Source organism: Variovorax sp. BGA-UO-ETr-C22, from assembly GCF_059567965.1.
In genome coordinates, this window is the sequence record NZ_JCAQPA010000007.1 from 619554 (window position 1) to 671886 (window position 52333).

Sequence of the window (52333 nt, forward strand, 5' to 3'; positions counted from 1 at the left end):
CCGGCGCCAGCGACCGCGGCGGCGACATCCTGCCGCTGGTCAAGCAGCTCATGAAGCACCCCGACTTCTCGCTGAAGAACCCCAACCGCGCGCGCAGCGTGATCTTCAGCTACTGCAGCGGCAACCCCGGCGCCTTCCACCGCGCCGATGCGGCCGGCTACGTGTTCTGGAGCGACCGCGTGATCGAGCTCGACGCCATCAACCCCCAGGTGGCCGCACGCCTGGCGCGCGCGCTCGACCGCTGGAGCAAGCTGGCCGAGCCGTACCGTAGCGCCGCGCGTGAAGCGATTGCCCGCGTGGCCGCCAAGCCCGACCTCAGCAAGGACACCCACGAAGTCGTTACCCGCGCCCTTGCCGGAAACTGAACCCACCGAACCCCACAAGATCCATGGCTCAACAAAAAATCTCCTTCACCCGCTACCTCGTCGAGCAGCAACGCGCCGACGGCCTCATTCCCGGCCAACTGCGCCTGTTGCTCGAAGTGGTCGCACGCGCCTGCAAGAGCATCAGCCAGGCCGTCAACAAGGGCGCGCTGGGTGGCGTGCTCGGCACCGCCGAAAGCGAGAACGTGCAGGGCGAAATCCAGAAGAAGCTGGACATCATCGCCAACGAAGTGCTCATTGAAGCCAACGAATGGGGCGGCCACCTCGCGGCCATGGCCAGCGAAGAGATGGAAACCATCCACGTGGTGCCCAACCGCTATCCGCAGGGTGAATACCTCCTGATGTTTGACCCGCTCGACGGCAGCAGCAACATCGACGTCAACGTGAGCATCGGCACCATCTTCAGCGTGCTGAAGAAGCCCGACGACACCCCCGGCGTGCAGGAAGCCGACTTTCTGCAGCCCGGCACCCAGCAGGTGGCCGCCGGCTACTGCATCTACGGCCCGCAGACCACCCTGGTGCTCACCGTGGGCAACGGCGTGGCCATGTTCACGCTCGACCGCGAGCAAGGCAGCTTCGTGCTCACGCAGGAAGACATCCAGATTCCGGCCGACACCAAGGAATTTGCCATCAACATGAGCAACATGCGCCACTGGGACGAGCCCGTGAAGCGCTACATCGACGAATGCCTGGCCGGCAAGGAAGGCCCGCGCGGCAAGGACTTCAACATGCGCTGGATTGCCAGCATGGTGGCCGACGTGCACCGCATCCTGATGCGCGGCGGCGTCTTCATGTACCCGTGGGACAAGCGCGAGCCCGAAAAGGCCGGCAAGCTGCGCCTGATGTACGAGGCCAACCCCATGAGCTGGCTCGTCGAGCAGGCCGGCGGCGCCGCCACCAACGGCAAGCAGCGCATCCTCGACCTGAAGCCCACCAAACTGCACGAGCGCGTGAGCGTGATGTTGGGTTCGCGTCACGAAGTCGAGCGTTTGACGCAGTACCACGCCGAGAAGCCTTGATTTCTTGGCTATAATCTGAGGCTTCGCCGGTGTAGCTCAGTCGGTAGAGCAGCTCATTCGTAATGAGAAGGTCGGGTGTTCGATTCATCTCTCCGGCACCATTTTTGGTAATAAAAACAACGTACTAACCCTTGCAGGTTAGTGCGTTGTTTTGCTTTTATCGGCACGTTTTTGCACACTGCGTGTGCCAGATTTGTGCCAGAGCCAGCATGCCCCCGCAGTGCCACCAACGCACGACACTGCAGTCTCCTGCTGCTAAACTGTGATCGTCCGAGCAACTCGGACACCTGACGTTGTGAATGCAACACAAAAGGCCGGGCTTCGACGTCGCCCTGGTCACTTACCGATTGGCTGACTAGCACCCAGCCACATCGATGCTTACCCCCGCAGCCACCCTGGCTTGCGGCGTGCTCCGATATCGTGACTTCCAAAAAACAAGGCCGGGCTTCGGTATCGCCCTGGTCAATGACCGAGTAGCCACGTGGCAAAGCTGCTCGATGACCCTAGCCACGTCATCAGGGTTATCGACATGAAGCACCGACCAGTAGCCGTAGCTACGACCATACGCAGCGCAAACAGGGCTTGCAGCCGGGACACGCGTCCAGAAGGAGGCGTGCGCTCATGAGCATTCTTCTCACCGTTGAGCAGCTTTCTGCCTACCTCCACAAGTCTGTTGCCAGCATTCGCAGCGATGCGACACGCAACCCCAAGTCTCTCCCTCCAATGTGCCGGCTACCTGGCACAAAACGCCTTCTCTGGCGTACGGAGGACGTTGAGCGGTGGCTTGCTCAACATGTCACGCTTTCGCCGTGGAACCCAACGCCTGCAGTCCTGGATTGCCCGCCGCAACGACGCGGGCGGCCGACGAAGGCCGAGCAGGTGGCGAAACAGCGGCGCGTCCAGTCCTCTGTAACAGGGCAAGCCTCTGCTCCTGCGAGGAGCTGAGCGATGGCTTTTCCTATTGGTACCGACGCTGTTCGGTCGGTGCGGGAACGTACGCCAACAAGTGCTAATCACTTCGACGCGACGGCATACCGCGACAAGCTGATCGCAGGCGGCATCGACCCGATATCAGCGGCCCAGGTGGCAGCAAAGACCGCAGCAGCGCGCGCAACCACGGTCACGCGTTCAGTAAAGTTAGGGCCGCAAGGCAGCAATCTATTCGACCAGGCGACACAGGTCGAAGCACCGACACAACAGGCCGCAGACAAGAAGATCGGCACCGTGCCGCCGATCTACTCGCAGGTACGCGACCTAGTACCGTGCAACGCGGCACGCCCGAAGCGCGACGGCAAGGTAATCGACGTCGCCGCGAAAATTGCCGACGAACGACCAAGCGGCGAAGACATGGCATTCATGCACGCCATCATGTGCCAAGTTGGATTGCCTCGCTCGAAAGTCGGTCACAAGACAGCAGATGGCAAGTGGGTCGATGCCCTTGAGTTCGAGCGTCAATGCGGCGGTGCTGGACTGAACGTCGCCGCTGGCAAGCTGTGGGACGGCAAGCAATTTGTGCAGCAGCCCGTCCCCTATGGGGCTTTACCCCGCCTCATGCTCGCTTGGATGAACACGTTCGCCGTGCGTCACAAGACGCCCGAAATTCCAGTCGGACACAGCACTGCTGAGTTCTTGAGAATTTTGGGCAAGGACACGAGCGGCGGCAGAAAAGGTGGCTATACGGTGTTTCGCACACAGATGCAGGCGCTTTCCGCCTGCCGCATGACGCTTGGTTTCAATGTCGGCGGCAAGGCATATACCTATGAAGGTAAGCCCATCAAGCAGTTCGAGGCATGGCTGAACACTCACGATAGCCAAACCACGTTGTGGCCAGGCGTTGTGACATTCTCGGAAGACTACTTTCGGACCTTGATCAGCCATGCCGTCCCGCTTGACGTGAGGGCCTTGTCAGCACTCCGGGGATCGGCTTTGGCAATGGATGCCTACACGATGCTCGCTGATCGACTGCATCGCATCACCGGGCGTCCGGTACTGCTCTACTGGACCAATCTGCGCGACCAGTTTGGTCAGGAGTACCAGGGCAAAGATCCTGGCAAGGACTTCAAGAAGACGTTTCTGCTGGCGTTGCGTGACGCGTTGGCCGTCTACCCGCAGGCCAGGGTAAAACAGGTCGCTGGGGGCCTTTTGCTGATGCCCTCGCCCCCTCCTATTCCGTATAAGCCAATCTGAGCACCTGGACTCAGGTTGGCCTACTTCGGGCAATCATCGCGATTGTTGTCGCGCCAAGAAGGGACCTGATGCGCTCGAATGACTGCACGCGGAATCACCCCCCTCAACGCGTTTCGGTCCGCTGTTATCCACTGCTGATAGCCCACCGATGTAACGAACGTAACATCGGTGGGCAAGTCAGTGGATCGGAAAGGTTATCCACGCGGAATTAGCCCCCCTCGTGCGCGGAATCACACCCCCACTTGCCGTTGATGTCGCGCGGAATCGCACCCCAAAAGCTCGCGGAATCGCACCCCCCCTAAACCTGTAAGGTTTTTGCCTTTAGCTTTCCCTATATCTATTGCTTGTAATAAGGCGGCTTCGCGCTGTGGATATTTTTACGGGCGACCCCGGCGCAACAGCTTCATGGCCAGAAGCCTGCAGGTTTTACTCCAAGGGGATGTGTCCCTGAATTTCCCAATCCATATGACGCGCAAATCACACCTCGCCGCAATATCGGTAAGAATAATAATATTCTTACTATTACCATACTTACCGCCATGAATTCAACAACCTCACGCCGATGAGCAAGCGCCTAGGAATCCGTGGGCGCCCCTCATGTGTCAACCAAACAGATATTTTTCAGCCGCTAAAATCAGACATGGTTCACCATCGCGTATCTGCAGTCGAACAATGTGAGCGTCGCGCCACGATCCGCAGCAATCTTGCGAGCCAACGCATGGAAGGACATGAGCCGGACGCTCAGGCGTTACAAGACTGCGAAAAATGGGTGCGCGGAGAAACTACGATTAAAGAGATCGTGGAGAGCTACAAGTCCCGGCTTCGAACTATGCTCGCCGCGGACGGCCCCAATCCTCACAATGGGTAGCCAAGCCGCGGGACAGTCAGATCTACTGTTTCATTGACACTTGGGGGGCGGTCAAACTTTAGCCGCTAAAATTTTTGAAGGTCGGCACGCGCGTCACCCCTTCTTGGCGTTCAACCGACCCAATCCAGCCTTGCTGCAACGACGTCCCACCGAGCGGCCACCGACGAACAGGTCAATTCGCAACTAGCCTCAGTTCTGAAGAATTTTGCCAACTCTTCATTGACAGTTTGTCTCACCCCCAGGCGTTCCATTTCCGTTTGCACGACTTCATTGCGCAAGCACTGCGCGACACCATCGCTTACGACGGAATCACCCAAACCAAGAATGTCTCTCTGCAGTCGGTAAAGCGCAATTGCTTTCGCAAGATGTACAAGGGTCAGGGGTACACCATATTCGTGGGCTAGGAGTAATTCTCCCTCGAACTCAGCGACGGCTTGATCAAAACTTCGCCATTCGTCCAACTCGTCAGCAATGACGAGACGGAGCTGCTCGCAAGGTCCCCACATCGCTTTCCAGAGGTTCGCGGGGCCATTCTCGAAAAAACAGGTTGCATCTGACCATGCCTCTACTGCAGAGAGCGCAAGCAGCCTGGCGGCGGACACCGGCCGCGTCCCGTTAAACAACGCCTGCCATCCATTTTTCCCCTGATCCCGAGTGGGGTGCATGGGCGATGCCAAGGCATCGTATTTCTCTGCAAAGCCGTAAACCGATGCGATGCCTTCACGCCTGCTCAGCATACGGAGTAGCGCCACGCTACGTGCGATCTGCCGGCGTCTTTCTACAGTCGATTTCATCATTATTAGGGCAATTTGTCCGGGTAATAAATTTGTCCTTCGTCTACCTGTAAATATAACGCCAAGCGGCGCAAACTTCATCGAAATTAACTTCGATTAACTATCACAAGCGAGAATTTGGTGAGCACGACTCTTGATTTTCTTCTCCAAAAGTACGGGCCAACGATGACCCTGGAGGAACTTGCGGTCGTGTTGAAACGCAAGCCCGGGGGAGTGCGGGTGGTACTGGCCATGCGCACAGAAGAATGGGCCGCCAACCTAAATAGACGGAAGATTCATATTGGGCGGAGAGTTCATTTTCCGACAGAGGCAGTCGCCGAATTACTCACCGGCGATTCAACTAAAGAAGGAGCCGAGTAATGGGAAATTATCCAATTGATCTGGCCGAATGGCTAAGTCAACGCAAAGGCAGTAAATCCACACATGCCTCGACCATGGCGTCATTTCTTGCAGTTTCCGAAAATGTCCGCGATGCAGTAGATGCAGGCTTCGAGCTGAAAACTATCTGGGAACATTTGCGAGAAAAGAAAAGGATTTCATTTCGCTACGAAACATTCCTCAAATACGTTAATCGTCATATCAAGAAAGACACAGGCACAAAGAAGGTAAAAAAACAAAGTCAAGACAAAACAGGAAGCAAGCCCACCTCGTTCTCGTTCAGTCCAAACCCGAAGAAAGATGACCTGCTGTGATGAATCGCTGTTATCGCTCTGTCAACGCACTTCCGATGCGCGACGGAAATGCCATCCCCTCAGAATTTTCGGTCAGTCAGCACCATTTTCGCGCTGCAACCTCTCGGCATGCAAACAACAGCGCAATTAGAGCGATGAACTTGACTCCGCAACGGCGTACTTCATGGCGCGAAAGTACGGGCAGGATGGGTGAAGTACATGTACCGGCAAGCCGGCCCATGTTCTTCACCATCCCCTTATTCGCACTTCGTGCTCAACGGGGAATCCTGCTCTGCGAGGCGATCGGCTACCGCCGAAATGCAATTTGCCATGCCTGACCGGAAATCTGCCGCCACTAGGAAGGGGCACACGCCCATCAATGTTTGGGTGACACCGGATGAGAAATTCGAAATTACTGCAATGGCCAAGCAAACGGGATTTAGCACTTCCAATTTTCTAAGAAATTTGGGAATGGGCTATCAGGTTAAATCCATTGTCGATAACAAGCGCGTTGAAGAACTAGCCCGCATTAATGGAGATTTGGGACGCCTCGGTGGATTACTCAAGCTCTGGCTGACAGACGACGTCAGAACCATCCGATTCGGCGAATCAACCATTCGGGCGCTGCTTTCAAAAATCGATCAAACGCAAACTCAAATGGGCGAAATCATGCGTGAAGTCGTCATGCCTCGGTCGAAGCGGTAAGTCAGATATTTTTAGGAGAGTTCACTATGAAGACAAAAAATTTAGCGGCTAAAGTTGTGGTGGTGGTCGCCCTCGTGGTCCCGAGCATCACGCCCCCGGCGCTTGCCGGCATTCCCGTGATCGACGGTGCGAACTTGACGCAGACTGTCATGTCGGCGGTGGAGAACGTGGCACAGACGCTCAAGCAGATCGAGCAGTACCGCACCCAGCTCCAGCAGTACGAAAACATGATCCAGAACACGGTCGCACCGGCCGCGTACATCTGGGATCAAGCGCAGTCCACGATCAGTGGATTGATGAACGCCGTCAACACGCTGGACTACTACAAGAACCAGCTCGGCAGCCTCGACAGCTACATCGGCAAGTTTCAGGACGTGAGCTACTACAAATCCTCGCCCTGCTTCTCTGCCAGCGGATGCAGCGACGCGGAGCGCGCAGCGATGGAACAGAACCGGCGTCTGGCGAGCGAGAGCCAAAAGAAGGCCAATGACGCGCTGTTCAAGGGCTTGGAACAGCAACAGAGAAACCTCGCCTCGGACTCGCGCATGCTGGAACGGCTCCAATCGGCGGCGCAGGGCGCGACAGGCCAGATGCAGGCCATCGGGTTTGCAAACCAACTCGCCAGCAATCAGGCCAACCAGCTCCTGCAGATTCGCGGCCTGTTGATCGCGCAGCAAAACGCTGTCACGACCAGGATGCAAGCCGAAGCCGATCTTGAAGCCAGACAGCAGGCAACGCACGCCACTTCGACGGAGTCCCGCATCGGAAAAACAGCCAGTCCAAAAAACTGGCTCGAACTGACCCGCTGACCAAGGAGGCCCAACACCATGAAAAAAATGATGCTGCTTGTCGGCCTCATGGCGGCGGTGCTGGCCGGCTGCGAAAAAAGACCTGCCACCATGCCCATGCCAGAGGTTAGCGACGCCAATTGTCAGATCGAGACTATCAGGAAGATCGAGGACAAGGCGACACGCGAAACCTTCGCCGGGTTGTGCTCGCGCCGGTCCCCAACAGGCGGCGGCATTGCGCCGACCGACAAGCCCATGAATTGGCTTGAGTTGGCCGATCCGAAAAACCAGAAGGGAGCGAAGCCATGAGAACGCTTCACAAGCCAGCGCTGTTGATCGGTGCTTTCCTCACGCTCTACTGCGCGGCCGCATCGGCCCAGCTCACCAATCAGGGGATGCTTGACCAGGTGGTAACGGAGTTCGCCACGCGCGCCACGGCCTGGCAAACCGTGGTGATGAACGCCGCGATGTTCCTGTTCTGGACTCTGGGCACGATCTCGATGGTCGTCACGTTCGGCTTCATGGCGCTACGAAAGGCCGACATTGGCGAGTTCTTCGCCGAGTTCATCAAGTTCATTCTGTTCTTCGGCTTCTTCCTCTGGCTCCTGCGTAATGGTCCGAACTTCGCAAACTCGATCATCCAGTCACTGGCTAGGATCGGCGAGCAGGCTTCTGGCTTCTCTTCGATCACGCCGTCCAGTATCGTCGATGTCGGCTTCATGATCTGGAAGCAGGCGATTCGCAACCTGTCGGCCTGGTCGCCCATCGACAGCTTCATTGGCGCGGTCCTGAGCGCAGGCATCCTGCTGCTGCTGGCCGTGATCGCCGTGAACATGCTGCTGCTCCTGGTATCGGGCTGGCTGCTGTCGTACGCAGGGATCTTCTTCCTGGGGTTTGGTGGATCGCGGTGGACCTCGGACATGGCGATCAACTACTACAAGACCGTATTGGGCGTGGCCGTGCAGATCATGACGATGGTGCTGCTGGTTGGCATCGGAAACGACCTGCTGTCCAGTTTCTACGCCAGGATGAACACGGGCACCCTGAATTTTGAAGAGCTGGGTGTGATGCTGGTTTTTTGTCTGGCGTTGCTGATGCTGGTCAATCGCGTGCCGCCACTGGTCGCCGGCGTCATCACAGGTTCAAGTGTTGGCGGTGCGGGCGGCATTGGTAACTTCGGTGCCGGTGCCGCCATGGGTGCCGTGATGGGCGCGGCGACCATGGCCGCAGGCGCAGCAAGCGTGGCTGGTTCGGCTGTGCTGGGTGGCGCGGCCTCGGCCGCTGGCGGCGCATCGGCGATCAAGGCCGCCTACAGCAAAGCCTCTGCGGCCTCCAGCGAGAGCGGCGGCGGCGGTGGCATGGGGGACACGATGGGCGGCGTTGCCATGGCCGCCGCAGGCCCTGGCGGCGGCAGCTCTGGCGGTGGCAGCGTCTTCGCTGGCATGGACACCGGCAGCAGCTCGGGCGGCAAGAGCAGCGAGCCGGCCGGCGAGGGCAAGGACTCGGGCGGCGGCGCGGCACTTGGTGTCGAAGGGAAGGCCGACGCAGGCGGCAAGGCCGCAGGTTCTGACACCAAGGGAGGGGGGCCGGGCCCCGGCCTGGCACCCGGCGAGCAACGCTCCACCGGCAGCATGTTGGGCCGTGCGGCGGCCATTGCTACAGGCACTGCGGGCAACCTGGCGCAAGGCTCATGGGACGTGGCGAAAACAAAGGCCTCAAGCATGCGCGAGTCGGCCTTTGATCGCATCAGCGAAACGACGGGCGGAAAGATTGCTTCCGCGATCCGGGCAAGTCGAGATCAAGAAGGCGCGTTACACGATGCCCCCACATTCGACAGCAACAGTCTTGGCAAGGCTTCCATCGCTGACGACGAGGTTGCAGCGTTCGTCAGCCGGCGCCCTCTGTAAGAGCAAATCGCACCGGCCGGGTGCAACCGGCCGGCACTTCCACTTAACACCTGATGGAGAGGTGACTCATGGCAACTCGGAATAGTACAGAAGCAACGAAGGCAGTTCAGCAAGCCGCTACGCAGCTCGCACGAATCGACTTCGATTTATTGAACCAAGAGATGGCACTGCATGTGTCGCCGCTGATCGAGGCGGTGGTCAACATGCTGATGATCGTCTACTACCAGGCCGAAACCGGGCATGCCACAAAACACGATTTCCTTGAGGCCAAGGCTGGCCTACGGCAATCGTTGAAGGTCCACTAAGACCCAAGTGCCAAGTACCGAACTGCGGCCGTTGGCCGCCTTTTTTACGCCACCTGTTGCCATGCGTCATTGCAAATAAGCTGACCACACCCTCGCCGCCGATAATCGATCAACACCAAAAGGCCAAGACATGAACAAGCATGCGGACGCTGAGCCGTTTTTCATCACGGAGGAGGTCGAAGCCGACATGCGGGCTGCTGGGTATGTTTTCGAGCCGCCGAAGCACACATCAACAACTCGGCTGAGCAACGTCTTAGGCAGTCTCTCCGACATCGACCTGGCGGTATGGCCGGGTGAAATTGCGGAACTAGAGCGAGCACGACGCAAAGGCAATCAAGCTTGAATTTTTAGCGGCTAAAGGCTAACCCTTCATGGTGAACTCCTTCAGTGCGACCCGGGAACGAGCAGCCGCACGGTGAAGATGCCCAGGACGGTCATTGTGAAGCTGCCAAGAACATGGATGCCGGTGGCCGCTGCGGCAGTTAGCAGGCGGCCGGATAGGAGGTTCTCGACCACCTCGGCGGAAAAAGACGAGAAGGTCGTGAGCCCTCCCTGGAAGCCCGTGACCACTCACACGCGCGCGCTGCTCTCGCTTTCCAACAACACCGACCGGGGCTGTCAGGAAGCCCGCGACATCGCCAAGTCGCACCTGGCGGCAGTGCGGGCCAAGATGGCCGAGCTTCGGCAGTTGGAGCGCAGCCTTGCGCGCTTCGTGCAGGACTGGGACCAAGAATGCGCGGGTGGCCCGGCCGCACAGTGCTGCATCTTTGAGGACCTGCGCAAGGGGCAGGCGAAGCCCACGGCGAGCTGCTGCTAACTAGCCAGCGGTTTCGCGCGCGGGAAACCGCGTGCGCCGGGAATTGTTCAGCGTCGCAGATCCATCGCCAAGCGCGTCAGTGCAAGGCATGCGGCCAAGCCCAGGCCTGTCGAGATCCACAGCGCACCCACGCCCAGGCGCTCCACGGCCAGGCCGAACAGGAACGGCGCGCCGGCCTGCACGATGCGGGCCGGCAACATCAGGAAGCCTTGGCGCTGGCCGTAGCCCTCAGCGCCGAAGAACAGCAGCGGTAGCGTCCCGATGGCAATGGTCAGGATGCCATTGCCCAGGCCGTGCAGCACGGCGAAGGCCATCGCGGCCGAGCTGCCGAACAGGCCGATGCACAGCGCGCCCAGGGGATGGCCCAGCGTGGCCAAGCGCGCCGATAGCAGCGGGTGCGCACGGCTCAGAAACGCGAACTCGATCAGCCGGCCCGCGACCTGGGCCGGCCCCACCAGCGCCGCGATGCCCACGGCCGCCACCAGGCTGGCCCCCACGCCCAGCAGCAGCTTGGGCAGGTGCGCGGCCATGGCCGTACTGGTGAACCAGGCCACGGCGAAGACGAAGGCCAGCAGGACGGCGGCACCGCGCTGCTTGTCCGGGGCCAGGGTTGCCTGCTGCTCGGGCTTGCTGGTGGCATCGCCCGATGCGGGCTCAGCGCGCTCGGCCACCGGCAGCATGGCGTTGAGCGGCAATGCGATGACCAGGTGCAGGCCAGCCCACACCAGACAGGCCCCACGCCAACCCATGGCGCTCTCCAGCCAGGCCGTGAGCGGCCAGCCAACGGTGCTGGCGAAGCCGGCGAAGAGCGTGATGCCTGTGATGGTGCGCCGTGCCTGCTGGCCGTGCAGGCGCACGGCCGTGGCGAACGCGGCTTCGTAGAGGCCGCTGCCCATCGCCAGGCCCATGACGGCCCAGGCCGCGAAGACGTGCAGCGGCTGCTGTGCCTGGCTGAGTGCAGCCAGACCGGCCGCGAACACCAGATTGCTGCCGATCAGCACGGGCCGCCCTCCCCTCCGGTCGATCAGCTTGCCGGCGAATGGGCCGATGGCTGCAGACATCAACAAGGCCACCGAGAAGGCGCCGAACACGGCCGAGCTGGAGATGCCCACGTCACGGGCGATGGCGCCGGCCAGGATGGCCGGCAGGTAGTACGACGAGGCCCATGCCAGCGTCTGCGCCACGCCCAGCAGCACGGTGGTCGTGGTTCGGCTTTGCACCTGGTGCGGGCCTGTCAGATGCTGCGCAGGTTGACCCGCTTGGACAGCGCCTCGGCGCTCTCACGCCGCTCGCTGTAGCGGTCCACCAAGTAGCCGGCGCAGTCGCGCGTGAGCAGCGTGAACTTGACCAGTTCTTCCATCACGTCCACCACGCGCTCGTAATACGACGAGGGCTTCATGCGTCCGTCTTCCTCGAACTCCGCGAACGCCTTGGCCACCGACGACTGGTTGGGGATCGTGAGCATGCGCATCCAGCGGCCCAGCACGCGCAGTTGGTTGACCGCGTTGAAGGACTGCGAGCCGCCCGATACCTCCATGACGGCCAGCGTCTTGCCCTGAGTAGGCCGCACCGACCCGACCGCCAGCGGAATCCAGTCGATCTGCGACTTCATGATGCCGGTCATGGCCCCGTGCCGCTCGGGCGAGCACCACACCATGCCCTCGGACCACTGCGCCAGGTCGCGCAACTCCTGCACCTTGGGGTGGTCCTCGGGCGCGCCATCGGGCTGCGGCAGGCCGCGCGGATCGAAGATGCGCGGCTCGGCACCCATGGCCTGCAGCAGGCGCGCCGCTTCCTCGGTCACGAGCCGGCTGTAGGAGCGCTCACGCACCGAACCGTAGAGCAGCAGGATGCGCGGCTGATGGGTCGCGCGCTCGGCCGGCAGCAGCCGGGCCAGGTCGGGCCTGCAGAAGTGGTCGGCGTCGATGTTCGGCAGCTCAGGGCTTTGCAACGCGCGCTCCCTTCTCGTCAATGACGGTCTCGCCGCCTTCCTTCGTGAAGGCGCCTTGCTGCGGTCGCGGCAGCAGGTCCAGCACAGCTTCCGACGGGCGGCACAGCCGCGTGCCGAGCGGGGTCAGGACGATGGGCCGGTTGATCAGGATGGGCTCCTGCAACATGAAGTCGATCAACTGCGCATCGGTCCATGTGGTGCTGGCTAGGCCCAGCGCGTCGAAGGGCGTGCCCTTCTGGCGCAGCAGCTCGCGCGGCGTGATGCCCATAGCTGCGATCAGCTTCTGCAGCGTGGCCCGGTCGGGTGGGTTTTTCAGGTACTCGATGACCTGGGGTTCCTCGCCGGAATTTCGGATCAACGCCAGCACGTTGCGCGACGTGCCGCAGGCGGGGTTGTGGTAGATCGTGATGTTACTCATGGTCGGTTCCTTGTTGGACGGCCGGCGCTCAGGCGAGGCTCAGGCGCAGTGCCAGGGCCGAGAGCGTGACCAGCAGCACGGGCAGCGTGAGCACGATGCCCACGCGGAAGTAGTAGCCCCAGGCGATGGTGGTCCCCTTCTTCTGGAGTACGTGCAGCCAAAGCAGCGTGGCCAAGCTGCCGATGGGCGTGATCTTGGGGCCGAGGTCGCAGCCGATCACGTTGGCGTAGACCATGGCCTCCTTCACCACGCCGCTGGCCTGCGATGCGTCAATGGACAGCGCGCCGATCAGCACGGTGGGCATGTTGTTCATGACCGACGACAGCAGCGCCGTGAGCACGCCCGTGCCGAGCGCTGCGCCCCAGATGCCGCCTTGCGCGAACCAGTCGAGCAGCGTGGCGATGCGGTCGGTCAGGCCGGCATTGCGCAGGCCGTAGACCACCAGGTACATGCCCAGCGAGAACACTACGATCTGCCAGGGCGCACCGTGCAGCACCTTGCGCGTGCTGATGACGTGGCCCCTGGCCGCGACGGCCAGCAGCACCACGGCGGCCACGGCCGCGACCGCGCTGACGGGCACACCCAGCGGCTCCAGGCCGAAGAAACCCACTAGCAGCAGGACCAGCACCACCCACCCAGCGCGGAAGGTGCCCGGGTCGCGGATGGCCTGCGCCGGCACCTTGAGCTGGGCCAGGTCGTAGCGCGCCGGCACATCCCGGCCAAAATAGAGCAGCAACACCAGCAGGCTCGCCAGTACGGCGGCGATGTTGACCGGCACCATCACGGCCGCATACTGGTTGAAGCCGATGCCGAAGAAATCGGCCGACACGATGTTGACCAGGTTGGACACGATCAGCGGCAGGCTGGCCGTATCCGCGATGAAGCCGGCCGCCATCACGAAGGCCAGTGTCGCGGCCGGCGAGAAGCCCAGCGCGACCAGCATCGCCATGACGATGGGCGTCAGTATCAGCGCCGCGCCATCGTTGGCGAACAACGCGGCCACGGCCGCGCCCAGCAGCACGATGAACGCGAACAGCCGGCGGCCGTTGCCGCTGCCCCAGCGGGCCACGTGCAGCGCGGCCCACTCGAAGAAGCCCGCTTCGTCCAGAAGCAGGCTGATGATGATGACGGCAACGAAGGTGGCGGTGGCGTTCCACACGATGCCCCACACCACGGCGATGTCGGCCAGGTGGACCACACCGAAGACCAAAGCCAGCACGGCGCCGAGCGATGCGCTCCAGCCGATGCCCAGGCCGCGCGGTTGCCAGATGACTAAGACAAGTGTGAGCAGAAAAATCAGGATGGCCGCGAGCATGGCGGGGGCGCCTTCTATAGGGAGAACGGGGGATGCGGACCGGCTGGGCCGCAAGAGAGGTCAGCGCTTGGCCAGGTCGCGTACGGACTGCTGGATCGTCAGCTTGTCAATGGCTGCGGCGGGCAGGTTGGTGAACAGCTCGACGCGATGACGGATGGCCAGCATCGTTTTGCGGAACGCTGCCTGCTTCTCTTCGGCACTGCCCTCCACCTCGGAAGGGTCCGGGTAGCCCCAATGCGCCGTGGCGGGGTGGCCTGGCCAGATCGGGCACACCTCGCCGGCCGCGTTGTCGCAGACGGTGATGATGAGATCCATGTGAGGTGCGTCGGGCTTGGCGAACTCGTCCCAATTCTTGCTGCGCAGCCCTTCAGTGGAAATGCCCACGCGTTGCAGTGCTTCCAACGCAAGCGGGTTGGGCTGCTGGTTCTCGCGCGGGCTGCTGCCTGCGGAGAAGCCGCGGAATCGGTCGCCGGCCATGCCGTTCAGCAAGGCTTCGGCCAGGATGCTGCGGGCTGAGTTGTGGGTACAAAGGAACAGGACGTTCAGTGGTTTGGATGTCGAGGTCATGGGGTTGTCGTGGTGAAGTGAATGGGTCAGCAGCAGGCCTTAGAAGGCCCGCAGCAGGATGCGGATGCCGGCGCGGCCACAGGGGCGCAGCACGTCGCTGCAGCGGTCTTGGCCGGACCTGGCTTGCCGAACACCGGCACGTTGCCCAGCGTCTGGAAGTGTTCCCAGGCCACGCCCTGCGGGTCGGTGATCCAGTGCTTGTCGCTGCGGGCGTAGCAGCACGTCGTCTGGCCTTCATCGAGCAGCGCCAGGTCGGCCGCTTCGGCGCGGTCCTTGAGGTCGGCCAGCTCGGCCGCCTCGTCCACCTGAAAGCCCAGGTGGTCCACGCCCGGCGCTGCGCCGCGCGTGGAGATGGCGAAGTTCAGGCGCGGGTCTTCCAGCATCCACTTCGCATAGTCGCCCTCGATGCGCGCGGGCTCTGCGGCGAACAGCTTGGAATAGAAGACGATGCTCTGGTGCAGGTCGGTGACGTGCAGATGGACGTGGAAGCGCTTCATGGGGAGCCTTTCAGCAGCGGCACGCATCGGCCGCGTCGGTGGTCGAACACGCTGCGCCCTCGCAGCAGTTCTCGGTGAGGTAGCCCAGCAGCTCGTTCATCGTGGTGAACGAGGCCCGATAGATGAGGTTGCGGCCCTGCCGCTCCTGCGTCACCAAGCCGGCATGCGTCAGTTCCTTGAGATGGAACGACAGCGTGTTGCCGGCCACGTCCAACTGCTCGGCTAGTGCGCCCGGAGTCAGGCCCTCAGGTCCTGCGACGACCAGGGCGCGGAACAGGCGCAGGCGCAGCGCTTGTGCCAGGGCTGCGAGGGAACGGACGGCATCGGCTTCTTGCATATATCTACTATACAACAAATATTGAACTATTTCCAAACGCAGGGAACATGGCCCCTCTAGGGGTCGCCTCAGAAAACGGAAGTAAAGCACGCTAAGGCGTGGCTACCCTCGGCTTCGCCACGTCGGCACTGCGCGGTTCTTTCTCCCCTTGCAGCGATGCAATCAGCGGACAAGAAACGTTCCCTTGCCGTGCATGACAGGCGCACACCAGTTCAGATAGCACGCTTTCCATGCGCGCCAGGTCGGCCATCTTCTCGCGCACGTCCTGAAGCTTGTGTTCGGCCAGGCTGCTGGCCTCCTCGCAGTGGGTGCCGTCATCCAGCCGCAGCAACTCGGCAATCTCGACCAGACTGAAACCCAGTCGCTGGGCCGATTTCACGAAGCGCACCCGCGTTACATCCGTCTCGCCATAGCGGCGAATGCTGCCATAGGGCTTATCTGGTTCAGGCAGCAATCCCTTGCGCTGATAGAAGCGGATGGTCTCTACATTGACCCCGGCCGCCTTGGCAAAAATACCGATGGTCAGGTTCTCAAAAATAGTTTTCATATCGCTTGACTCCGTACATAACTACGGAAGTAAGCTTAAGCTATCCAATACAAATTCGAAAGGACAAGCGCATGTCTGAACCACAAAACGGGCGCGGGGCGCTCTTCACTGGAGGGCTAGCCGCCATCCTCGCCTCGGCCTGCTGCTTGGGACCGCTGGTTCTGATCGCCTTGGGGTTTAGCGGCGCTTGGATCGGCAACTTGACGGTGTTGGAACCCTATCGCCCCATCTTTATCGGTGTGGCGCTGGTGGCGTTGTTCCTCGCCTGGCGGCGCATCTACCGCCCTGCGCAAGCCTGCAAACCGGGTGAGGTCTGCGCGATTCCCCAAGTGCGAGCTACTTACAAGCTCATCTTCTGGGTCGTAGCCGTGCTGGTTCTGGTCGCGCTCGGATTTCCCTACGTCATGCCATTTTTCTATTAATTACAGGAGTTCACCATGAAAAAACTGTTTGCCTCCCTCGCCCTCGCCGCCGTTGTTGCGCCCGTGTGGGCCGCCACCCAGACCGTCACGCTGGCGGTTCCCGGCATGACCTGCGCCGCCTGCCCGATCACGGTCAAGAAAGCGATTTCCAAGGTCGAGGGCGTCAGCAAGGTCGATGTGGGCTTCGAGAAGCGCGAGGCCGTCGTCACTTTTGACAACGCCAAGACCAACGTGCAGAAGCTGACCAAGGCCACCGAAGACGCCGGCTATCCGTCCAGCGTCAAACAGTAAGCCACTGAACCGGGAGCCACATCATGGGACTGATGACACGCATTGCCGATAAAACCGGCGCGCTCGGCAGCGTCGTTTCCGCGATGGGCTGCGCTGCCTGTTTCCCGGCGCTCGCCAGCCTTGGCGCAGCTATCGGGCTGGGGTTCCTGAGTCAGTACGAGGGCCTGTTCATCAGCCGCCTGCTGCCGCTATTCGCCGCACTGGCCTTCCTGGCGAACGCGCTGGGCTGGCTCAGTCATCGGCAATGGCTGCGCAGCCTGCTCGGCATGATCGGGCCGGCCATCGTGTTCGCGGCCACGGTCTGGCTCCTGGGCAACTGGTGGACGGCAAACCTGATGTACGTCGGCCTGGCCTTGATGATTGGTGTGTCGATCTGGGATTTCATATCGCCCGCGCACCGCCGCTGCGGCCCGGACGGCTGCGAACTCCCAGCCAAACGTATGTGATAGACGGCTGACCGTGCGAAACGGCGGCCTACACCAATAAGGAAGGATGATATGACCACTCTCAACATCACCGGCATGACCTGCGACTCGTGCGCCGTTCACGTCAAGGACGCCTTGGAGAAAGTGCCCGGCGTGCACTCGGCGGACGTGTCCTATGCCAAGGGCAGCGCCAGACTGAACATCGAGGCCGGCACGGCACCCGACGCGCTGACTGCCGCCGTGGCCGCCGCCTTGGCAAAAACGAGTTATCGGGCAACGCTCGCCGATGCGCCCGTGACTCCGGCGGGCGGCGGATTGCTCGGCAAGATGCGCGAATGGCTGGGCAGTGAGGACAAGGCTGGCGTGGACGGTGACAAGCTCCACATCGCCGTGATCGGCAGCGGCGGGGCCGCGATGGCGGCAGCATTGAAAGCCGTCGAGCAAGGCGCGCGCGTCACGCTGGTCGAGCGCGGCACCATTGGCGGCACCTGTGTCAACGTCGGCTGCGTGCCGTCCAAAATCATGATCCGCGCCGCCCACATCGCCCACCTGCGCCGCGAAAGCCCGTTTGATGGCGGCATCGCAGCCGCTACTCCTGCCATCCAGCGCACGGCGCTGCTGGCCCAGCAGCAGGCCCGCGTCGATGAACTGCGCCACGCCAAGTACGAAGGCATCCTAGAGAGCAATCCCGGTATCACCGTGCTGCACGGCACAGCCCGCTTCAAGGACGGCCACAGCTTGGTCGTGCAACTCGATGGCGGCGGTGAGCGTGTGGTGGCGTTCGACCGCTGCCTGATCGCCACCGGTGCAAGCCCGTCCGTGCCGCCGATCCCCGGCTTGAAGGACACACCTTATTGGACTTCCACCGAGGCGCTGGTCAGCGAGGCTATCCCTGTGCGGCTGGCCGTGATCGGCTCATCGGTGGTGGCACTAGAACTGGCGCAGGCGTTCGCCCGACTCGGAGCGAAGGTGACGATCCTGGCGCGCAGCACGCTGTTCTTCCGCGAAGACCCGGCTATCGGCGAGGCGATCACGGCCGCGTTCCGCATGGAGGGCATCGAGGTGCTGGAACACACGCAAGCCAGCCAGGTCGCCTATGTCAATGGTGAAGGGGATGGCGAATTCGTGCTCACCACGGCGCACGGCGAATTACGCGCCGACAAGCTGCTAGTCGCCACCGGCCGCTCGCCCAACACGCGCAGCCTGGCACTGGACGCGGCGGGCGTCGCACTCAACCCGCAAGGCGCTATCGTCATCGACCCCGGCATGCGTACCAGCGTGGAACACATCTACGCCGCTGGCGACTGCACCGACCAGCCGCAGTTCGTCTACGTGGCGGCAGCGGCCGGCACCCGTGCGGCCATCAACATGACGGGTGGTAATGCGGCATTGAATCTGACCGCGATGCCGGCCGTGGTGTTCACCGATCCGCAGGTGGCCACCGTGGGCTACAGCGAGGCGGAAGCGCACCACGACGGTATCGAAACCGACAGCCGCACCCTCACGCTCGACAACGTGCCGAGGGCGCTCGCCAACTTCGACACACGCGGATTCATCAAGCTGGTGGTGGAAGAAGGCAGCGGACGGCTGATCGGCGTGCAAGCGGTCGCGCCGGAAGCGGGCGAACTGATCCAGACGGCCGTGTTGGCGATCCGTAACCGGATGACGGTGCAGGAGCTGGCCGACCAGTTGTTCCCCTACCTGACGATGGTGGAGGGGCTGAAGCTCGCGGCGCAGACCTTCAACAAGGATGTGAAGCAGCTTTCCTGCTGCGCCGGGTGAGGAAAAGGAGGTGTGCGATGAGCACCTACACGGTATCGCAACTGGCCCATGACGCCGGGGTGAGCGTGCATGTCGTGCGCGACTACCTGGTGCGCGGCTTGCTGCGGCGTGTCGCCTGTACCACGGGCGGTTACGGCGTGTTCGACGATGCCGCCTTGCAGCGCCTGTGCTTCGTGCGCGCAGCCTTCGAGGCGGGTATCGGCCTCGATGCCCTGGTGCGGTTGTGCCGGGCACTCGATGCGGCGGACGGCGACCAGACCGCCGCGCAGCTTGCCGTCCTACGCCAAGTCGTTGAGCGCCGACGCGAGGCGTTGGCCGACCTGGACGCGCAGATGGCCGCCATGCCGACTGAGCGGACGCATGCGGAGGCCTTGCCATGAGCGCCCCTGAAAACCTGCCGCCGCCTGAGACGCGCAGACCCGTCACGGGCTACCTGTGGGGCGTGCTGGCTGTGCTGACCTGTCCTTGCCATTTGCCGATTCTTGCCATTGTGCTGACCGGCACGACGGCTGGCGCGTTCATCGGGGAGCACTGGGAAGTTGCAGCCCTCGCGCTGACTGGCTTGTTCGTCCTTTCCGTGACGCGGCTGCTACGAGCCTTCAGGGAAAAATCATGAGCGATTTTCAACCAACTGAATGGACGGTGACGTAACTGCCAGGCGGTTGCGCGCGGGCAGCTTGAGCTGCACTACCAGCCGATTGTCGATTTGCACAGTGACCAGATTGTCGGGCGGAAGCCCTGTTGCGATGGCGTCATCCAACGCACGGACTCCTGCTGCCGGGCCAGTTCCTGCCCGTGGTCGAATCGTCCGGCCTGATGCCTGAAATCGGAGCTCGGGTGCTGGGTGCAGCCTGCTGCCAGATGCGCGACTGGCGGGTGCTGGCATGGCAACCGTTCCCAAACGAGCTCCACACCGGCCAATTTGGGTAGCCAAAACCGACCCGGCTAATTTGATCCGTGGCGCGAGTTCTTGGCCCCCTGTAGCATGACCAGCTCATTTGCGTATACCCAAATTGACCAGGACCGGCACCCATGAGCAACTACTTCCCAGGAAAGAAGAAGGCGAAGCGCAGCGCGATCATCACGCCGCGCACCGCCCAGGAAACCCAAATCGCAGCAATGCCCCGTGTGTCGCGTGAAGCGCGCCAGGCGCTGCGGGACGTGCCACCGCTGCGCGTCGGCGGTGCTGACCTGGTGCAAGGCAGCGACCGCATCATGCGGACGCCGACCGCGCACCAGGCGCAAGGTGTTGGGTTCAAGGTGGCGCGCATCTATCTCCGCGTCAGCACCGACGAACAGGACTTGAGCCGGCAGACGGCCATCGTGGACAGCACACGCGCTGCGGGCTGCTACGTCGCCGGCATCTACAGGGAGAAGGCATCGGGCGCACGGGCCGACCGGCCCGAGCTGCTGCGCATGATTGACGACCTGCAGCCCGGTGAAATCGTGGTGGCCGAGAAGATCGACCGCATCAGCCGCTTGCCGCTGGCCGAGGCCGAGCGCCTGGTGGCCTCGATCCGCGCCAAAGGTGCCCGCCTGGCGGTGCCCGGCGTGGTCGACCTGAGCGACCTCGCGGCCGAGGCCCAGGGCGTTGCCAAGATCGTGCTGGAGTCGCTGCAGGAGCTGCTATTGCGCCTTGCCCTGCAGATGGCCCGCGACGACTACGAAGACCGGCGCGAGCGGCAGCGCCAGGGCGTGGCGCTTGCGAAGGAAGCGGGACGGTACACCGGCCGCCAGGCCGACACAGCAACTCACGAGAGGATCACTGCGCTGCGCACTGCGGGGCACAGCATCCCCGATACGGCCAGGCTGGCCGGCTGCAGCGAAAGCCAGGTCAAACGGGTGTGGGCGCTGCGCAACTCGCTCCAGTGACCTGCAGCGGCTCGCTCCATACATCGAGCGAGTCCGTTTCAAGCTCGATCTTCATGCGTCGTGTGGCCTCGGCGAGAAGAGGCGGCGGAATTACTCGCCACGGCGCAAACTCATTCCAGGCGTCTAAGGACAGCAAGGTTTCACCCAACCTGGCGGGGTGCCTGGCGGCTCGAATGAACTTCACAAGCCGTTGTCTCGCGGCTTCTGTGCCGATGCCCAGCTCTTGCGCAGCGGCCCTGGCGGACAGACCACCAACCACCAGCGCAGCTACAGCGATGCCGTCTCGCACCCTGCGGTCGAAGCGTGCCTTGTTTCGTTCCTTCACTGCTTGTTCCTCGGCCATTCTGGCCGCGCTGCGCGGTACGCCACGAACCCCGAAGTTAGCGACCCCGAGTTGCTTCATGCGCTTCTGAATCTGACTTGTCGGCCGATTGAGAGCGGCAGCAACCTTGACCAGCGTATTCGTTCCAAGGATTGCATCCTCAGCCTCTGTCCAGGGCCGTGCAGTAGCGTGCTGTTTTGTCATGTCTCCTATCTTTGCGGACAGTGGCTTTGCGATCAACGCAATAGTTGGCCGTCCAGGTTGACACTGCAGCCGCGACGCGATGCCGGGGGTTGGTCAAGCGCGTTTGGTCAATGCGGGCGACGGCCTCACCAGCTTGACCGTGACGCCGGCAGGCCGCATGAGCGCCTTAACCACGGCGGCCGACACCTCATTGCGGGACTGCCAGGGCGCGGAACAGGCGCAGCGCTTGTGCCAGGGCTGCGAGGGAACGGACGGCATCGGCTTCTTGCATAACTCTATAATACAACGATTATGGAATTATTGTAACCGCGTTCATGCATGTCTTCGTTCAGAGTGGATCAAGCCCCAGCCTTTGCTCGATGTAGGGCATGAGGTCTGCAGCCCAGTCGCATCGCGCCACTTCGCGCCAGACCACGTGTGCATTGAGCCGCATGGTCGGCGAGACGATGACCCAGAGCGGGCACACGACATCGATGAAGCTGAACAGTTCAAGATAGACCTCGCGCGTCTGGCATGCGTGGGCGATCACAGGCTGAAGTTGCCTCTAGCAGTCCAGCGCCCACTGCCGCAGCTCCGGCGAGCCAACCAGGATGGACTGCTGGACCGACAACACCGTGGTGGCCAGCGCATCGAAGCTGCCAAGGCGCGCCAAGCCCTTGAAGTGGGTCACATCGAGCGCTTGGAACTCCAGCCTCTTCGGAGAGCCGCGTGGCATCACGCGTCGCGATTAGTGACATCCTGGGAAGTCCTAGCTCAGAAAGATCGGACGGAGCACCCGTTCCGAAGACGGAATGTGTATCGAAAGAGATAACGAACTGAGCTGACCACCAGGTCAAGATGACAGCATCAAGCCATCCGCTTCGCCAGGTCTTCAGCCCGAGGGTGGTAGTACCGCATCAACATTCGCGGGTCCTTGTGCCCTGTGATCTTGGTGAGTTCATGCAGCGGAAAGATCTCTGCCAAGCGCGAAGTGGCTTCGTGTCGCAGGTCATGGAAACGCAGATCGGTGAGGTACCGCGCATCGGGCTTCTGGCGCTTTTCCTTGCACTCATGCAGGTAGCCCTTGCGGGCACGCGTCACAGCGCGTTCAAAGGCCCTTGTGACGGCATCGCTGCGGATGCTGAACACTGCCCCGTCGTCGGCGCCTGACTCACCCGGCTCTTCCCCGTCCTCCTTGGCGTCAATCCCACCGTCTTTCAAAGCGGCGAGAACTTGGATTGCACGGGAAGACAACGGCACATCGCGCGAAGTGCCGTTCTTGGTTGAGGGCAGGTGTGCCACCCGACGATCCAGGTCGATGTGTTCCCATCGCAACCCCACGATTTCACTGCGTCGCATAGCCGTTTCGACGGCCAGCCTGATGATCGCAGGCAACATTACCGAGCCACTTGCCGCAACGACACGCTCCAGTTCCCCTTCGCTGGCGTTGCGCTGAGCTGGCTCCTCGTTCGGTTGCAGAACATCAGCCTTTGGCGCTTCCACCGCGATGCGGCGAGTCCGGGCATTGTCCGGCTGCGGCTTTCGCACCAGCTCGACCGGATTGGACAAGCTCTCCATGCCCCATTCCTTGCGCGCGATGGTGAAGACGTGGGACAACACAGCGAGGCGCCGGAGCACCGTGGCCGGCTGGTACTCCTTGAGCCACACATCGCGCAGCTTGGCCACGTCCGCACTGCGGATCGACGCCAGCGGCCGCTTGGCCATCGTGGTTCCCCGCCAGATGCGCAAGAACGACTTCTCGCCGGCTGCGCTTTTCTTCCCTGGCGTCACCTCTTCCTCGTAGCGCTCCAGCGCTTCGTGAAGGGTCGTGGCCTCGGCCTCGCCCCTACTGACCCAGACGCCACGCGCCATTTCCGACTCGTTCATCTTCGCCCAGGCCTCGGCCTCGGCCTTGGTGGTGAAGGTCTTGCTCAGAGGAGGAAAGCCATGCCTACGGATCTGCGCCCGCCACTGGTACGGGCCACGCTTGTTGATTGCTGCCATTGAAAACGCTACTCGCTGCTGGCTGTGCCAAAAATGTGCCAATAAAAGCATTATAGCCAAAAATCACCAGCAAAATAAGGCCACGCCTTTCCATTCGTAATGAGAAGGTCGGGTGTTCGATTCATCTCTCCGGCACCAAATAAAAAGCCCCTGATTCGCAAGAGTCAGGGGCTTTTTTCAATCTGAAGCTCTTCTATTCAGCCAAGTCTTGCAGCGGATCGATCGCTGGCTGAAGCACGAATGGCTTGCGCTTTGCAGGTCGACCAATGCGCTCCGTTGCACTTATTTTGTCGATCATCGCAAAGACCGCTTTTTCGATGGCGGTTCCGGCTTCGTAGTTTGCCGGCGCGGACAGCGACGCTCGGCCATCTTCTACTAGCTTGGTTGCAATTTCCTTTGCGCCCTTCTTTCGCGAGTTGTATACAGCGATAGCGTGGCCACCCTGATCTTTGACAAGTCGCATGCATGGGACATCTGTGATGCCATCTCCCACAAAGATGATGCTTTCGAAAGGAACCGCTCGATCTTCCTTTGGAATAAAACGATTAATGACGCTGTTGTCATGAACATCCAAACTTCCCTTGTTTATTCGAAAGAGAAACTGCGTTTTCGTTGTGTAGTTCATCGCAACGGCAGGCCAATGAGCCACACCGTTGTGATCAAACATGAAGCCAGACCCGTATATTTTTTTGAATTTCGATCGAATTGCAGTGCCTTCAATCATCTCTCTAATTCCAGACGAAATGATGAAATGTTCAACCTTGCATCCCCTTGACTTTCCGTACTGATCGACTCGATCGAACCAGTCAAGGACGCCAGGAAACAGGTCAATGCTGGCACCAAATTTTTGAAAATCAGCACGTTGAACTGGGACATGAGCCGCCTTAGCCTTCTCAAGCATGAGGTGCATATATGCCAGAATTTCATCCGCCTCCTGCTCCGCAGCTAAATTTTTGACCTCATTCCAAAAATTGGATGACGTCATTTTTAGTGCAGGAATGAAGTCGTACTCCTGCATGTTTCCCGCTGCAAGGGTTCCATCAAAATCGTAGGCGATGGCCACCGGAGCATATTTTTTAGACATCTAGCGCTTTCCATTCGAAGGATTTTTTTCGGTCGTTAGTTGACCACAATCTGCTATCACGCGCCTTGGTAGATGACAGCACAAGATTTTTCCTCGCCAAGAGAACGAGCGCCCCATAGAAATCAGGCGCGGAGGTAGATTCTCCAAGGGGGTGCATCGACAAAAGAGGAATAGGTCGAATCACCTTAGCGTGGAGCGCAGTGCTTCGGTCTCACTCCTACTCCTTGCGTTGTCGCCCTCCACACTCGCCATCCGCTGAAACAACTCAACTACGTCCGTCGCTAGGTCCGCAGCAATCCACATGATGTGGTCCCGATGCCTCGCTCCAATCGCATCGAACCACTCACAGCCATCCCCATAGCAACAACTCAGCAGAGATTGCAGTTGAGTCAGCTTGTTCTCAAGAATGTCTGACGCGTCCGGCTGGTGGTTCGCGTCGTGGGAGGCAGGCGTGTTTCGCCCGGCGATAATTTGATCAGCCACTTGATGTGCTCCTTCCAAGGTAACGCACGTTGTTTGGTCAGACGGTCAGGGTGTTAGCGCACCCTGGCCGTCGCCTTTTGTGCCTCACATCGACATCGCTGCGTGTGCATCGATGTCCCGCCGTGAGGCGCGGCGGTCGTTCAAATGTAGGGAGAGAAGCGCGTCAGCGGAAGCCTCTCACGGTGAACAAATGAGGACTCGCGTCGACTTGTAGTGGCGCACGCGAAGACGATCGCCCTGCAAATCGCGCACCGGCCTCAACCAGCACCCGCGGCCCACGCCTCCACCCGCCGCACCAACGCATCCCGCCGCGCCACCACCTCCGCCAGCAGGTACTGCCGCGCCTGCTCTTGCGCCACGTCGCTCGACAGAAACCACTGCTCGCGCTCGGCGCTGCCTTGCGGTGGCGGGTTGCCCCACCCTGCTTCGCCGTTGGCGCCTCTGAACGCTTCGGTCATGGGCAGGCGGCCGTCGGTCTTGCCGATGCTCGACAGCGCATCGGGCGGGCCGTCGAGCGCGATGCGCACGTGCACGACGCTCTCGCCTTCGGTGTGGATCGATGCGCCCAGGCCGCCCTCGCGGTGCACGCGCCACAGCTCGGCCGCGGAGGCGTTGCGGACCCAGCTCTCCAGGGCTCGGATCAGGCTCTCGAGAATGATTTGTTGGTTCATGAGGAATATTTCACACGTTTCTGTCTGGTGTCGGCAAGCGGCCACGGTGCGATGGGGCCAGAAAGCCGTTGTAACTTCTTGCCTTGGCGCCTGCGCTATATTTCTTGGCATGGAAAAGGCATCCGACATAGGCAAACCCACGGTTCCGATCGACCTGATCGGGCCGGAGCATTGGGTCCGTTCACGGCGCGGCCCTCGCCGTACGACGAAGGTGCTCTTCATCTTGCTCGGCGGGCTCGCAGCAGCCACAGCAGTGGCCTACAGCTTCTTCGGCGCGGGGCGCTGAACACAAGCAAACAAGCAAGCAGCCCACGCCTTCACTGATTCACTCACTCGCTCACCGCGAGCCGCACAAGGCAAAGCCCGCTGTCCGTTGATCCAACGGGCAGCGGGCTTTTCTCTTTGTGCGCGTGGCGCTACTGCAGCCGCGAGCCGCGCGGCAGGCGCTTGGCCAGCCACTCGTGCACGTCGGCGCGGATGTTGCGGCCTTCGAGCAGGAAGTTCTCGAAGCGGCTCGGCACGTACGGCAGGTAGACCAGCGGCATGCCGGCTTCTTCGGGCGTGCGCGCGGCCTTGCGGTTGTTGCAGACGGCGCAGGCGCTCACGAGGTTGGTCCAGCTCCACGGGCCGCCGCGCGACTCGGGCATGACGTGTTCGCACTGCAGGTCGCGGTCGGCGAACACCTGCGCGCAGTAGGCGCAGGTGTGGCGGTCGCGGCGCAGCAGCTTGGCCTTGGTCACGCCGGGCACGACGTCGAAGAGGTTGATCTTCGACGCACCGCGCAGCGCGATGATGGGCGCGACATCGATGCGCGACTGCACACCGCGCGCCACATTGAAGCCGCCGCGCAGCGTGGCCAGCGGCAGCGCGCCGTCTTCCCAGGCCACGTTGCCGGTGGCGTAGTGCAACACCGCCTGCTCCAGCGAGATCCAGGCTTGCGGCGTGCCCTGAATATCGAGTTGCAGGACGTGTGAATGCATGACGAATCGCCTCCCTTCGCGGCGATGGCTTGTGGTGAACGGATGGGGTGCACGAACGGAATCGAACCGTTGTCAGCGGGACCACAACCCGCGGCTCTGCCATTGAGCTACACGCACCATTGAAGAAACAGAAGACGAGCAGTGCCGAGCTGCTACCACTCACCCGACGCGCGCACGCGCTGGTCGAGGTCGAGGCTGTCGAATGGCGCCTCGCTGCCGCCCGGCAATGCCGACGCGCGATCCGCCACGTAACGCGGCCCGAGCCCTACGCCGAAGCGCTGGGCCAGCGACCACACCATGTGCCTGCGCGGCAGCGGTGCCGGGTGCACGGCGATCATCCGGATCGGTGAGTTGCGCTTGCGCATGAGGGCCTCCTGGGTGGGTAACGAAAAAAGAAAGTAATGACTTGAAAAATGTCCGGTGACGGGTTCCGGCGCCGCCCTATCTTTGCGGCCGGTTTCCACGGGAGGGCCACGCCTTGGCATGGCCCGGTCCCGCTCGGGTGTGGTCCGTGTGGCAGGAGTTGAACCTGCGACCCTCTGGTCCCAAACCAGATGCGCTACCAGGCTGCGCCACACACGGAAGAAAAACAAAAAGAGCCTGCCCGCGCTTCCATTTCGGTTGTGTCCTCACGCGACGGGCCGCGCGCTGGGCGCGGCCCCGTCGAACGTCGCTGCACAGGAGTGATCAACTCATGCACATCCCGCCAGACCGTCGACGCGGCAATTTCTGGCGGTGGGGTGAAGGCACACCCGAAATGAAAAGCGGCAAAAACAAAAAGGCCCGGAACCTTGCGGTGTCCGGGCCTCTTTGCGAGAGAGCTTGAGAGATGCGCGCCTACGCGCGACCTCCACCCGGGGGCACCTGATGAGCCTCGAACTGACCACCCACGCGCAGACGGGCTGCGGCTTTGGCGGCGTACGCGGTGTTCAGGTGCGAAGACAACGACAGGGGCGACGGCATGTCGAAACCATGGCAGAACCCGACGCGCACGAGCGGTCGGCCCGAGGCGGGTCGATGGCTGGTGAGGATCAGTGCGGTGTTCACGATGGTTCCTGGTCAAAAATTGCCGCTGTCGGCTGTAAGGGGTTGGAAAAAAGGGACGGCTTGTGCCGTGAATTGGAGGCAACTGTAAAGAGTGTTTACGGCGACGTCAACAACCGGGACAATCTTTTCTTGTCTTGTTGTTGTTTTTGAACAGTGCCCCATACCACCGTCGCGCGCCGCCGCAATGCGCTTGTGCTGCATCGCCGCTTTCTCGAGGACGCCGTCGCGGCGGGCCTGCCCGCCAAGGGACTCGACCAGGCCTTCGCACGCAAGCTCGAAATCTCTCCGAGCATGTGGAGCCAGATCAAGAGTGCGCGGCCCATCGGCGACAAGCTCGCACGGCAGATCGAACGGCACTGCGACGTGGCCGCCGGCTGGCTCGACGAAGACAACACTGCGCCTTCGGAAGCACCGCCCGACGCGGCGGAAGAACGCTTCGTGGCGGCCGCGCGTGAGGCGTGGCTCCAGGCCAATGCGAAGGGAAAGCGGGAACTCAGCGGCTGGCTGAAGAAGCACGCGCAGGAGAAGAAGGCGCTCGAGCCTGCCGACGGCCCTGCGCCGGCGCCCTAGCCTTGCTCAGGCCTTCAGGCCTTGCCAGCGGGCTCGGCAGCAGCCAGCGCCGGCGCATCGCGCAGGATGGCTGCGCGCATGTCGTCCGGCACGGCGATGGCGCGGTGGGTGTCGAGCGAGGTCGTCACCAGCACCTGCCGCACCTGCATGCGCAGCTCGCCCGTGGTGGGCTCGAAGCAGCGCAACGCGAGCGTGATCGAGCGCGAGCCCAGCTGCGCCACCGAGAGGCCGAGCATCACGCGGTCGCCCATGCGGCTCACGGCGCGGAAGTCGGCGTCGAGCTTCACGGTCGGCAGGCCGACGCGGCGTTCGCCGATCAGTGCGTGGTAGCCCACGCCGAGCCCCTCGCTCACCCAGTCTTCGACCAGGCCGTTGAGCATCACGAAGTACTGCGGATAGAAGACGATGCCCGCCGGATCGCAGTCGGAAAAGCGGATCAGGCGCGGGCGCTGGAACTCCACACCACCGCCCTCGCCGCTCATGCGCGGTCCTCGACCGCGCCGTCGCCGCGCATCACGTGCACGCGCAGCAGCCCGAGCTGGTTGTGCATCTGCTTGACGGTCTTCATGTCCAGGCCCGAGAACATCTCGAGGATCCACTGCTCGTGCTCGGTGGCCATGGCTTCGAAGGCGTTGCGGCCTTCGGGCGTGAGGCTCACGATCCAGGCGCGGCGGTCGTCGGGGCTGGGCGCGCGCGCCACCATGCCTTCGCGCTCGAGTTCGTCGGTCAGGCCGGTGACGTTGCCGCCGGTCACCATCAGGTAGCGCGAGAGCACGCGCATCTTCAGGCCGTCTTCGTAGCGGTACAGCTGGGCCATGTAGTCGAAGCGCGCCAGCGAGATGCCGAAGCGCTCGCGCAGCCGGCGCCGGATCTCGGCCTCGATCTGCGTGGTGCTCGCGAGCATGCGCAGCCACAGCTTGAGCATGGCGTGGTCTTCATGGCCGGCGCGGGCTTCGTGGCCGAGTTCTTCGGCGTCGCTCAGCACGGCGTGGGAGGCATCGTTGCGACTCATGTGACTTCTCCTCCGGAAACGGAGATCGACTGGCCCGTGACCGACGCGGCGCCCTCGCCGCACAGCCAGCGCACGGCGTCGGCCACTTCGGCCGGCTGCACGATGCGCTTTTGCGGGTTCACGCTGGAGAACTCGGCCAGTGCATCGGCTTCGCTGCGGCCGGTCTTGCCGACCACGTTGGCGACGCTGTTGCGCAGGATGTCGGTGTCGGTGTAGCCCGGGCACACGGCGTTCACGGTGATGCCCTTGCGCGCCACCTCGAGTGCCAGCGCGCGCGTGAGGCCGATCACGCCGTGCTTGGCGGCGGTGTAGGCCGACACGTAGGCGTAGCCCTTCTGGCCCGCCGTGCTGGCGATGTTGACGATGCGGCCCCAGCCGGCGTCGAGCATGTCGGGCAGCGCGGCCTGCGCGCACAGGAAGCTGCCGGTGAGGTTGACCGACAGCATGCGCTGCCACAGCTCGACCGAGGTCTTCAGGAACGGCGCGCTCTCGGCGGCGCCCGCGTTGTTGACCAGCACGGTCACCGCGCCGCGTTCGGCCCGCGCCTGCGCAAAGGCCGACTGCACGGCCTGCGGGTCGGCCACGTCGGCCGCCACCACGCCGTGGCCGCTACCGGCCAGGGTCTCGGCCACGCGCTGCAGGGCCTGCGCATCGCGGCCCAGCAAGGTCAGCACTGCCCCCTGGGCAGCGAGGGTGCGGGCGATCTCTGCGCCGATGCCGCGAGCGGCGCCGGTGACGAGGGCATGACGGCCAGTGAGCGAATTTGTGTGCATACCTGAATGGTTTAGTTCTGAATCATTTTAGCCATTTGCGCACCAGCAGGGTGCTACCGCATGAAACGGCCGCCGTTGAGGTCCAGCGTCGCCCCGGTCATGAAGGCGGCGGCCGGCGAGGCCAGGTAGACGACGGCGGCGGCCACCTCGTCGGCCAGCCCGAAGCGGCCCAGCGGGATGCCGGCCTTCAGCGCCTGCTGCCGCTCGGGTGGCAGCGCGGCGAGCGCGGGGCTGTCGATGGCGGCGGGGGCCAGCGCGTTCACGGTCACGCCGTGCGGCGCCAGTTCCTGCGCAAAGGACCGCGTCAGCGCCAGCAGGCCGGCCTTGCTGGCCGCGTAGTGCACGCCGGTGGCGCTGCTGACCCGCTGCCCCGCCAGCGAGGCCAGGTTGACGATGCGGCCCGCACCGCGCTCGCGCATGTGCTTTCCGGCGATGCGGCAGCCGAAGAAGCTGCCGCGCAGGTTGATGGCAAGCACGTCGTCCCACTCGGCGGGCGTGATGTCCCACAGCGAGGTGGTCGGCGTGCGCGCCGCGTTGTTGACCAGGATGTCGACGGCGCCGAAGTGCGCCACGGCCTGCGCGAAGCGGTCGTTGAAGGCCTGCTCGTCGCGCACGTCGAGCGGCAGCGCGAAGCCGTTCACCTCGGCGGCAACGGCCTGGGCGTTGGCTTCGTCGATGTCGGCCAGCGCGACGCGCGCACCGGCCTGTGCCAGCCCGCGCGCGATGGCCGCGCCCAGCCCCCGCCCCGCGCCGGTCACGAAGGCCACGCGCCCTGCCAGCGGAAGCGCGGTGGCGTGCGTCATCCGGCTTTGGCGGGCCGACCGTCCCAGGTCTGCGGCCCCACGCCGCGCTCGCGCAGCTTGAACTTCTGCACCTTGCCGTTCTCGGTGCGCGGCAGGTCGGGCAGGAGGTCGATGTAGCGCGGCACGGCGAAGTACGGCAGGCGGCCTTCGCAGAAACGCGCCAGCTCGGCCGGGTCGATGACGATGCCCTCGCGCGCCACCAGCGCGGCCATCACCTCGTCTTCGGCCAGTTCGGAGCGCACGGGGTACACCGCGCACGAGGCCACGCCGGGGTGGCTCAGCAGCACCTGCTCGACCTCGAACGACGAAATGTTCTCGCCGCGCCGGCGGATCGCGTCCTTGATGCGGTCGACAAAGCGGAACGCGCCGTCGGCATCGCGCACCACGCGGTCGCCGGTGTGGAACCACAGGTTGCGCCAGGCCTCGACGGTCTTCTCGGGCATGTGGAAGTAGCCGCTGGCAAAGGCATAGGGTTCGTCGGCGCGCAGCAGCAGTTCGCCGGCCTCGCCGGGTGGCAGCGGCACGTCGTCTTCGTCGGCCACGCAGGCCTGGAAGCCGGGCCGCAGCCAGCCCATGACGCCGCCGCGCGGCGAATCGGGCGCGGTGGCGATGGCGAAGTTGGTTTCGGTCGAGCCGTAGCCTTCGAGCAGCGCCACGCCCGTGCGCGCCTTGAAGGCCTGCCCCGCGGCCGCGGGCACGCCTGGGCCGAGGCCGGTGCGCACGCGGTGGTCGCGCTCGCCCTCGCCTTCGGGCTGGGCCAGCAGGATCGGCACCATCGCGCCAAGCAGGTAGACCACGGTCGCGCCGTTGGCGCGCATCGCCGGCCAGAAGCCCGAGGCGGAGAAGCGCGACTCGAACACCACCTCGGCCCCGGTGAGCGCGGCCTGCGCGAAGGTGTTGAGCGCGTTGATGTGAAACAGCGGCAGCGTGGTGCACAGCACGTCGTCGCGGCCGACGCCGAGCACCTCGGCGCTGTTCACACCCCACCAGAAGTACTGCGCCTGCGGGCAGATGACGCCCTTGGCCGGGCCCGTGGTGCCCGAGGTGTAGAGGATGGCGAGCGGGTCGCCCGGCTGCACCGTGGCGGGTGGCAGCGCCTGTGCGCCTGGCGGGTAGGCCGACACGCGCACGCCGGCGGGCGGCGTCCATGGCGCTTCGGCCTCGCCGACCACCCACACCTCGCGCAGCGCCGTGCAGGCCAGGTCGGCCGTGGCCAGTCGATCGAGAAAGCCCGCCTCGATCACCAGCAGCTTCGCCTCGCTGTTCGCGAGGAAATACTCGATCTGCGGCCCCATCGACGCGGTGTTGACCGGCACGACCGAGGCACCGAGCCAGCCTGCGCCGAGGAAGGTGTCGAGGAACTCGATGCGGTTGCCGCACATGACGGCGATGCGGTCGCCGCGCGCCACGCCATGCTGTGCGAGCGCACCGGCGCGCGTGGCCGCCGCATTGGCCGCATCGGCATGCGTCCATTGCCGGCCCGCGATGCGCAGCAGCGGACGGTTGCCGAAAAGCGCGGCCTGCCGCTGCAGCATGGCGGGCAGCGTGCGCTGCGCCGGCGGCACCGCGCGCGGGTCACTCGTCATCGTGCGTGCCTCCGCCGAGGTAGGTGGCCTGCACGCGCGGGTCGCTCGCGAGGTCACCGGAAGCACCCGAGAGCGCGATCTCGCCGGTCTCCAGCACATAGCCTTCGTCCGAGCTTTCGAGCGCGGCACGCGCGTTCTGCTCCACCAGCAGGATCGACACGCCGTCGTCGCGCAGCTTGCGCACGATGGTGAGGATGTCGCGCACGATCAGCGGCGCCAGGCCCAGGCTGGGCTCGTCGAGCATCAGCAAGCGCGGCGCCGACATGAGCGCACGGCCCACCGCCAGCATCTGCCGCTCGCCGCCCGAGAGCGTGTCGGCGCGTTGCGCGCGGCGCTCCGCCAGGCGCGGGAAGCGGTCGTACACCGACTGCAGCTGCCGCTTCATTGCGTCGCCGCGCAGCCGCTTGGCGTAGGCGCCCAGTTGCAGGTTGTCGAGCACGGTGAGTTCACCGAACAGTTCGCGCCGCTCGGGCACGAGGCACAGGCCGCGCTCCACGCGCGACTCCACATCGAGCCCCTGCAGGTCTTCGCCTTCAAAGCGCAGCGTGCCCTTGCACGGCAGCAGGCCCATGGCCGCGGCCAGCAGCGTGGTCTTGCCCGCGCCGTTGGGGCCGATCACCGAGATGATCTGGCCCCGCTGCACGTCGAGCGACACGCCGCGCACCGCCTCCACTTGCCCATAGGACACGTGCAGATCACCGATCTCCAGCATCGCGGTCATACAACGCTCCCCAGGTAAGCCGCCTGCACACGCTCGTCGGCACGCACCGCCGACGGCACGCCCTCCACGAGCTTGGAGCCGAAGTTCATCACCACCAAACGGTCCACCAGTTTCATCACGAAGTCCATGTCGTGTTCGACGATCAGGATGGTCACGCCCTCCTCGCGCAGCTTGCGCAGCAGGTCGCCCAAGGCCATCTTTTCCTTGCGGCGCAGGCCGGCCGCGGGCTCGTCGAGCACGAGCAGCACGGGGTCGGCAGCCAGCGCACGCGCGATCTCCAGGATGCGCTGCGTGCCCAGCGGCAGGCTGCCCGCGAGCTCGTGTGCGCGGTCGCCCAGGCCGATGCGGTCGAGCTGGCGCTGCGCCTCCTGCAGGATCTGGCTTTCTTCGGTGCGATCGAGCCGCAGGCCCGCCTTCAGGATGCCCGAGCGCGTGCGCGAGTGCGCGCCCAGCGCCACGTTGTCCAGCAGGCTCATGTGCGGGCGCAGCTTCACGTGCTGGAAAGTGCGCGCCAGCCCGAGCCGCGCCACCGCGCGCTGCGGCATGCCGGCGATGTCGTGTTCGAGAAAGCGCACCTGGCCCGCGCTCATCGGCAGCGTGCAGGTCAGCAGGTTGAACATGGTCGACTTGCCCGCGCCGTTGGGCCCGATGAGGCCGATGATCTCGCCCGCCTTGACGTCGAAGCTCACGTCGTTCACCGCCACCAGCCCGCCGAAGCGCTTCACGGCGCCGTTGACCGACAGCACCTGCGTGCCGCGCGCCGGCAGCTGCCGGTGCGGCAGCGGCTCCACTGGCGCACCGGTGTAGCGCGAGGCGCCCTGCGGCGCGGCGCGCCGGCGCGTCCAGCGCCGCAGCAGGCCCATCACGCCGCCGCGCGCAAAGTGCAGCAGCAGGATGAACAGCGCCGCGAAAGCCACGGCCTCCAGTTGCCCCGCGCGCTGCGTGAGCATCGGCAGCACGTCCTGCAGGCCGTTCTTCAGCACCAGCACCAGCGCCGCGCCCACCAGCGCGCCCGCCAACTGCCCGAGCCCGCCGGCCACGGCCATCAGCAGGTACTCGATGCTGGCGCGCACGTCGAAGGGCGACGGGCTCACGAAGCGGTTCATGTGCGCATAGAGCCAGCCCGCCAGCCCCGCGAACAGCGCGGCCGTGACGAACAGCGACAGCCGCACGCGGTACGCATCCGCCCCCACGCTGGCCAGCAGCGTGGCGCCGCCGCGCAGCCCGCGGATGGCGCGCCCGGGCCGCGACTGCAGCAGGTTGTGGCTGAACAGGCAGGCCAGCCCGACCACCACCCAGATCAGGTAGTACATCGCGCGCGGATCGGCCAGCGACCAACCGCCGATCTGCAGCGCCGGGATGTTCGACAGGCCCGTGTGCCGGCCGAGCGCATCGACGTTGCCGAACAGCATCGCGATCGACAGCCCCCAGGCGATGGTGCTCAGCGGCAGGAAGTGCCCGCCCAGGCGTAGCGTGAGCATGCCGATGGCCAGCGCCGACAGGCCCGTGAGCAGCAGCGCGAACAGCAGTCCCAGCCACGGTGACAGGCCCTGCGTGGTGGTGAGCCAGGCCGTGGCGTAGGCCGCGATGCCCACGAAGGCCGCCTGGCCGAACGAGGTGGCGCCGCCCACGCCGGTGAGCAGCACGAGGCCCAGCGCCACCAGCGCGCCGATGCCGATGTCGTTCAGCAGCGAGACCGTGAAGCTGCCCGCCACGGCCGGCACCAGGGCCAGCACGACGATCACGCCCGCGGTCCACGCCATGCGTTTGGTGTTGCCGTTCATTGGTCCACCTCGTCTTCTTCCTCTTCCGAATGGGCCGCCATGAAGGAGCGCAGCATGAGCACCGGGATCAGCAGGCTGAACACGATCACGTCTTTCAGCGCGCCGCTCCAGAACGACGCGAAGCTCTCGACCACGCCGACCGCCAGCGCGCCGATGGCCGTCATCGGGTAGCTCACGAGCCCGCCGATGATCGCGGCCACGAAGGCCTTCAGGCCGATGATGAAACCCGAGTCGTAGTACATGGTGGTCACCGGCGCGATCAGCACGCCGATGAGCCCCGCCAGCAGCGAGGCGCAGCCGTAGGCCAGCAGCGCCGTGCGCACCGGCCGGATGCCGACCAGCCGCGCGCCCACGCGGTTCACGGCCGTGGCGCGCAGCGCCTTGCCGGCCACCGTGCGCTCGAACACCAGAAAGAACAACCCGCTCAGCACCACGGCCGCCCCCACCATCAGCACCACCTGGCCGCTGACCGTGAAGCCGTCGCCCAGCGTGAACACCGCGCTCGTGAGCGGCGTGGTGCGCGAGCCCTCGGGCCCGAAGAACAGCAGGCCCAGGCCCGAGAGCAGAAAGTGCAACGCGAGCGACACGATCAGCAGCACCAGCACCGAGGCATCGGCGATCGGCTGGAACACCACGCGCGCCAGCAGCGGCGCGATGGGCACCACCAGCAGCACGGCCACCGCGATGTGCACCGCCACCGGCACGCCGGGCCGCGCCGCCAGCCAGGCGAGCACGCACGGAATGGCGGGAAGCACGCCCCACATCAGCACCGCCTTGGGTATGCGCGCGGTCTCGCCGCGCCGCAGCAGGCTGCCGATTTCGGTGGCCAGCGCCAGCGCGGCCAACACTGCCACCATGCCGATGGTCGGCGGCACGCGGCCGGTCTCGAAGGCCGCCAGCGACAGCGCGGCAAAGGCCGCGATGTCGCCGAACGGCACGAACACCACGCGCGTGACCGAGAAGATCAGCACCAGCCCGAGTCCGGCCAGCAGATAGACGGCACCGTTGGCCAGGCCGTCGGTGACGAGGATCAATGCCACGTCCCAGTTCATAGAAAAACCTCAGTCGGAGTCATCGTTGTCGTTGTCGTTGTCGTGAAGAAAAACAGGAGATTCAAGGGGCGAGCTTCCATTGGCCGTTGTCGAGCTTGACGATCACGCGCGCGCGCTCGTCCACGCCGTACAGGCTGCCGGGCTTGAAGGTGTAGACACCGTGCGTGCCGACCACCTCCTTGGTGCTGAAGATGGCGTCGCGCAGCGCCACGCGGAACTCCGGCGTGCCCGGCTCGGCCTTCTTCATGGCGCGCGAAGCGGCGTCGGCGAACACCAGCCAGCCGTCGAACGAGTAGGCCGAGAAGGCGTCGCTGGTGGGTGCGTTGTTGACCTTCTGGAACACGGCGCGGAAGTCGGTCGCGATCTTCTTGGTCGGGTAGTCGGCCGGCAGCTGCTCGGCGACGATCACCGGACCCGTGGGCATGAGCGCGTTCTGGCCGGCCGCGCCGACCACGCGCACGAAGTCGGGGTTGATCAGGCCGTGCTGGCCGTACACGCCGCCCTTGAAGCCGCGCTCCTGCAGCGCCAGGAACGGCAGCGCGCCCGGCGTGCCGGCGCCGCCGGTCATCACCGCGTCGGGGCGCAGCGCCACGATCTTCAGCACCTGGCCGGTCACCGAGGCATCGGCGCGCGCGTAGCGCTCGTTGCTCACCACCTTGATGCCGGCGGCGGGTGCGGCCTTGTTGAGGGCCTCGTACACCAGGTCGCCCCAGGCGTCGGAGAAGCCGATGTAGCCCACGGTCTTGACGTTGTTGCGCTTCATGCGCTCGACCACCGCGTCGATCATGAGCTGCGTGGGCTGCGCCACCGTCATGACCCACGGGTTCTCGTTGGGGTCGAGCAGGATGGGCGTGAGGCCGATCATGGGCGTCTTCGCCTCCTTGCCCACCTGCGCCATCGCGATGGCCGACGGCACGCCCGAGGTGCCCATGAGCACGTCGACCTTCTCGTCCTCGATGAGCTTGCGCGCGTTGCGCCCGGCCGTGGTCGGGTCGGAGCCGTCGTCGAGCACCACGAGCTGGATCTTGCGGCCGTTGACCTCGCCCTTGTAGGCCAGCGCGGCCTGCATGCCCTTGGCGTACGGCACGCCCAGCGAGGAGTTGGGCCCCGACAGCGACACGCTGAGTCCGACCTTGAGGTCGGCCGCCAGTGCGCTCGCCACACCACAGGCGGTCAGCGCTGCGGCGAGGGCACCGCGCGTCAAGGTCTGCATCAGGTTCTTCATGTCGTAGCTCCAGTGAGGAAGGATGGAAGGAACAGAAACTCAGATGAACAACTGGATCGCGGGCAACGCGCGCGTGGCGTTGAGCAGGTCGATGCGCTTCTCGCGGATCGACCAGCCCGTGGGGGTGCGAATGAGGTGGTGGCGGGCGATGCCGCTCAGCAGAATCTGGTCGTCGCCGCGCGCCTCGATGTAGAGAAAGGGCGTGCGCAGGCGCACGTCGTCGGCACCCTCTTCCTCGACGCGCGAGGGCTGCAACACATGCTGGCTGTGGCTGGCCGGATGCTGCGAATGCGCGCGCGGGCTCTTCAGGCGCTCCACGCGCAGCTGCAGCAGCAGCCGGTCTTCGTAGGCCAGCGAGTTGTGCGAGAACGGATCGGCCTGCGCCGCGCCGAGCAGCGGCACCCAGTAGTGGCCGTCGTCGGCAAACAGGGCCAGCCAGTCGTCGAAGCGGCGCGCGTCGAGCAGGGCCGCCTCGTGGGCGATGAAGTCGCGCGGGTCGTTCATGCCGCCGCCTCCAGCGTCATGGCCCGGGCCCAGGCACGGAACTGGTTGCGCATGAGCAGCTCGTTGGTGCCGTTGGTGGTCACCGTGGCCTGCTGCGCCTCGGCCGGGTCGTGGTTGCGGTGCAGGCTGATCCATTCGTTGCCGCCGGCACGCAGGCCCTTCTGGATGCTCTCGAACAGGTGCACGTCGTCGTGCGCCACCACCGACATGGGCGAGAACACGAGCCGGTTGTAGCTCATGGCGCGCTCGAACAAGAGCGCGGGCGCACCGGCCGCGCGGAAGCTCCAGGCCTCGATGAGCGTGCGATCGGCCGCCAGCGGACGGATCACGCGGATGGCCTGCGGCGAGCCCTTGACCGACAGGCTGGGGTACAGCACCGAGTTCTGCGGCGAGCGCTGCAAGATGTCGGCGGCACGCGCTACGCCGTGCGCGGCCTGCATCGCGGCCTCGTACTCGGGCAGCTGCGCGTAGTTGGAGTGGATGCTGAAGTTCACGCCCAGCACGCTGTGGCCGTTGGCGAACACGCGTCCGCCCATCTGATCGAAGAACTCGTAGCCCGAGCCGAAGGGCAATATCTGCTCCATCGCCATCGGCTTGGGGTCGGTGGGCGCATGCCCTTCCCACAGCGCCTCGGCGGCCTTGGTGGCCGACTCGTGCGTCGACATCGGGTGCACCGTGTCGTTGATGTTCTCCAGGTACATCTTCCAGTTGCAATGGACGATGTTGCGCAGCACGCCGCCGCCCACGGTGAGCTTGCCCTCGGGCGAGCGGTCGACCATGTTGTCGAGGGCGCCGAGCACCTCGCCGAAGTAGTCCTCGAACGAGGGGCCGGTGTCGGACAGGCGCACGAACACGAAGTCGCGGTACACCTTCACGTGCCTGACCACCGACAGCCCCTGCCCCGACTCGCAGGCCTTGAGCTGCGTGCCCTCGTAGCCGTTCTTCAGCGGCAGGCCCAGCGGCGCGCCGTCCAGCTTGTAGGTCCACGCGTGGTACGGGCAGCGAAAGAAGCGGCCGGTGTTGCCGCTCTCGTCGGTCACCAGCTGCGTGCCCTTGTGGGCGCAGCGGTTGTACATGACGTGCACCGCACCGTCGGGCTGGCGCACCATGAGCAGCGGACGCCCCGCGATCTCCTGCGTGACGAAATCGCCCGCCGCCGGCACCTGGCTGGCATGGCCCAGGAAGACCCAGGTGCGGGCGAACAGGCGCTCCTGCTCCAGCGCGAACAGCTCGTCGCTGAGGTACAGGTCGCGGTGCACCCGGTCGTCGCGGACCAGCGCCGCGACGAGATCGGGGCGGTTGCGGTAGGCGGTCATGGTGGTGGGCTTCGGTTGAACCGAGGTCAGGGGACCAGCTTCCACTGGCCCTTGTTCATCTGCACGATCACGACGCCGCGCTGGTCCGAGCCGTAGCGGTCGTCGGGCTTGAAGGTGTAGATGCCGTGCGTGCCCACCAGCTCCTTCGTGCCCACGATGGCGTCGCGCAGCGCCGTGCGGTACTGCGGCGTGCCGGGCTCGCCCTTGGTGCGCGAGGCCGCGTCGGCCAGCAGCAGGTAGGCGTCGTAGGTGTACGACGAGAACGCATCGGTGGGCACCGCGCCGTTCGCCTTCTGGTAGGCGCTGCGAAAGCCCATCGCGACCTTCTTGATGGGGTTGCTGTCGGGCAGCTGGTCGGCCACCAGCACCGGGCCGCTGGGCACCTGCAGGCCGTCGATGGCCGTGCCGCCCACGCGCACGAAGTCGGCGTTGATGAGGCCGTGCGTGCCGTAGATCTTGCCCTTGTAGCCGCGCTCGGCCAGTGCCAGGTAGGGCAGCGCGCCCGGCGTGCCGGAGTTGCCCGCGAACACCGCGTCGGGCCGCGCCGCGACGATCTTCAGGATCTGCCCGGCCACCGACGAATCGCTGCGCGCATAGCGCTCGTTGGCCACCACCTTGATGCCGGCGGTGGCGGCGCTCTTCACGAGCGAGTCGTAGGCCAGGTCGCCCAGCGCGTCGGAGAAACCGATGAAGGCCACCGTCTTCACGCCCGACTTCTGCATGCGCTCGACCACGCCCGCCACCATGAGCGGGAACGGCTGCGACACGGTGACGGTCCATGCGCCGTCCGCGCCCGGGATGGTCACGGGCGTGGGCGAGATGAGCGGCGTGTTGAGCTCGCGCGCGACCGAGGCGATGGCCATCGCGCCCGGCACGCCCGAGGTGCCGATGAGCACGTCGACCTTGTCTTCGGTCACCAGCTTGCGCGCGTTGCGCCCGGCGGTGGTCGGGTCCGAAGCATCGTCGAGCACGATGAGCTGCACCTTGCGCCCGCCGATCTCGGGCCGCTCGGCGATGGCCGCGCGGATGCCCTTCTCGTAGGGCACGCCCAGCGCCGCGACCGGCCCCGAGAGCGAGCTGATGAAGCCGATCTTGAGGTCTGCCGCCGCCGCACCGACGGCGGTGAAGGCGGCCAGCAGCGCGAGGCCCAGGCGGGAGATTTTCTTCATGGGAGCTTCCTCTTCGGGGGTTGGAATGGGGACGAGGGACGGGTCAGTAGCGCAAGGTGCGGCGCGATTCGAGGTCGGCGTCGACCTGCGCGGGCGTGAGCCGCTCCGGCTTGCATTCGAAGCGCTCGAACAACGCCAGCTGGTCGGCGTGGTGGCGGTCGCGCACGCCGGCCGGGCTCACGAAGCCGCTCTGCCCCGGCGCCGCGACCGAGCACATGTCGAGCGCGCCCGGGCGCAGCACGACGCGGTAGTTGAGCGTGCCGCGGTTCATGTAGGGGCTGACCTCGGGCTCGTCGCCCGCGCCGGCCCACGGCACGCCGATGGCGTTGATGCGCGAGAAGCGGTGGCGCACCACGGGCGTGGTCCACGCGGCCATGTCGGGCCCGAGGCGGGTGCGCAGCTCGCCCACCGCATCGGTCAGCGCGGCGCGCACCATCGTGCGCGGGTCCTGCCCGTTGAAGAAGTCATGGCGCTGCGGCACGCCCGAGGCCGGGCCGCTCAGCGCGTTCCACAGCAGCTTGGCCACGGCCGCGGGCTGGGCGCTGCCGGGCGAGCCGCGCGGCGTGAGCGTGGGGTAGCCGAGGTTGGCGTAGGTGGCGAACACGGCCGGTGGCAGGTCGTCGGCCAGCAGGCGCCGCGACATCGCAGCCAGCCAGGCGCGCAGCACGGTGGTGGCGCGGTTGTCGTACACCTCGCCGCCCGGGGCGACGCGGTTCTTCAGGTCCCAGTTGGCGAGCAGGTCGGCCGCGCGGCGCGCGGGGTCGCCCTCCGGCAGGCCCTTGGCCGCGTCGACGATGAGGGGCACGAAGTAGCGCGCGTTCAGGTCGGCCAATGCCGCGCCCTGGCTCACGCGCCAGATCTCGTCGGCGCCCAGCTTGGCCGTGCCCTGCAGCTGGGCATGGATCTCGGCCACGCGGTCGACGTGCGAGAAGTTCGCGCCGTCCGCGCGCAGGCCTTCGGCGATCTGGTTGTTCCAGCTCGCGAGGTAGCCCTGCGCGGGGTTGTAGGCGCGTGGGTTGGCGCTGAACGGCAGGCTGCCCTGCCACTCCATGCTGCCGTCGCCGCGCGCGGGAAAGCGGATGTCCTGCGTGGCCGCACGGCGCGGCATGCGGCCCAGGCCGACGGCGCCGATGTTGCCCGCCACGTCGGCATAGAACCAGGTGATGGACGCAGCCACGCGCTCGCCCTGCGCGAGAAAGCCCGACCAGTCGCGTGCCCGGGCGGCACGCGCCCAGCCGAGCATGGTCTCGACCTCGCGGCCCTGCCAGGTGCTGCGCGCGGTGTAGGCGCGGGCGTTGTCCACGTCCCAGCTCTGCACGAAGCCGTGCACCGTGGCGTAGATGTCCACGCTCTGCGGCGCGGCGCCCTTCACGCGGATGACGTCGGTGCGCCGGGTCATCGGCCGGTAGGCGCCGTCGTACTTGTACTCGTGGCGGTTGGCCGGGTTCAGTTCTTCCTGGTAGATGTCGTTGGTATCGAGCGAGCCCACCGTCGATCCCCAGGCGATGGTGCCGTTGGTGCCGAACAGCACGGGCAGCAGGCCGATGGGCGTGAGGCCCGTGAGGTCGTAGCCCGCGCCGTGCAGGCCGATGCCGTGCACGAACGACGGGTTGTTGAAGCCCTGCTGCGGGCCGTTGTACAGAACGGCCACGCCTTCCTTGGTGCGCGAGGGGCCGAGCACCCAGGCGTTGCTGGCGGTCGGCATGCCTTCGGTGGCGGCCAGGCCCATGCGGGCGACCTGCGTGGCGCGGAAGTCGGCCGCGGCCTGCGCGGACACCGGCGCGAGCGCGGCGTCGCCGGGCTCGGCGCTTGCCAGCCTGTTCGCGTTGCCGCGCGGCACGATGGTCGGCGCGGTCGGGTCTTCGAGCCAGCGCAGCTGCTCGTACAGCTGCAGGCCGGCCACGTCGCCGCGCGCGGCCTTGAGCTGGTTGAGCAGCGAGAGGTTCGCGACCTCCGCCGTGCCCGCGAAGAAGCGGTTGAGGATCAGGCCGATCCAGACCATGGCCACGTCGTCCGCGGTCCAGGGCGCCGGCTCGAAGCCGTTGTCAATGAACTCGCGCGGCATGAGCTTGGCGCGGTCGGCCAGCACGTCGCGGATGCGCGCGTTGACGCCCGCGGCGTAGCCTTCGAACATGGCGCGGTCGTCCGCGTTCAGCGCATCGATCTGGCGGCGGATCGACACCGGATCGATGTTGGCGCGCGTGGCCTTGTCGGCCGCCACGAACTCGGCCCCCAGCACCTCGGCCACGCTGCCGTTGCCCGAGCGCCGCGCCATCTCCAGCTGGTAGAGCCGGTCTTCGGCGACGGCATAGCCGAAGCCGTGGAACAGGCCGCGCGTGTCGCTGGCGTAGACGTGCGGCACGCCGTAGCGGTCGCGCTTGATGGTGACTTCTCCATTGCCACTGGGCGCGGTCGCGGCGCAGCCGGCCAGCAGCGCGGCGGCGAACAGCACGGTGCCGGTCGCGCGCCGGCGGCGCAGGGAACGAAGAAGCGGGTGCATGGGGTGGGCGGCGTTCATCGGATCGAGCCGAGGGCGTTCAGGGCACCAGCTTCCACTGGCCCTTCTCGAGCTTCACCACGACGCGCGAACGGTCGTCCGAGCCGTAGCGCTCGGTCGGCTTGAAGTTGTAGACGCTGTGCGTGCCCACCAGCTCCTTGGTGCTCACGATGGCGTCGCGCAGCGCCAGGCGGAACTGCGGCGTGCCGGGCTCGGCCTTGGTGGCCAGCGCGCGCTGGGCGGCGTCCAGGTACACCAGCCATGCATCGAAGGTGTAGGCCGAGAAGGCGTCGGTCGGCGGCGCGCCGTTGGCCTTCTGGTAGGCCGCGCGGAAGTCCATCGACACCTTGCGGATCGGGTTGTCGTTGGGCAGCTGCTCGGCCACGATCACCGGGCCGGTGGGGGCCAGCAGGCCTTCGACCGAGGCACCGCCCACGCGCACGAAGTCGGGGTTGATGAGCGCGTGCATGCCGTAGATCTGGCCCTTGTAGCCGCGCTCCGAAAGCGCGAGGTACGGCAGCGCGCCCGGCGTGCCCGAGGTGCCGGTGATCACCGCGTCGGGGCGCAGCGCCACGATCTTGAGCACCTGCCCGGTCACCGAGGCATCGCCGCGCGCATAGCGCTCGTTCGACACGATCTTGATGCCGGCCGGCTCGGCGCTCTTTTGCAGCGCGCCGTACACCAGGTCGCCCCAGGCGTCGGAGAAACCGATGTAGCCCACCGTCTTCACGCCCGACTTCTTCATGCGCTCGACCACCGCGCTCACCATGAGCGGTGCGGGCTGCGGCAGCGTGACCATCCACGCGCCCTCTTCGCCCGGCAGGTTGGCGTTGGCGATGGAGATCAGCGGCGTCTTGGTTTCGCGTGCCACGCCGGCAATGGCCAGCGCACCGGGCGAGCCGGCCGTGCCGATGATGACGTCGACCTTGTCCTCGTCGATCATCTTGCGTGCGTTGCGTGCGGCCGTGGTGGGGTCGGACGCATCGTCGAGCTGCACCAGCTGGATCTTGCGACCGCCCAGGTCGGCCTTGTAGGCGAGCGCGGCCTTCATGCCCTTTTCGTACGGAATGCCCAGCGACGACACCGGCCCCGACAGCGAGGTGATGAAGCCGACCTTCAGATCGGCGGCCCACGCGCTGGCGGCGCTCAGCGCGCCGAGGCCCGCGGCGACGGCCGCGAGGGTGCGAATTCGGTTCAGGACTTTCATGGCGATGCTCCAGAGGTGATGTTTTTGAACGGAACGGAACGAAACGAAACGGACGCTGAAATGAAACTAGAGGGCGAGGCTGCCGACGCTGGTTCCGCCGCACACGTACAGCACCTGGCCGGTGACGAAGCTGTTCTCGGGCGCGGCGAAGAAACGCACGGCGCGTGCCACGTCGGCCGACTCGCCCAGGCGCTTGACCGGCACCGAGGCCGCGAGCGCGCGCTCCTTCTCGCTGCCCGCCTCGACCACGTCGTAGAACATGTCGGTGCGGATCGGGCCGGGCGCCACCACGTTCACCGTGATGCCGTCGGCCGCGAGCTCCAGCGCCCAGGTGCGCGCCATGCCCAGCATGCCGGCCTTGGTGGCCGAGTAGCTGGTGCGCGTGGCCAGGCCCAGCGCGGCGCGCGACGACAGCAGCACCACGCGGCCGAAGCGCTGCGCACGCATCGCGGGCAGCGCGCCCTGCACGAGCTGGATGGCGCAGCCCAGGTGCAGGTCGACCAGCGCATCGAGGTCGTCGAGCTTCACGTCGGGCAGCAGCGCGGCGCGGATGACGCCGGCGTTGTGGACGATCGTGGTCGGTGCGAAGCGCTCGACCAGTTCGCGCACGGCCTGGCCGGTGGCGGCGCGGTCGGCCAGGTCGACCTCGAGGCTGTGCATCTTGGGGTGGTCGATCTCGGCCTTGCGGCGCGCGAGCGAGATCACCTCGTAGCCTTGCGCGAGCAGGTCTTCGCAGATGGCCTTGCCGATGCCGGCGCTGCCGCCGGTGACGGCCGCGACCTTGGGGGCGGCGGCGCTCATGCCGTGGCTCCCACCAGGGCCAGCACGCGCAGCGGGCTGCCGCTGCCCTTCTCGATCTTCAGCGGCGGGCAGATCAGCACCGCGCCCGACGCTGGCAGCAGGTCGAGGTTGCTCAGGCACTGCAGGCCGTAGCGGCCCGCGCCGTGCATGTAGTAGTGGCAGGGGTACGGCGGACGCAGGTGGTAGCCCTGCCCGGCGTCCGTGCCGATGGCTTCGGAGCCGAAGCCCAGCACGTCGCGCTGCTCGACGAGGAAACGCACGGCCTCGGTGCTCGGGCCCGGCGTGTGCTGGCCGGTCTCGTCGAAGTTCTGGTAGGCCTCGGGGTCGGTTCGCTTGGACCAGTCGGTGCGCATGAGCACCCACGCGCCCTTGGGAATGCGGCCGTGCGCGGCTTCGTAGGCCTCGATGTCTTCGAGCGTCAGCAGGTAGTCGGGGTCGTCCTTCACCTGCGGCGAGCAGTCGATCACGCAGGCCGGCGCCACGAAGTGCTGCACGGGGATGGTGTCGACCGAGTTGTTCGGCAGGTCGCGGCCCGAGATCCAGTGGATCGGCGCGTCGAAGTGCGTGCCGGTGTGCTCGCCGCAGGAGAAGTTGTTCCAGTACCAGCCCGGGCCGCGCTCGTCGTATTTGGACACTTCCTCGATGCGGAAGGGCCAGCACTGGCCCATCTCGGGCGGCAGCGCGATCTGCGGAAACTCGGGCGTGAGCGTCTGCGTGAGGTCGATCACGCGGATGCGGCCGCTGGCCATGGCGGTCACGAGGCTGCCGAGGACTTCGGCGGCGGACATCAGTTCGTTGGTGGTCGTGGTCATCGTGTGATTCCTCTGCTCAGCCGCCCGCCGCGAGTTCGCGTTCGAGCACCTTGGGGTTGTCGCGCCAGCGCTCCAGCCACTCCTGCGCCACGTCGCCCGGGTACACGTCTTCCACGCCGTCGCGCAGCGCCTTCACGATGGCGTTGGCCAACGTGGTGGGTGCCAGCTTGGGCGGCGGCGTGTGCTGGTTCCATTCGTCGTCGATGGGGCCGGGGAACACGTTGATCACGCGGATGCCGGCGGGCCGCATCTCGGCGCGCAGGCACTGCGCGAGCGAATGCGCCGCGGCCTTGGAGGCACTGAAGGTGCCGTGCGGCGGGAAGTTGCTCAGCGCGTAGATCGACAGCAGGTTGACCCACGCCGTCGCGCCCGTGGCGCCGTCGGCCGAGCGGCCCTTGAGCGCGGGGCCGAACTCCTGCGCCAGGCGCAGCAGGCCGAAGTAGTTGATGTCCATCTCGGCCTTGGCCACATCGGTGCCGCGCCGCGCAGCGATGCCGAAGGTGCGGTGCACCTCGGCGTTGTTGATCACGATGTCGACCTTACCGCCGATGGAACCGGCCAGCTCGGTCACCTGGCGGCCGTTGGTGAGGTCCAGCGGCACGAGCGTGACCTGCGGCAGCGCCGAGATGTCATCGAGTCCGTCGCCCATCTTCTTCCACGGTTCGGCATGACCGACCCAGACGATGTCGGCGCCGGCCTTCACCAGCGCACGCACGAGGGCCTGGCCCGTCTCGGTCTTGCCGTCGGTCACCAGCACCTTGCGGAACTTGGGGTCGCTGGTCATTTCGCGCAGCATCTTGTCGTCGGCCATGTGGGGACTCCCTTCAGTCGGAAAAGCAATGAGGACGGCCTGGCCGGCGCGGTCGAGCCGGGCGCCGACACGCACGCGCGTGGGCGCATCGCCGACCTCGCCGTGCAGGTGGACCATGAGCGTGGGGCCGGCATCCAGGTGCACCAGGCCCAGCCGCCAGGGCAGCCGCTCGCGAAAGAACAGGTCGTTGCTGTGGTGCAGCGTGGTGCTGCCGAGCAGCGCGCCCTCGCCGCTCTGCTGGCGCCAGCGCAGCGCCGCCGACAGGCACTTGTGGCAGACCTCGCGCGGCGGGTACTGCACCGTGCCGCAGTCTTCGCAGGTCTGCAGCTCGAAGCGGCCTTCGGCGGCGGCGGCCGTGAGGCCGAGCGCCACGCGGCCACGGGCGCCGGGCGGCAGGTTCATCTGCCGGGTGCGCAGCACCGGGTTCTTGCGCGGGGGGCGCATCATGGGCATCGTCATGCGGGTCTCCCCAGGATGACCGCACCCGTACAGAGGCAGCGGTCGTAGGTCACCATGCCGAAGCCGGCGACAAGGCCCAGCTGGGCGTTGGGCACGGCGCGCGCGCCGGCCTGGTCGGTCAGTTGTCGGATCGCCTCGACCATGCCGAGGAAGCCCCCCGCCGCACCGGCCTGCCCGGCCGACAACTGGCCGCCGCTGGTGTTGTTCGGAAAGCTGCCGTCGAAGGTCATGGTGTTCGCCTGCACGAAGGCCGAGCCTTCGCCCTTCTCGCAGAACCCCAGGTCTTCGAACTGCATCATCACGATGACGGGGTAGTCGTCGTAGGTCTGCACGAAGTCGAGCGCGGCGGGCTGCACGCCGGCCTGCGCGTAGAGGTCGTCGCGGTCCTTGCGCCAGCCGCCCTGCACCATCACCGGGTCTTCGGCATAGGCGTTGTGGCGCTCGATGGCGCCGCGGATCACGACGTGCGCCAGGCCCAGGTCGCGCGCGCGCTCCTCGCTCATCACGAGGAAGGCGTCGGCGCCGGCGCAGGGCATCACGCAGTCGAACAGGTGGATCGGGTCGGAGATGGGCCGCGCGGCCATGTACTCGTCGAGCGTGAGGCCCTTCTTGAACATGGCGTTGGGGTTGCCCAGCGCGTTGGTGCGCTGGTCCACGCAGATGCGTCCGAAGTCTTCGCGCGTGGCGCCGTAGGTGCGCATGTAGTTGGCGGTGATGAACGCGAAGATCGAGTTCGGACCGCCCGAGCCGTAGGGGTAGCTCGCATCGCGCGCGAAGTTGCTGAAGCTGCCCAGCGTCTGGCGGAAGGAGTCGACGTGGTTGGTGTCGGCGCCCACGCAGGCGACGATGTCGGCATCGCCCGCCTGCACCGCACGCGCGGCGCGGCGCAGGCACATCACGCCCGAGGCACCGCCGGTGGGCATGTGGTCGAGCCAGCGCGGCGACAGGCCCAGGTGCTGCGTGACGCCCACGGCCGTGTCAGGCGAAAGCGAGAAGCTGCTCAGGCACAGCCCGTCGATCTGTTCCTTGGCCACGCCGCTGGCCTGCACCAGCGCGTCGATGGCCTGGCCGACGAACCAGTGCGCGGTGCGCGTGGAGTAGCGCACGTAGGGCACGGTGACGGGCACCGCGACCGCGACGCCTTCGTAGGAAAGCCGGTTGCGTTTCGTCATGCCTGCCTCTTTTTCATGGAGCGCGTGTCGATGCAATGGCCCTGGCCCGGCAGCGACTGCGCCATCTCGCGCAGCTGGCCGCGCTGGATCTTCTGCGAGGGCGTGAGCGGCAGCGCGTCGACGAAGGCCACGTAGCCCGGCGCCTTGTAGTACGCCAGCTGCGCCAGCGCGTGCTGGACGATGCTGGCCGCGACCGCTTCGCGCTGCGCCGCATCGCTGTCGTCGCGCAGCACGATGCAGGCGAGCACTTCGTCGCCGCGCACCGCATCGGGCGTGGCGGCCACGGCCGAGGTCTTCACGGCCGGGTGCTGGTTGAGCACGCTCTCGACCTCGACGGCCGAGATGTTCTCGCCGCTGCGGCGGATCACGTTTTTCTTGCGATCGACGAAGAAGAAGTTGCCGTCGGCATCGCGGCGCACGAGGTCGCCCGTGTGGAACCAGCCGTCGGCCCAGGCTTCGCGCGTGGCCTCTTCGTCCTTCAGGTAGCCGGAGAAGAAGTAGCGGCGCGGGTCGGCGCCGGCCGAGCGCACCAGCAGTTCGCCGGGCATGTCGGTGCCCACGTCGCTGCCGTCCTCGCCCATGAGGCGGATCTCGACGAAGTCTTCCTGCCGTCCGAAGCAGCTGGTCCCCACGAGGCGCGGCTCGCGGTTGGCCATGATGCAGGCGGCCGCGCCGGTCTCGGTCATGGCCCAGGCCTCGACCAGCGGGAAGCCGAAGCGTTCCTCGAAGGGCGCGTGGTTCTTGCGGTCGACACCGGCGCCGAAGCCCCAGCGGATCGCGTGGTCGCGGTCGGCCGCCGACGCGGGGGCCGACAGCAGCATCGCGGGCATCACGCCCAGGTAGTGGACGATGGTCGCGCCGCTTTCCTTCGCGCTGGCCAGCCAGCTCTTCGGATGGAAGCGGTCGAGCTGCACGAGGCAGCCGCCTGCAATGAGCACGACCATGGTCGAGAACGCCATCGCGTTCATGTGGTTGAGCGGCAGCGGCGTGATCACGCGTTCGGCGTCGGGGCGGATGCTGCACACGCCGTCGAGCGCGGCATACCACTCGCCCGCGCGCAGGAAGTACGCGTTGCTCAGGATGCAGCCCTTGGGCCGGCCCGTGGTGCCCGAGGTGTAGAGCAGGCCGCATTCGGTGTCGGTGCCGACGGGCTCGCCGGCGCGCGGCGCGGCGGTCTTCGCGGGTGGCACGGCGTCGTCGGGGCCCATGGTCTCGAAGGCCACGCCGGCTTGCGCGGCGGCGGCCTGCAGGTCGGCGGCGCGCTCGGGCAGCGTGACGGCCAGGCCGATCTCGCTGTGGCCGATGAGGTAGACCAGCTCGGCCGAGCGCATCTCGGCGTTGATCGGCACCACGCTCGCGCCCAGCGCGTTCAGCGCGAGCCAGTGGAAGATGAAGGCGGGCCGGTTCTCCAGCAGCAGGCCGACGCGGTGGCCGTGGCCGTAGCCGGCCTGCGCGTAGGCGGCGCGCAGCCGCTCGATCTGCGCGGTGGCTTCGCCCCAGCGGATGGCGCCGGCGGCGATGCCGTAGGCGGCGGCGGTCACCGATTCGGTGAAGAGGAATTCGGCCTGTGGCGTGCGCGCGGCCGTGGCGGCGAACACCTGGTGGACGGTGGCGTGGGTCATCGCGTCCTCAGATGAAGAGCTGCACGGCCGGAAGCGCCGCGTCGCAGTTGAGCAGGTCGACGCGCTTGAGCGTCATGCGCAGCGCGCCGTCCTGCACCGTGAGGTGATGGAAGAAGGTGCCGACGTAGAACTGCAGCTCGTCGCCCTGCGACTCGGTGTAGTGGAACTCGGTGCGCACCACGAAGCGGCGGGCCTCGGTGTCGAAGGTCTCGACCACGGGCACCTGCAGCAGGTGGTGGCAGCGGCTTTGCGGCTGCTGCGAAAAGGCACGTGGGCTCTTCAGGCGCTCGATGCGCAGCTCGCGCAGCAGCTTGTCCTCGTACAGGTGCGAGGTGTGGTTCAGGCCGTCTTCCTGGTCGGGCACGAGCGGAATCCAGTAGAACGCATCGTCGGTGAAGAGCGCGTTCCACTCCTCGTAGCGGCGGGTGTCGAGCAGGCGCGCTTCGTTGACGACGAAGTCGACGAGGTCCTGATGCGTGATCTTGGTGATGTCGAGGGCGGCCATTACATCGTCTCCGTCATGCGTTCGACCCAGCTGCGGTACTGGTTGCGCATGGGCAGCTCGTTGGTGCCGCCCGTGGTGATCTCGCCGCCCTTCAACTCCGATTCGTCGTAGTCGCGGTGCAGGCTCACCCACTCGTTGCCGCTGGCGTGCAGCCCGGCCTGCATGCCGCGGTAGGCCTGCAGGTCGTCGTGGCCCACCACCGAGAACGGCGAGTTGATGAGGCGGTTGTACATGGTGGTGCGCTGCAGCAGCTCGGGCGGCGCGCCCTTGAGGCGGAAGGTCCAGCTCTCGATGAGGGTCCTGTCGGCCGAGATCGGCTTGACCACGCGAATGGCCTGGATCGCGCCCTTGATCGTGAGGTTCGGGTAGTACACGGTGTTGTGCCGCGCCATGCCCAGGATCTGCGCCGTCTTCTCTTCGCCGTAGCGCGCCTTCATGGCGTCGTCGTACTCGGGGATCGCCTTGTACTTGCTGTGGATGCTGAAGTGCACGCCCGTGAAGCTGTGGCCGTGGTCGTAGGTGCGGATGCCCATGTCCTCGAAGAACTTGTAGTCGGACATGAAGGGCACGAACTGCTCCACGGCCATGGGCTTGGGCTCGTCTTCGGGCTTGTCGGCCCACATGCGCTTGGCGGTACCGGCCGACGACTCGTGCGCCACCATGGGGTGCATGGTGTCGTTGAGGTTCTCGACGAACATCTTCCAGTTGCACTGGTGCATGAAGCGCAGGCAGCCGCCGGCGATTTCCAGCTCGCCCTCGGGCGAGCGGTCGGCCATGTTGTCGATGGAGCTGAGCGAATCGCCGAAGTACTCGTCGAAGTCGGGGCCCGCGTCGTTGATCTTCACGAAGATGAAGCCGCGGTGGCTGCGCACGTGCTTCACCGGGGTGAGGCCCTTGCCCGACTCGCACTCGTGCAGCTGCGTGTGCTCGTAGCCGGTCTTCAGCGGAATGGCCAGCGGCGCGCCGTCGGTCTTGAAGGTCCAGGCGTGGTACGGGCAGCGAAAGAACTTGCCGGTGTTGCCGCAGGGCCCGTTCACCAGGCGCGAGCCCTTGTGGGCGCAGCGGTTCATCATGACGCGCACGCTGCCGTCGCTGTGGCGCACGACGATCAGCGGGCGGCCCGCGATCTCGTTGGTGATCCAGTCGCCCGACTTCGGCAGCTGGCTCTCGTGGCCGACGTAGTTCCAGGTGTTGGCGAAGAAGTGCTCCTGCTCCAGTTCGAAAAGCTCCTGGCTGGTGTACAGGTCGCGGTGCACGCGGTCGTTCTGCACGAGCGCGCGAACGGCATCGGGGTTGTCTCGGTACGAAGGCATGGTTCTCCTGGCTCCTTCCTGGCTGGCTTTTCTCAGAGGTCGAGCACCAGGCGCGCTCCCTTGGCGCGCGAGATGCAGATCTGCATGACGGTGCCTTCCGCCTTCTCGCGGGCGGTGAGCACGTAGTCGCGGTGGTCGATCTCGCCCTCGATCACGGGCACGGCGCACACGCCGCATTCGCCGCGCTTGCAATCGAACATCGGGTCGCAGCCGTGTTCGATGAGGCAGTCGAGGATGCTCTGGCCCACCGGCACGGTGAAGCGCTGGCCCGACTGGGCAAGCTCCACCTCGAAGGGCTGGTCGCCCTCCTCCACGACGGGTTCGGTGAAGAGCTCGAAGTGCACGCGATCGTGCTCCCAGCCGCGGGCCTGGGTGCGCGCGAGCACGGCGTCGAGCATGACCTTGGGGCCGCACACGTAGAGGCGGTCGCCGGCGGGCACGGCGTCGAGCAGCGCGTCGATGTCGAGCGGCGCGCCGGCCTCGGCGTCGGCGTGCACGCGCAGGTCGTCGCCCAGCAGCGCCTGCAGCTCGGGCAGGAAGGCCATCAGGTCGCGGCTGCGGCCGGCGTAGTGCATGCGCACGGCGGCGCCTTCAGCACGGCGGCGCGCGGCCATCGAGGCGAGCGGCGTCACGCCGATGCCGCCGGCCACCAGCACCGTGCCGCCCGGACCGGTGTGCAGCGGAAAGTCGTTCTTGGGCGGTTCGATGGTGAGCACGCTGCCCTCGGCCAGCCCTTCGTGCATGAAGCGCGAGCCGCCACGGCCTTCGGCCTCCTTGCGCACGGCGATCACGTAGTCGGTCGGGGCGTTGGTGGCGTTGCGCTCGGTGGAGAAGTTGATGAGCGAGTAGTGGCGCCAGTCGGTGGTGCCGTCGGCCAGCGTCACCTGCACGCGGATGTGCGCGCCGGCGGCGAAGCCGGGCAGCGCGCGACCGTCTTCGGCGCGCAGGCGCAGCAGGCGGATCAGCGGGTTGAGGGC

65 protein-coding genes and 3 tRNA genes (2 of these 68 only partly in view) are annotated in these 52333 nt (G+C 65.5%); 25 read left to right on the forward strand and 43 right to left on the reverse strand.

The window, feature by feature from the left end; genetic code table 11:
• The 5 genes from pepN to AC57B8_RS06810 form a co-directional block, all read left to right on the forward strand.
• Positions 1–365 carry the 3' end of an aminopeptidase N gene (gene pepN / locus AC57B8_RS06790; protein ID WP_496479030.1) on the forward strand. It extends 2335 nt beyond the left edge of the window, so 365 of the gene's 2700 nt are visible here — the last part of the coding sequence; its start codon lies beyond the left edge, outside the window; its stop codon occupies positions 363–365.
• A gap of 23 nt (positions 366–388) precedes the next feature.
• Positions 389–1402 (forward strand): class 1 fructose-bisphosphatase, encoded by a 1014-nt coding sequence (locus AC57B8_RS06795; RefSeq protein ID WP_056571748.1) that lies wholly within the window; start codon positions 389–391, stop codon positions 1400–1402.
• 25 nt (positions 1403–1427) lie between these two features.
• Positions 1428–1503 (forward strand) — tRNA-Thr (locus tag AC57B8_RS06800).
• 847 nt (positions 1504–2350) lie between these two features.
• Complete coding sequence (locus AC57B8_RS06805; RefSeq protein ID WP_496479031.1) at positions 2351–3589, forward strand: replication protein RepA; 1239 nt, start codon at positions 2351–2353, stop codon at positions 3587–3589.
• A gap of 640 nt (positions 3590–4229) precedes the next feature.
• Positions 4230–4457 (forward strand): antitoxin VbhA family protein, encoded by a 228-nt coding sequence (locus tag AC57B8_RS06810; protein WP_496479116.1) that lies wholly within the window; start codon positions 4230–4232, stop codon positions 4455–4457.
• Between the two features lie 110 nt (positions 4458–4567).
• Here the strand turns inward: AC57B8_RS06810 and AC57B8_RS06815 are convergent, their stop codons facing one another.
• Positions 4568–5332 carry a hypothetical protein gene (locus tag AC57B8_RS06815; RefSeq protein ID WP_496479032.1) on the reverse strand — a complete coding sequence of 255 codons (765 nt, stop codon included), beginning with the start codon at positions 5330–5332 and terminating at the stop codon, positions 4568–4570.
• 84 nt (positions 5333–5416) lie between these two features.
• On the opposite strand from AC57B8_RS06815, the gene AC57B8_RS06820 reads away from it, so the two are divergent.
• The 8 genes from AC57B8_RS06820 (at position 5417) to AC57B8_RS06855 (ending at position 9970) form a co-directional block, all read left to right on the forward strand.
• Positions 5417–5611, forward strand: a complete 195-nt coding sequence (locus AC57B8_RS06820) for a hypothetical protein (RefSeq protein ID WP_496479033.1) — start codon at positions 5417–5419, stop codon at positions 5609–5611.
• The gene (locus AC57B8_RS06825; RefSeq protein WP_496479034.1) at positions 5611–5943 is read left to right on the forward strand and encodes a TraK family protein; all 333 of its coding nucleotides are present in this window, start codon (positions 5611–5613) and stop codon (positions 5941–5943) included. Before AC57B8_RS06820 ends, AC57B8_RS06825 begins: the two co-directional genes overlap by 1 nt.
• Positions 5944–6252: 309 nt before the next feature.
• A complete protein-coding gene (traJ, locus tag AC57B8_RS06830; protein WP_496479035.1) occupies positions 6253–6627 on the forward strand; it encodes a conjugal transfer transcriptional regulator TraJ in 375 nt (124 codons plus the stop codon).
• A 26-nt stretch (positions 6628–6653) separates the two neighbouring features.
• Positions 6654–7436 (forward strand): P-type conjugative transfer protein TrbJ, encoded by a 783-nt coding sequence (trbJ, locus tag AC57B8_RS06835; protein WP_496479036.1) that lies wholly within the window; start codon positions 6654–6656, stop codon positions 7434–7436.
• An 18-nt stretch (positions 7437–7454) separates the two neighbouring features.
• A complete protein-coding gene (gene trbK / locus AC57B8_RS06840; RefSeq protein ID WP_496479037.1) occupies positions 7455–7724 on the forward strand; it encodes an entry exclusion lipoprotein TrbK in 270 nt (89 codons plus the stop codon).
• Positions 7721–9322 (forward strand): P-type conjugative transfer protein TrbL, encoded by a 1602-nt coding sequence (trbL, locus tag AC57B8_RS06845; protein ID WP_496479038.1) that lies wholly within the window; start codon positions 7721–7723, stop codon positions 9320–9322. The genes trbK and trbL overlap by 4 nt, the downstream gene beginning before the upstream one ends.
• A gap of 68 nt (positions 9323–9390) precedes the next feature.
• Entirely contained in the window at positions 9391–9627 is a 237-nt protein-coding gene (locus AC57B8_RS06850; RefSeq protein WP_496479039.1) for a type I toxin-antitoxin system ptaRNA1 family toxin, read from the forward strand.
• Between the two features lie 130 nt (positions 9628–9757).
• On the forward strand, positions 9758–9970 hold the full coding sequence (locus AC57B8_RS06855) for a hypothetical protein (RefSeq protein ID WP_496479040.1): 213 nt from the start codon (positions 9758–9760) through the stop codon (positions 9968–9970).
• 41 nt (positions 9971–10011) lie between these two features.
• Here AC57B8_RS06855 and AC57B8_RS06860 read toward each other — a convergent pair whose 3' ends face one another.
• A complete protein-coding gene (locus AC57B8_RS06860; RefSeq protein WP_496479041.1) occupies positions 10012–10197 on the reverse strand; it encodes a CrcB family protein in 186 nt (61 codons plus the stop codon).
• Here AC57B8_RS06860 and AC57B8_RS06865 point away from each other — a divergent pair.
• Positions 10190–10444, forward strand: a complete 255-nt coding sequence (locus tag AC57B8_RS06865; RefSeq protein WP_496479042.1) for a MerR family DNA-binding protein — start codon at positions 10190–10192, stop codon at positions 10442–10444. The two genes, AC57B8_RS06860 and AC57B8_RS06865, sit on opposite strands and share 8 nt — an antisense overlap.
• Positions 10445–10491: 47 nt before the next feature.
• On the opposite strand, the gene AC57B8_RS06870 is transcribed toward AC57B8_RS06865, so the two are convergent.
• The 8 genes from AC57B8_RS06870 to merR all read right to left on the reverse strand — a co-directional run bounded on the left by AC57B8_RS06870 (position 10492) and on the right by merR (position 16076).
• The gene (locus AC57B8_RS06870) at positions 10492–11664 is read right to left on the reverse strand and encodes an MFS transporter (protein ID WP_496479043.1); all 1173 of its coding nucleotides are present in this window, start codon (positions 11662–11664) and stop codon (positions 10492–10494) included.
• A 14-nt stretch (positions 11665–11678) separates the two neighbouring features.
• Positions 11679–12395: an arsenical resistance protein ArsH gene (gene arsH / locus AC57B8_RS06875; RefSeq protein WP_496479044.1), complete on the reverse strand. Its 717-nt coding sequence runs from the start codon at positions 12393–12395 to the stop codon at positions 11679–11681.
• Entirely contained in the window at positions 12382–12813 is a 432-nt protein-coding gene (arsC, locus tag AC57B8_RS06880; RefSeq protein ID WP_496479045.1) for an arsenate reductase (glutaredoxin), read from the reverse strand. Before arsC ends, arsH begins: the two co-directional genes overlap by 14 nt.
• A gap of 28 nt (positions 12814–12841) precedes the next feature.
• Positions 12842–14128 (reverse strand): arsenic transporter, encoded by a 1287-nt coding sequence (locus AC57B8_RS06885; protein ID WP_496479046.1) that lies wholly within the window; start codon positions 14126–14128, stop codon positions 12842–12844.
• Between the two features lie 60 nt (positions 14129–14188).
• Complete coding sequence (locus tag AC57B8_RS06890) at positions 14189–14695, reverse strand: arsenate reductase ArsC (RefSeq protein WP_496479047.1); 507 nt, start codon at positions 14693–14695, stop codon at positions 14189–14191.
• Between the two features lie 26 nt (positions 14696–14721).
• Positions 14722–15192 (reverse strand): ArsI/CadI family heavy metal resistance metalloenzyme, encoded by a 471-nt coding sequence (locus AC57B8_RS06895; RefSeq protein WP_496479048.1) that lies wholly within the window; start codon positions 15190–15192, stop codon positions 14722–14724.
• A 10-nt stretch (positions 15193–15202) separates the two neighbouring features.
• The gene (locus AC57B8_RS06900) at positions 15203–15529 is read right to left on the reverse strand and encodes an ArsR/SmtB family transcription factor (protein ID WP_496479049.1); all 327 of its coding nucleotides are present in this window, start codon (positions 15527–15529) and stop codon (positions 15203–15205) included.
• A gap of 91 nt (positions 15530–15620) precedes the next feature.
• Entirely contained in the window at positions 15621–16076 is a 456-nt protein-coding gene (gene merR, locus AC57B8_RS06905) for a mercury resistance transcriptional regulator MerR (protein ID WP_496479050.1), read from the reverse strand.
• A 71-nt stretch (positions 16077–16147) separates the two neighbouring features.
• On the opposite strand from merR, the gene merT reads away from it, so the two are divergent.
• The 6 genes from merT to merE are packed head-to-tail and all read left to right on the forward strand — an operon-like array spanning position 16148 to position 19612.
• Positions 16148–16498, forward strand: coding sequence for a mercuric ion transporter MerT (gene merT / locus AC57B8_RS06910; RefSeq protein ID WP_496479051.1), 351 nt, complete (start codon positions 16148–16150; stop codon positions 16496–16498).
• Between the two features lie 15 nt (positions 16499–16513).
• Entirely contained in the window at positions 16514–16789 is a 276-nt protein-coding gene (gene merP / locus AC57B8_RS06915; protein ID WP_496479052.1) for a mercury resistance system periplasmic binding protein MerP, read from the forward strand.
• A gap of 23 nt (positions 16790–16812) precedes the next feature.
• Complete coding sequence (gene merC / locus AC57B8_RS06920) at positions 16813–17235, forward strand: organomercurial transporter MerC (protein ID WP_496479053.1); 423 nt, start codon at positions 16813–16815, stop codon at positions 17233–17235.
• Between the two features lie 51 nt (positions 17236–17286).
• Positions 17287–18996 (forward strand): mercury(II) reductase, encoded by a 1710-nt coding sequence (merA, locus tag AC57B8_RS06925; RefSeq protein ID WP_496479054.1) that lies wholly within the window; start codon positions 17287–17289, stop codon positions 18994–18996.
• Positions 18997–19013: 17 nt separating this feature from the next.
• Complete coding sequence (merD, locus tag AC57B8_RS06930) at positions 19014–19376, forward strand: mercury resistance co-regulator MerD (protein WP_496479055.1); 363 nt, start codon at positions 19014–19016, stop codon at positions 19374–19376.
• Positions 19373–19612: a broad-spectrum mercury transporter MerE gene (gene merE, locus AC57B8_RS06935; RefSeq protein WP_496479056.1), complete on the forward strand. Its 240-nt coding sequence runs from the start codon at positions 19373–19375 to the stop codon at positions 19610–19612. Before merD ends, merE begins: the two co-directional genes overlap by 4 nt.
• On the opposite strand, the gene AC57B8_RS06940 is transcribed toward merE, so the two are convergent.
• On the reverse strand, positions 19607–19756 hold the full coding sequence (locus AC57B8_RS06940) for a hypothetical protein (RefSeq protein ID WP_496479118.1): 150 nt from the start codon (positions 19754–19756) through the stop codon (positions 19607–19609). The genes merE and AC57B8_RS06940 overlap by 6 nt on opposite strands.
• Here AC57B8_RS06940 and AC57B8_RS06945 point away from each other — a divergent pair.
• Together AC57B8_RS06945 and AC57B8_RS06950 are read left to right on the forward strand one after the other, a co-directional pair.
• A complete protein-coding gene (locus tag AC57B8_RS06945; protein WP_496479057.1) occupies positions 19738–19926 on the forward strand; it encodes an EAL domain-containing protein in 189 nt (62 codons plus the stop codon). The two genes, AC57B8_RS06940 and AC57B8_RS06945, sit on opposite strands and share 19 nt — an antisense overlap.
• A gap of 102 nt (positions 19927–20028) precedes the next feature.
• The gene (locus AC57B8_RS06950) at positions 20029–20868 is read left to right on the forward strand and encodes a recombinase family protein (RefSeq protein ID WP_496479058.1); all 840 of its coding nucleotides are present in this window, start codon (positions 20029–20031) and stop codon (positions 20866–20868) included.
• On the opposite strand, the gene AC57B8_RS06955 is transcribed toward AC57B8_RS06950, so the two are convergent.
• The 6 genes from AC57B8_RS06955 to AC57B8_RS06980 all read right to left on the reverse strand — a co-directional run bounded on the left by AC57B8_RS06955 (position 20831) and on the right by AC57B8_RS06980 (position 25615).
• Entirely contained in the window at positions 20831–21394 is a 564-nt protein-coding gene (locus AC57B8_RS06955) for a hypothetical protein (RefSeq protein WP_496479059.1), read from the reverse strand. The two genes, AC57B8_RS06950 and AC57B8_RS06955, sit on opposite strands and share 38 nt — an antisense overlap.
• Before the next feature lie 328 nt (positions 21395–21722).
• A complete protein-coding gene (locus AC57B8_RS06960; protein ID WP_496479060.1) occupies positions 21723–21923 on the reverse strand; it encodes a hypothetical protein in 201 nt (66 codons plus the stop codon).
• A gap of 15 nt (positions 21924–21938) precedes the next feature.
• The gene (locus tag AC57B8_RS06965) at positions 21939–22109 is read right to left on the reverse strand and encodes a hypothetical protein (RefSeq protein WP_496479061.1); all 171 of its coding nucleotides are present in this window, start codon (positions 22107–22109) and stop codon (positions 21939–21941) included.
• A gap of 131 nt (positions 22110–22240) precedes the next feature.
• Positions 22241–23377 (reverse strand): site-specific integrase, encoded by a 1137-nt coding sequence (locus AC57B8_RS06970; RefSeq protein WP_496479062.1) that lies wholly within the window; start codon positions 23375–23377, stop codon positions 22241–22243.
• Between the two features lie 193 nt (positions 23378–23570).
• On the reverse strand, positions 23571–24461 hold the full coding sequence (locus AC57B8_RS06975) for an HAD family hydrolase (protein WP_496479063.1): 891 nt from the start codon (positions 24459–24461) through the stop codon (positions 23571–23573).
• A 740-nt stretch (positions 24462–25201) separates the two neighbouring features.
• On the reverse strand, positions 25202–25615 hold the full coding sequence (locus tag AC57B8_RS06980; protein WP_496479064.1) for a hypothetical protein: 414 nt from the start codon (positions 25613–25615) through the stop codon (positions 25202–25204).
• Between the two features lie 109 nt (positions 25616–25724).
• Between AC57B8_RS06980 and AC57B8_RS06985 the strand changes: the two genes are divergently transcribed.
• A complete protein-coding gene (locus tag AC57B8_RS06985; RefSeq protein ID WP_157627325.1) occupies positions 25725–25901 on the forward strand; it encodes a hypothetical protein in 177 nt (58 codons plus the stop codon).
• A 130-nt stretch (positions 25902–26031) separates the two neighbouring features.
• On the opposite strand, the gene AC57B8_RS06990 is transcribed toward AC57B8_RS06985, so the two are convergent.
• From AC57B8_RS06990 to AC57B8_RS07005, 4 genes are all read right to left on the reverse strand, one after another.
• Positions 26032–26595 carry an HNH endonuclease gene (locus AC57B8_RS06990; RefSeq protein ID WP_062473294.1) on the reverse strand — a complete coding sequence of 188 codons (564 nt, stop codon included), beginning with the start codon at positions 26593–26595 and terminating at the stop codon, positions 26032–26034.
• 43 nt (positions 26596–26638) lie between these two features.
• Positions 26639–26712: transfer RNA gene (locus AC57B8_RS06995), tRNA-His, on the reverse strand.
• Positions 26713–26747: 35 nt separating this feature from the next.
• Positions 26748–26960, reverse strand: coding sequence for a short-chain dehydrogenase (locus tag AC57B8_RS07000; protein WP_496479065.1), 213 nt, complete (start codon positions 26958–26960; stop codon positions 26748–26750).
• Positions 26961–27100: 140 nt separating this feature from the next.
• Positions 27101–27177, reverse strand: a tRNA-Pro gene (locus AC57B8_RS07005).
• A 285-nt stretch (positions 27178–27462) separates the two neighbouring features.
• Between AC57B8_RS07005 and AC57B8_RS07010 the strand changes: the two genes are divergently transcribed.
• Complete coding sequence (locus AC57B8_RS07010; protein WP_307588821.1) at positions 27463–27792, forward strand: hypothetical protein; 330 nt, start codon at positions 27463–27465, stop codon at positions 27790–27792.
• Positions 27793–27795: 3 nt separating this feature from the next.
• Positions 27796–28212, forward strand: coding sequence for a hypothetical protein (locus AC57B8_RS07015; RefSeq protein ID WP_496479066.1), 417 nt, complete (start codon positions 27796–27798; stop codon positions 28210–28212).
• Between the two features lie 14 nt (positions 28213–28226).
• Here the strand turns inward: AC57B8_RS07015 and AC57B8_RS07020 are convergent, their stop codons facing one another.
• The 22 genes from AC57B8_RS07020 to AC57B8_RS07125 form a co-directional block, all read right to left on the reverse strand.
• Positions 28227–28694, reverse strand: coding sequence for an acyl-CoA thioesterase (locus AC57B8_RS07020; RefSeq protein WP_496479067.1), 468 nt, complete (start codon positions 28692–28694; stop codon positions 28227–28229).
• A complete protein-coding gene (locus AC57B8_RS07025) occupies positions 28691–29224 on the reverse strand; it encodes a MarR family winged helix-turn-helix transcriptional regulator (RefSeq protein WP_062473285.1) in 534 nt (177 codons plus the stop codon). Before AC57B8_RS07025 ends, AC57B8_RS07020 begins: the two co-directional genes overlap by 4 nt.
• The gene (locus AC57B8_RS07030; protein ID WP_070062353.1) at positions 29221–29997 is read right to left on the reverse strand and encodes an SDR family NAD(P)-dependent oxidoreductase; all 777 of its coding nucleotides are present in this window, start codon (positions 29995–29997) and stop codon (positions 29221–29223) included. The genes AC57B8_RS07025 and AC57B8_RS07030 overlap by 4 nt, the downstream gene beginning before the upstream one ends.
• 53 nt (positions 29998–30050) lie before the next feature.
• Positions 30051–30800 (reverse strand): SDR family NAD(P)-dependent oxidoreductase, encoded by a 750-nt coding sequence (locus tag AC57B8_RS07035; RefSeq protein WP_496479068.1) that lies wholly within the window; start codon positions 30798–30800, stop codon positions 30051–30053.
• Positions 30797–32386 (reverse strand): ATP-dependent acyl-CoA ligase, encoded by a 1590-nt coding sequence (locus AC57B8_RS07040; protein WP_496479069.1) that lies wholly within the window; start codon positions 32384–32386, stop codon positions 30797–30799. The genes AC57B8_RS07035 and AC57B8_RS07040 overlap by 4 nt, the downstream gene beginning before the upstream one ends.
• Entirely contained in the window at positions 32376–33107 is a 732-nt protein-coding gene (locus AC57B8_RS07045) for an ABC transporter ATP-binding protein (RefSeq protein WP_095950531.1), read from the reverse strand. Before AC57B8_RS07045 ends, AC57B8_RS07040 begins: the two co-directional genes overlap by 11 nt.
• The gene (locus AC57B8_RS07050) at positions 33104–34891 is read right to left on the reverse strand and encodes a branched-chain amino acid ABC transporter ATP-binding protein/permease (protein ID WP_496479070.1); all 1788 of its coding nucleotides are present in this window, start codon (positions 34889–34891) and stop codon (positions 33104–33106) included. Before AC57B8_RS07050 ends, AC57B8_RS07045 begins: the two co-directional genes overlap by 4 nt.
• On the reverse strand, positions 34888–35943 hold the full coding sequence (locus tag AC57B8_RS07055; protein ID WP_062474985.1) for a branched-chain amino acid ABC transporter permease: 1056 nt from the start codon (positions 35941–35943) through the stop codon (positions 34888–34890). The genes AC57B8_RS07050 and AC57B8_RS07055 overlap by 4 nt, the downstream gene beginning before the upstream one ends.
• Positions 35944–36004: 61 nt before the next feature.
• Positions 36005–37168 carry an ABC transporter substrate-binding protein gene (locus AC57B8_RS07060; RefSeq protein WP_062474987.1) on the reverse strand — a complete coding sequence of 388 codons (1164 nt, stop codon included), beginning with the start codon at positions 37166–37168 and terminating at the stop codon, positions 36005–36007.
• A 39-nt stretch (positions 37169–37207) separates the two neighbouring features.
• Positions 37208–37672: an aromatic-ring-hydroxylating dioxygenase subunit beta gene (locus AC57B8_RS07065; RefSeq protein ID WP_496479071.1), complete on the reverse strand. Its 465-nt coding sequence runs from the start codon at positions 37670–37672 to the stop codon at positions 37208–37210.
• Positions 37669–38988, reverse strand: coding sequence for an aromatic ring-hydroxylating dioxygenase subunit alpha (locus AC57B8_RS07070; RefSeq protein WP_496479072.1), 1320 nt, complete (start codon positions 38986–38988; stop codon positions 37669–37671). The genes AC57B8_RS07065 and AC57B8_RS07070 overlap by 4 nt, the downstream gene beginning before the upstream one ends.
• Before the next feature lie 26 nt (positions 38989–39014).
• Entirely contained in the window at positions 39015–40157 is a 1143-nt protein-coding gene (locus tag AC57B8_RS07075) for an ABC transporter substrate-binding protein (RefSeq protein ID WP_070062345.1), read from the reverse strand.
• A 43-nt stretch (positions 40158–40200) separates the two neighbouring features.
• The gene (locus AC57B8_RS07080) at positions 40201–42657 is read right to left on the reverse strand and encodes a penicillin acylase family protein (RefSeq protein ID WP_496479073.1); all 2457 of its coding nucleotides are present in this window, start codon (positions 42655–42657) and stop codon (positions 40201–40203) included.
• Between the two features lie 37 nt (positions 42658–42694).
• Positions 42695–43861, reverse strand: coding sequence for an ABC transporter substrate-binding protein (locus AC57B8_RS07085; RefSeq protein ID WP_062474998.1), 1167 nt, complete (start codon positions 43859–43861; stop codon positions 42695–42697).
• A 66-nt stretch (positions 43862–43927) separates the two neighbouring features.
• Positions 43928–44662 carry an SDR family NAD(P)-dependent oxidoreductase gene (locus tag AC57B8_RS07090; RefSeq protein ID WP_496479074.1) on the reverse strand — a complete coding sequence of 245 codons (735 nt, stop codon included), beginning with the start codon at positions 44660–44662 and terminating at the stop codon, positions 43928–43930.
• Positions 44659–45474, reverse strand: a complete 816-nt coding sequence (locus AC57B8_RS07095) for a cyclase family protein (protein WP_062475012.1) — start codon at positions 45472–45474, stop codon at positions 44659–44661. Before AC57B8_RS07095 ends, AC57B8_RS07090 begins: the two co-directional genes overlap by 4 nt.
• 16 nt (positions 45475–45490) lie before the next feature.
• Positions 45491–46744, reverse strand: a complete 1254-nt coding sequence (locus AC57B8_RS07100; RefSeq protein WP_159273265.1) for an SDR family NAD(P)-dependent oxidoreductase — start codon at positions 46742–46744, stop codon at positions 45491–45493.
• A complete protein-coding gene (locus tag AC57B8_RS07105) occupies positions 46741–47916 on the reverse strand; it encodes a thiolase family protein (RefSeq protein ID WP_390342088.1) in 1176 nt (391 codons plus the stop codon). Before AC57B8_RS07105 ends, AC57B8_RS07100 begins: the two co-directional genes overlap by 4 nt.
• Positions 47913–49538: an AMP-binding protein gene (locus tag AC57B8_RS07110; RefSeq protein WP_496479075.1), complete on the reverse strand. Its 1626-nt coding sequence runs from the start codon at positions 49536–49538 to the stop codon at positions 47913–47915. The genes AC57B8_RS07105 and AC57B8_RS07110 overlap by 4 nt, the downstream gene beginning before the upstream one ends.
• Positions 49539–49545: 7 nt before the next feature.
• Positions 49546–50043, reverse strand: coding sequence for an aromatic-ring-hydroxylating dioxygenase subunit beta (locus AC57B8_RS07115; protein WP_496479076.1), 498 nt, complete (start codon positions 50041–50043; stop codon positions 49546–49548).
• Positions 50043–51356 carry an aromatic ring-hydroxylating dioxygenase subunit alpha gene (locus tag AC57B8_RS07120; protein ID WP_496479077.1) on the reverse strand — a complete coding sequence of 438 codons (1314 nt, stop codon included), beginning with the start codon at positions 51354–51356 and terminating at the stop codon, positions 50043–50045. Before AC57B8_RS07120 ends, AC57B8_RS07115 begins: the two co-directional genes overlap by 1 nt.
• Positions 51357–51388: 32 nt before the next feature.
• On the reverse strand, positions 51389–52333 hold the 3' portion of the coding sequence (locus tag AC57B8_RS07125; protein WP_496479078.1) for a PDR/VanB family oxidoreductase. It continues 42 nt past the right edge of the window; the window shows 945 of its 987 coding nt (coding positions 43–987); the start codon falls outside the window, past its right edge; its stop codon occupies positions 51389–51391.

What these genes read in the sequence shown, in the direction of transcription:
- AC57B8_RS06795 (WP_056571748.1), top strand. Translation starts at nt 389, where the DNA reads ATGGCTCAACAAAAAATCTCCTTCACCCGCTACCTCGTCGAGCAGCAA.
- AC57B8_RS06805 (WP_496479031.1), top strand. Translation starts at nt 2,351, where the DNA reads ATGGCTTTTCCTATTGGTACCGACGCTGTTCGGTCGGTGCGGGAACGT.
- AC57B8_RS06810 (WP_496479116.1), top strand. Translation starts at nt 4,230, where the DNA reads ATGGTTCACCATCGCGTATCTGCAGTCGAACAATGTGAGCGTCGCGCC.
- AC57B8_RS06815 (WP_496479032.1), bottom strand. Translation starts at nt 5,332, where the DNA reads ATGAAGTTTGCGCCGCTTGGCGTTATATTTACAGGTAGACGAAGGACA.
- AC57B8_RS06820 (WP_496479033.1), top strand. Translation starts at nt 5,417, where the DNA reads ATGACCCTGGAGGAACTTGCGGTCGTGTTGAAACGCAAGCCCGGGGGA.
- AC57B8_RS06825 (WP_496479034.1), top strand. Translation starts at nt 5,611, where the DNA reads ATGGGAAATTATCCAATTGATCTGGCCGAATGGCTAAGTCAACGCAAA.
- traJ (WP_496479035.1), top strand. Translation starts at nt 6,253, where the DNA reads ATGCCTGACCGGAAATCTGCCGCCACTAGGAAGGGGCACACGCCCATC.
- trbJ (WP_496479036.1), top strand. Translation starts at nt 6,654, where the DNA reads ATGAAGACAAAAAATTTAGCGGCTAAAGTTGTGGTGGTGGTCGCCCTC.
- trbK (WP_496479037.1), top strand. Translation starts at nt 7,455, where the DNA reads ATGAAAAAAATGATGCTGCTTGTCGGCCTCATGGCGGCGGTGCTGGCC.
- trbL (WP_496479038.1), top strand. Translation starts at nt 7,721, where the DNA reads ATGAGAACGCTTCACAAGCCAGCGCTGTTGATCGGTGCTTTCCTCACG.
- AC57B8_RS06850 (WP_496479039.1), top strand. Translation starts at nt 9,391, where the DNA reads ATGGCAACTCGGAATAGTACAGAAGCAACGAAGGCAGTTCAGCAAGCC.
- AC57B8_RS06855 (WP_496479040.1), top strand. Translation starts at nt 9,758, where the DNA reads ATGAACAAGCATGCGGACGCTGAGCCGTTTTTCATCACGGAGGAGGTC.
- arsC (WP_496479045.1), bottom strand. Translation starts at nt 12,813, where the DNA reads ATGAGTAACATCACGATCTACCACAACCCCGCCTGCGGCACGTCGCGC.
- AC57B8_RS06885 (WP_496479046.1), bottom strand. Translation starts at nt 14,128, where the DNA reads ATGCTCGCGGCCATCCTGATTTTTCTGCTCACACTTGTCTTAGTCATC.
- AC57B8_RS06890 (WP_496479047.1), bottom strand. Translation starts at nt 14,695, where the DNA reads ATGACCTCGACATCCAAACCACTGAACGTCCTGTTCCTTTGTACCCAC.
- AC57B8_RS06895 (WP_496479048.1), bottom strand. Translation starts at nt 15,192, where the DNA reads ATGAAGCGCTTCCACGTCCATCTGCACGTCACCGACCTGCACCAGAGC.
- AC57B8_RS06900 (WP_496479049.1), bottom strand. Translation starts at nt 15,529, where the DNA reads ATGCAAGAAGCCGATGCCGTCCGTTCCCTCGCAGCCCTGGCACAAGCG.
- merR (WP_496479050.1), bottom strand. Translation starts at nt 16,076, where the DNA reads ATGAAAACTATTTTTGAGAACCTGACCATCGGTATTTTTGCCAAGGCG.
- merT (WP_496479051.1), top strand. Translation starts at nt 16,148, where the DNA reads ATGTCTGAACCACAAAACGGGCGCGGGGCGCTCTTCACTGGAGGGCTA.
- merP (WP_496479052.1), top strand. Translation starts at nt 16,514, where the DNA reads ATGAAAAAACTGTTTGCCTCCCTCGCCCTCGCCGCCGTTGTTGCGCCC.
- merC (WP_496479053.1), top strand. Translation starts at nt 16,813, where the DNA reads ATGGGACTGATGACACGCATTGCCGATAAAACCGGCGCGCTCGGCAGC.
- merA (WP_496479054.1), top strand. Translation starts at nt 17,287, where the DNA reads ATGACCACTCTCAACATCACCGGCATGACCTGCGACTCGTGCGCCGTT.
- merD (WP_496479055.1), top strand. Translation starts at nt 19,014, where the DNA reads ATGAGCACCTACACGGTATCGCAACTGGCCCATGACGCCGGGGTGAGC.
- merE (WP_496479056.1), top strand. Translation starts at nt 19,373, where the DNA reads ATGAGCGCCCCTGAAAACCTGCCGCCGCCTGAGACGCGCAGACCCGTC.
- AC57B8_RS06950 (WP_496479058.1), top strand. Translation starts at nt 20,029, where the DNA reads ATGAGCAACTACTTCCCAGGAAAGAAGAAGGCGAAGCGCAGCGCGATC.
- AC57B8_RS06955 (WP_496479059.1), bottom strand. Translation starts at nt 21,394, where the DNA reads ATGACAAAACAGCACGCTACTGCACGGCCCTGGACAGAGGCTGAGGAT.
- AC57B8_RS06965 (WP_496479061.1), bottom strand. Translation starts at nt 22,109, where the DNA reads ATGCCACGCGGCTCTCCGAAGAGGCTGGAGTTCCAAGCGCTCGATGTG.
- AC57B8_RS06970 (WP_496479062.1), bottom strand. Translation starts at nt 23,377, where the DNA reads ATGGCAGCAATCAACAAGCGTGGCCCGTACCAGTGGCGGGCGCAGATC.
- AC57B8_RS06975 (WP_496479063.1), bottom strand. Translation starts at nt 24,461, where the DNA reads ATGTCTAAAAAATATGCTCCGGTGGCCATCGCCTACGATTTTGATGGA.
- AC57B8_RS06980 (WP_496479064.1), bottom strand. Translation starts at nt 25,615, where the DNA reads ATGAACCAACAAATCATTCTCGAGAGCCTGATCCGAGCCCTGGAGAGC.
- AC57B8_RS06985 (WP_157627325.1), top strand. Translation starts at nt 25,725, where the DNA reads ATGGAAAAGGCATCCGACATAGGCAAACCCACGGTTCCGATCGACCTG.
- AC57B8_RS06990 (WP_062473294.1), bottom strand. Translation starts at nt 26,595, where the DNA reads ATGCATTCACACGTCCTGCAACTCGATATTCAGGGCACGCCGCAAGCC.
- AC57B8_RS07000 (WP_496479065.1), bottom strand. Translation starts at nt 26,960, where the DNA reads ATGCGCAAGCGCAACTCACCGATCCGGATGATCGCCGTGCACCCGGCA.
- AC57B8_RS07010 (WP_307588821.1), top strand. Translation starts at nt 27,463, where the DNA reads ATGAGCCTCGAACTGACCACCCACGCGCAGACGGGCTGCGGCTTTGGC.
- AC57B8_RS07020 (WP_496479067.1), bottom strand. Translation starts at nt 28,694, where the DNA reads ATGAGCGGCGAGGGCGGTGGTGTGGAGTTCCAGCGCCCGCGCCTGATC.
- AC57B8_RS07025 (WP_062473285.1), bottom strand. Translation starts at nt 29,224, where the DNA reads ATGAGTCGCAACGATGCCTCCCACGCCGTGCTGAGCGACGCCGAAGAA.
- AC57B8_RS07030 (WP_070062353.1), bottom strand. Translation starts at nt 29,997, where the DNA reads ATGCACACAAATTCGCTCACTGGCCGTCATGCCCTCGTCACCGGCGCC.
- AC57B8_RS07035 (WP_496479068.1), bottom strand. Translation starts at nt 30,800, where the DNA reads ATGACGCACGCCACCGCGCTTCCGCTGGCAGGGCGCGTGGCCTTCGTG.
- AC57B8_RS07040 (WP_496479069.1), bottom strand. Translation starts at nt 32,386, where the DNA reads ATGACGAGTGACCCGCGCGCGGTGCCGCCGGCGCAGCGCACGCTGCCC.
- AC57B8_RS07045 (WP_095950531.1), bottom strand. Translation starts at nt 33,107, where the DNA reads ATGACCGCGATGCTGGAGATCGGTGATCTGCACGTGTCCTATGGGCAA.
- AC57B8_RS07050 (WP_496479070.1), bottom strand. Translation starts at nt 34,891, where the DNA reads ATGAACGGCAACACCAAACGCATGGCGTGGACCGCGGGCGTGATCGTC.
- AC57B8_RS07055 (WP_062474985.1), bottom strand. Translation starts at nt 35,943, where the DNA reads ATGAACTGGGACGTGGCATTGATCCTCGTCACCGACGGCCTGGCCAAC.
- AC57B8_RS07060 (WP_062474987.1), bottom strand. Translation starts at nt 37,168, where the DNA reads ATGAAGAACCTGATGCAGACCTTGACGCGCGGTGCCCTCGCCGCAGCG.
- AC57B8_RS07065 (WP_496479071.1), bottom strand. Translation starts at nt 37,672, where the DNA reads ATGAACGACCCGCGCGACTTCATCGCCCACGAGGCGGCCCTGCTCGAC.
- AC57B8_RS07070 (WP_496479072.1), bottom strand. Translation starts at nt 38,988, where the DNA reads ATGACCGCCTACCGCAACCGCCCCGATCTCGTCGCGGCGCTGGTCCGC.
- AC57B8_RS07075 (WP_070062345.1), bottom strand. Translation starts at nt 40,157, where the DNA reads ATGAAGAAAATCTCCCGCCTGGGCCTCGCGCTGCTGGCCGCCTTCACC.
- AC57B8_RS07080 (WP_496479073.1), bottom strand. Translation starts at nt 42,657, where the DNA reads ATGCACCCGCTTCTTCGTTCCCTGCGCCGCCGGCGCGCGACCGGCACC.
- AC57B8_RS07085 (WP_062474998.1), bottom strand. Translation starts at nt 43,861, where the DNA reads ATGAAAGTCCTGAACCGAATTCGCACCCTCGCGGCCGTCGCCGCGGGC.
- AC57B8_RS07090 (WP_496479074.1), bottom strand. Translation starts at nt 44,662, where the DNA reads ATGAGCGCCGCCGCCCCCAAGGTCGCGGCCGTCACCGGCGGCAGCGCC.
- AC57B8_RS07095 (WP_062475012.1), bottom strand. Translation starts at nt 45,474, where the DNA reads ATGACCACGACCACCAACGAACTGATGTCCGCCGCCGAAGTCCTCGGC.
- AC57B8_RS07100 (WP_159273265.1), bottom strand. Translation starts at nt 46,744, where the DNA reads ATGACGATGCCCATGATGCGCCCCCCGCGCAAGAACCCGGTGCTGCGC.
- AC57B8_RS07105 (WP_390342088.1), bottom strand. Translation starts at nt 47,916, where the DNA reads ATGACGAAACGCAACCGGCTTTCCTACGAAGGCGTCGCGGTCGCGGTG.
- AC57B8_RS07110 (WP_496479075.1), bottom strand. Translation starts at nt 49,538, where the DNA reads ATGACCCACGCCACCGTCCACCAGGTGTTCGCCGCCACGGCCGCGCGC.
- AC57B8_RS07115 (WP_496479076.1), bottom strand. Translation starts at nt 50,043, where the DNA reads ATGGCCGCCCTCGACATCACCAAGATCACGCATCAGGACCTCGTCGAC.
- AC57B8_RS07120 (WP_496479077.1), bottom strand. Translation starts at nt 51,356, where the DNA reads ATGCCTTCGTACCGAGACAACCCCGATGCCGTTCGCGCGCTCGTGCAG.